Annotated in this window: 58 protein-coding genes and 1 pseudogene (1 of these 59 only partly in view); 37 read left to right on the top strand and 22 right to left on the bottom strand. The window is 71.5% G+C overall.

All coding sequences use genetic code 11. The annotated features are described in order from the left end of the window. On the top strand, positions 1-93 hold the 3' portion of the coding sequence (gene lepA, locus LN042_RS28200; protein ID WP_230054217.1) for a translation elongation factor 4. 1,779 nt of this gene lie to the left of the window's left edge; only the last 93 of its 1,872 coding nucleotides appear in the window; the start codon falls outside the window, past its left edge; the stop codon is at positions 91-93. Positions 94-191: 98 nt separating this feature from the next. Here lepA and LN042_RS28195 read toward each other — a convergent pair whose 3' ends face one another. Continuing rightward, positions 192-2,072 carry an ABC transporter ATP-binding protein gene (locus LN042_RS28195; RefSeq protein WP_230054227.1) on the bottom strand — a complete coding sequence of 627 codons (1,881 nt, stop codon included), beginning with the start codon at positions 2,070-2,072 and terminating at the stop codon, positions 192-194. Between the two features lie 71 nt (positions 2,073-2,143). Continuing rightward, positions 2,144-3,877, bottom strand: a complete 1,734-nt coding sequence (locus tag LN042_RS28190) for an ABC transporter ATP-binding protein (protein WP_230054216.1) — start codon at positions 3,875-3,877, stop codon at positions 2,144-2,146. Between the two features lie 306 nt (positions 3,878-4,183). Between LN042_RS28190 and LN042_RS28185 the strand changes: the two genes are divergently transcribed. The 3 genes from LN042_RS28185 (at position 4,184) to LN042_RS28175 (ending at position 7,992) form a co-directional block, all read left to right on the top strand. Then, positions 4,184-6,097, top strand: a complete 1,914-nt coding sequence (locus LN042_RS28185) for an AMP-dependent synthetase/ligase (RefSeq protein WP_230054215.1) — start codon at positions 4,184-4,186, stop codon at positions 6,095-6,097. A gap of 66 nt (positions 6,098-6,163) precedes the next feature. Further along, entirely contained in the window at positions 6,164-7,393 is a 1,230-nt protein-coding gene (hemW, locus tag LN042_RS28180; RefSeq protein WP_230054214.1) for a radical SAM family heme chaperone HemW, read from the top strand. A gap of 41 nt (positions 7,394-7,434) precedes the next feature. Continuing rightward, entirely contained in the window at positions 7,435-7,992 is a 558-nt protein-coding gene (locus LN042_RS28175; RefSeq protein ID WP_230054213.1) for a Uma2 family endonuclease, read from the top strand. Positions 7,993-7,999: 7 nt separating this feature from the next. Here LN042_RS28175 and LN042_RS28170 read toward each other — a convergent pair whose 3' ends face one another. The 3 genes from LN042_RS28170 to htpX all read right to left on the bottom strand — a co-directional run bounded on the left by LN042_RS28170 (position 8,000) and on the right by htpX (position 10,444). Next, a complete protein-coding gene (locus LN042_RS28170; protein WP_230054212.1) occupies positions 8,000-8,827 on the bottom strand; it encodes a DUF3097 domain-containing protein in 828 nt (275 codons plus the stop codon). A gap of 33 nt (positions 8,828-8,860) precedes the next feature. Then, positions 8,861-9,445 carry a PspA-associated protein PspAB gene (pspAB, locus tag LN042_RS28165; protein WP_230054211.1) on the bottom strand — a complete coding sequence of 195 codons (585 nt, stop codon included), beginning with the start codon at positions 9,443-9,445 and terminating at the stop codon, positions 8,861-8,863. A 69-nt stretch (positions 9,446-9,514) separates the two neighbouring features. Further along, positions 9,515-10,444: a zinc metalloprotease HtpX gene (htpX, locus tag LN042_RS28160; protein WP_230054210.1), complete on the bottom strand. Its 930-nt coding sequence runs from the start codon at positions 10,442-10,444 to the stop codon at positions 9,515-9,517. Between the two features lie 250 nt (positions 10,445-10,694). On the opposite strand from htpX, the gene hrcA reads away from it, so the two are divergent. From hrcA to era, 12 genes are all read left to right on the top strand, one after another. After that, the gene (gene hrcA / locus LN042_RS28155; protein WP_230054209.1) at positions 10,695-11,897 is read left to right on the top strand and encodes a heat-inducible transcriptional repressor HrcA; all 1,203 of its coding nucleotides are present in this window, start codon (positions 10,695-10,697) and stop codon (positions 11,895-11,897) included. Positions 11,898-11,961: 64 nt separating this feature from the next. After that, entirely contained in the window at positions 11,962-13,104 is a 1,143-nt protein-coding gene (gene dnaJ, locus LN042_RS28150; RefSeq protein ID WP_230054208.1) for a molecular chaperone DnaJ, read from the top strand. Between the two features lie 95 nt (positions 13,105-13,199). After that, a complete protein-coding gene (locus LN042_RS28145) occupies positions 13,200-13,949 on the top strand; it encodes a 16S rRNA (uracil(1498)-N(3))-methyltransferase (protein WP_230054207.1) in 750 nt (249 codons plus the stop codon). A gap of 151 nt (positions 13,950-14,100) precedes the next feature. After that, positions 14,101-17,364, top strand: a complete 3,264-nt coding sequence (locus tag LN042_RS28140; RefSeq protein WP_230054206.1) for a S41 family peptidase — start codon at positions 14,101-14,103, stop codon at positions 17,362-17,364. 69 nt (positions 17,365-17,433) lie between these two features. Beyond that, positions 17,434-17,793, top strand: a complete 360-nt coding sequence (locus tag LN042_RS28135) for a histidine triad nucleotide-binding protein (RefSeq protein WP_230054205.1) — start codon at positions 17,434-17,436, stop codon at positions 17,791-17,793. Positions 17,794-17,797: 4 nt separating this feature from the next. Beyond that, positions 17,798-18,715 (top strand): ribonuclease Z, encoded by a 918-nt coding sequence (locus LN042_RS28130; RefSeq protein ID WP_230054204.1) that lies wholly within the window; start codon positions 17,798-17,800, stop codon positions 18,713-18,715. Between the two features lie 193 nt (positions 18,716-18,908). After that, on the top strand, positions 18,909-20,006 hold the full coding sequence (locus tag LN042_RS28125) for a PhoH family protein (RefSeq protein WP_230054203.1): 1,098 nt from the start codon (positions 18,909-18,911) through the stop codon (positions 20,004-20,006). Positions 20,007-20,019: 13 nt separating this feature from the next. Continuing rightward, on the top strand, positions 20,020-20,514 hold the full coding sequence (gene ybeY / locus LN042_RS28120; protein ID WP_230054202.1) for an rRNA maturation RNase YbeY: 495 nt from the start codon (positions 20,020-20,022) through the stop codon (positions 20,512-20,514). 6 nt (positions 20,515-20,520) lie between these two features. Then, entirely contained in the window at positions 20,521-21,843 is a 1,323-nt protein-coding gene (locus LN042_RS28115; protein ID WP_230054201.1) for a hemolysin family protein, read from the top strand. 87 nt (positions 21,844-21,930) lie between these two features. Next, positions 21,931-22,284 carry a cytidine deaminase-like protein gene (locus LN042_RS28110; protein WP_230054200.1) on the top strand — a complete coding sequence of 118 codons (354 nt, stop codon included), beginning with the start codon at positions 21,931-21,933 and terminating at the stop codon, positions 22,282-22,284. 68 nt (positions 22,285-22,352) lie between these two features. Beyond that, on the top strand, positions 22,353-22,502 hold the full coding sequence (locus LN042_RS28105) for a hypothetical protein (RefSeq protein WP_230054199.1): 150 nt from the start codon (positions 22,353-22,355) through the stop codon (positions 22,500-22,502). Positions 22,503-22,548: 46 nt separating this feature from the next. Next, positions 22,549-23,499 carry a GTPase Era gene (era, locus tag LN042_RS28100; RefSeq protein WP_372495834.1) on the top strand — a complete coding sequence of 317 codons (951 nt, stop codon included), beginning with the start codon at positions 22,549-22,551 and terminating at the stop codon, positions 23,497-23,499. A 19-nt stretch (positions 23,500-23,518) separates the two neighbouring features. On the opposite strand, the gene LN042_RS28095 is transcribed toward era, so the two are convergent. Both LN042_RS28095 and LN042_RS28090 read right to left on the bottom strand, forming a co-directional pair. Further along, positions 23,519-23,797 carry a protealysin inhibitor emfourin gene (locus LN042_RS28095; protein ID WP_230054197.1) on the bottom strand — a complete coding sequence of 93 codons (279 nt, stop codon included), beginning with the start codon at positions 23,795-23,797 and terminating at the stop codon, positions 23,519-23,521. Positions 23,798-23,873: 76 nt separating this feature from the next. Continuing rightward, positions 23,874-24,041: a hypothetical protein gene (locus LN042_RS28090; RefSeq protein ID WP_230054196.1), complete on the bottom strand. Its 168-nt coding sequence runs from the start codon at positions 24,039-24,041 to the stop codon at positions 23,874-23,876. A 280-nt stretch (positions 24,042-24,321) separates the two neighbouring features. On the opposite strand from LN042_RS28090, the gene leuA reads away from it, so the two are divergent. The 7 genes from leuA (at position 24,322) to LN042_RS28055 (ending at position 30,959) form a co-directional block, all read left to right on the top strand. Continuing rightward, on the top strand, positions 24,322-26,103 hold the full coding sequence (gene leuA / locus LN042_RS28085; RefSeq protein WP_230054195.1) for a 2-isopropylmalate synthase: 1,782 nt from the start codon (positions 24,322-24,324) through the stop codon (positions 26,101-26,103). Positions 26,104-26,334: 231 nt separating this feature from the next. Further along, positions 26,335-27,006 carry a TerB family tellurite resistance protein gene (locus LN042_RS28080; protein WP_230054194.1) on the top strand — a complete coding sequence of 224 codons (672 nt, stop codon included), beginning with the start codon at positions 26,335-26,337 and terminating at the stop codon, positions 27,004-27,006. Between the two features lie 80 nt (positions 27,007-27,086). After that, positions 27,087-27,833 carry a DNA repair protein RecO gene (gene recO / locus LN042_RS28075; RefSeq protein WP_230054193.1) on the top strand — a complete coding sequence of 249 codons (747 nt, stop codon included), beginning with the start codon at positions 27,087-27,089 and terminating at the stop codon, positions 27,831-27,833. A gap of 2 nt (positions 27,834-27,835) precedes the next feature. Then, a complete protein-coding gene (locus tag LN042_RS28070) occupies positions 27,836-28,675 on the top strand; it encodes an isoprenyl transferase (RefSeq protein WP_230054192.1) in 840 nt (279 codons plus the stop codon). A 116-nt stretch (positions 28,676-28,791) separates the two neighbouring features. Beyond that, positions 28,792-29,103 (top strand): type VII secretion target, encoded by a 312-nt coding sequence (locus LN042_RS28065; RefSeq protein ID WP_230054191.1) that lies wholly within the window; start codon positions 28,792-28,794, stop codon positions 29,101-29,103. Positions 29,104-29,105: 2 nt separating this feature from the next. Continuing rightward, positions 29,106-30,278, top strand: a complete 1,173-nt coding sequence (locus tag LN042_RS28060; RefSeq protein WP_230054190.1) for a WXG100 family type VII secretion target — start codon at positions 29,106-29,108, stop codon at positions 30,276-30,278. Between the two features lie 60 nt (positions 30,279-30,338). Further along, the gene (locus LN042_RS28055; RefSeq protein ID WP_230054189.1) at positions 30,339-30,959 is read left to right on the top strand and encodes a hypothetical protein; all 621 of its coding nucleotides are present in this window, start codon (positions 30,339-30,341) and stop codon (positions 30,957-30,959) included. A gap of 11 nt (positions 30,960-30,970) precedes the next feature. Here LN042_RS28055 and LN042_RS28050 read toward each other — a convergent pair whose 3' ends face one another. Genes LN042_RS28050 through LN042_RS28035 form a run of 4 tightly spaced genes read right to left on the bottom strand, consistent with a single transcriptional unit; the run spans position 30,971 to position 34,055 of the window. Continuing rightward, complete coding sequence (locus LN042_RS28050; protein WP_230054188.1) at positions 30,971-31,393, bottom strand: Fur family transcriptional regulator; 423 nt, start codon at positions 31,391-31,393, stop codon at positions 30,971-30,973. Between the two features lie 35 nt (positions 31,394-31,428). Then, entirely contained in the window at positions 31,429-32,331 is a 903-nt protein-coding gene (locus LN042_RS28045) for a metal ABC transporter permease (RefSeq protein WP_230054187.1), read from the bottom strand. After that, positions 32,328-33,098, bottom strand: a complete 771-nt coding sequence (locus LN042_RS28040; protein WP_230054186.1) for a metal ABC transporter ATP-binding protein — start codon at positions 33,096-33,098, stop codon at positions 32,328-32,330. Before LN042_RS28040 ends, LN042_RS28045 begins: the two co-directional genes overlap by 4 nt. 12 nt (positions 33,099-33,110) lie before the next feature. After that, positions 33,111-34,055 carry a metal ABC transporter substrate-binding protein gene (locus tag LN042_RS28035; RefSeq protein WP_230054226.1) on the bottom strand — a complete coding sequence of 315 codons (945 nt, stop codon included), beginning with the start codon at positions 34,053-34,055 and terminating at the stop codon, positions 33,111-33,113. Positions 34,056-34,314: 259 nt separating this feature from the next. Between LN042_RS28035 and LN042_RS28030 the strand changes: the two genes are divergently transcribed. Further along, on the top strand, positions 34,315-35,697 hold the full coding sequence (locus tag LN042_RS28030; RefSeq protein ID WP_230054185.1) for a glycine--tRNA ligase: 1,383 nt from the start codon (positions 34,315-34,317) through the stop codon (positions 35,695-35,697). 63 nt (positions 35,698-35,760) lie between these two features. On the opposite strand, the gene ybiA is transcribed toward LN042_RS28030, so the two are convergent. Together ybiA and LN042_RS28020 are read right to left on the bottom strand one after the other, a co-directional pair. Then, on the bottom strand, positions 35,761-36,339 hold the full coding sequence (gene ybiA / locus LN042_RS28025; RefSeq protein ID WP_230054184.1) for a riboflavin biosynthesis intermediates N-glycosidase: 579 nt from the start codon (positions 36,337-36,339) through the stop codon (positions 35,761-35,763). A 268-nt stretch (positions 36,340-36,607) separates the two neighbouring features. Next, positions 36,608-37,933, bottom strand: coding sequence for an MFS transporter (locus LN042_RS28020; RefSeq protein ID WP_230054225.1), 1,326 nt, complete (start codon positions 37,931-37,933; stop codon positions 36,608-36,610). 244 nt (positions 37,934-38,177) lie between these two features. Here LN042_RS28020 and LN042_RS28015 point away from each other — a divergent pair, with 244 nt between their 5' ends. Together LN042_RS28015 and LN042_RS28010 are read left to right on the top strand one after the other, a co-directional pair. After that, positions 38,178-39,218 (top strand): helix-turn-helix transcriptional regulator, encoded by a 1,041-nt coding sequence (locus LN042_RS28015; RefSeq protein WP_230054183.1) that lies wholly within the window; start codon positions 38,178-38,180, stop codon positions 39,216-39,218. A 170-nt stretch (positions 39,219-39,388) separates the two neighbouring features. Continuing rightward, a complete protein-coding gene (locus LN042_RS28010) occupies positions 39,389-40,402 on the top strand; it encodes an asparaginase (RefSeq protein WP_230054182.1) in 1,014 nt (337 codons plus the stop codon). A gap of 240 nt (positions 40,403-40,642) precedes the next feature. Here LN042_RS28010 and LN042_RS28005 read toward each other — a convergent pair. Further along, positions 40,643-41,929 (bottom strand): annotated as a pseudogene (locus tag LN042_RS28005) (MATE family efflux transporter); the annotation flags it as partial. A gap of 106 nt (positions 41,930-42,035) precedes the next feature. On the opposite strand from LN042_RS28005, the gene LN042_RS28000 reads away from it, so the two are divergent. Together LN042_RS28000 and LN042_RS27995 are read left to right on the top strand one after the other, a co-directional pair. Then, a complete protein-coding gene (locus LN042_RS28000) occupies positions 42,036-42,569 on the top strand; it encodes a hypothetical protein (protein ID WP_230054181.1) in 534 nt (177 codons plus the stop codon). Positions 42,570-42,592: 23 nt separating this feature from the next. Continuing rightward, positions 42,593-43,066 (top strand): GNAT family N-acetyltransferase, encoded by a 474-nt coding sequence (locus LN042_RS27995; RefSeq protein WP_230054180.1) that lies wholly within the window; start codon positions 42,593-42,595, stop codon positions 43,064-43,066. A gap of 7 nt (positions 43,067-43,073) precedes the next feature. On the opposite strand, the gene LN042_RS27990 is transcribed toward LN042_RS27995, so the two are convergent. Beyond that, positions 43,074-43,790, bottom strand: coding sequence for a maleylpyruvate isomerase family mycothiol-dependent enzyme (locus LN042_RS27990; RefSeq protein WP_230054179.1), 717 nt, complete (start codon positions 43,788-43,790; stop codon positions 43,074-43,076). Positions 43,791-44,022: 232 nt separating this feature from the next. On the opposite strand from LN042_RS27990, the gene LN042_RS27985 reads away from it, so the two are divergent. Beyond that, a complete protein-coding gene (locus tag LN042_RS27985) occupies positions 44,023-44,397 on the top strand; it encodes a ricin-type beta-trefoil lectin domain protein (protein ID WP_230054178.1) in 375 nt (124 codons plus the stop codon). Positions 44,398-44,525: 128 nt separating this feature from the next. On the opposite strand, the gene LN042_RS27980 is transcribed toward LN042_RS27985, so the two are convergent. The 3 genes from LN042_RS27980 to LN042_RS27970 all read right to left on the bottom strand — a co-directional run bounded on the left by LN042_RS27980 (position 44,526) and on the right by LN042_RS27970 (position 45,605). Next, positions 44,526-44,951 (bottom strand): hypothetical protein, encoded by a 426-nt coding sequence (locus LN042_RS27980; RefSeq protein WP_230054177.1) that lies wholly within the window; start codon positions 44,949-44,951, stop codon positions 44,526-44,528. 97 nt (positions 44,952-45,048) lie between these two features. Further along, positions 45,049-45,270 carry a hypothetical protein gene (locus LN042_RS27975; RefSeq protein ID WP_230054176.1) on the bottom strand — a complete coding sequence of 74 codons (222 nt, stop codon included), beginning with the start codon at positions 45,268-45,270 and terminating at the stop codon, positions 45,049-45,051. A gap of 101 nt (positions 45,271-45,371) precedes the next feature. Further along, positions 45,372-45,605, bottom strand: coding sequence for a hypothetical protein (locus LN042_RS27970; RefSeq protein WP_230054175.1), 234 nt, complete (start codon positions 45,603-45,605; stop codon positions 45,372-45,374). Positions 45,606-45,736: 131 nt separating this feature from the next. On the opposite strand from LN042_RS27970, the gene LN042_RS27965 reads away from it, so the two are divergent. The 3 genes from LN042_RS27965 to LN042_RS27955 all read left to right on the top strand — a co-directional run bounded on the left by LN042_RS27965 (position 45,737) and on the right by LN042_RS27955 (position 47,127). Then, complete coding sequence (locus LN042_RS27965; protein ID WP_230054174.1) at positions 45,737-46,555, top strand: helix-turn-helix domain-containing protein; 819 nt, start codon at positions 45,737-45,739, stop codon at positions 46,553-46,555. Then, entirely contained in the window at positions 46,552-46,752 is a 201-nt protein-coding gene (locus LN042_RS27960; protein ID WP_230054173.1) for a DUF397 domain-containing protein, read from the top strand. Before LN042_RS27965 ends, LN042_RS27960 begins: the two co-directional genes overlap by 4 nt. A gap of 195 nt (positions 46,753-46,947) precedes the next feature. After that, positions 46,948-47,127, top strand: coding sequence for a hypothetical protein (locus tag LN042_RS27955; protein ID WP_230054172.1), 180 nt, complete (start codon positions 46,948-46,950; stop codon positions 47,125-47,127). Here the strand turns inward: LN042_RS27955 and LN042_RS27950 are convergent. Further along, the gene (locus LN042_RS27950; RefSeq protein ID WP_308191877.1) at positions 47,108-47,818 is read right to left on the bottom strand and encodes a response regulator; all 711 of its coding nucleotides are present in this window, start codon (positions 47,816-47,818) and stop codon (positions 47,108-47,110) included. The two genes, LN042_RS27955 and LN042_RS27950, sit on opposite strands and share 20 nt — an antisense overlap. Beyond that, positions 47,815-48,675 carry a sensor histidine kinase gene (locus tag LN042_RS27945; RefSeq protein WP_230054171.1) on the bottom strand — a complete coding sequence of 287 codons (861 nt, stop codon included), beginning with the start codon at positions 48,673-48,675 and terminating at the stop codon, positions 47,815-47,817. The genes LN042_RS27950 and LN042_RS27945 overlap by 4 nt, the downstream gene beginning before the upstream one ends. Positions 48,676-48,814: 139 nt before the next feature. On the opposite strand from LN042_RS27945, the gene LN042_RS27940 reads away from it, so the two are divergent. From LN042_RS27940 to LN042_RS27935, 3 genes are read left to right on the top strand one after another with little or no spacing between them, the layout of a single operon-like run. Then, positions 48,815-49,558, top strand: a complete 744-nt coding sequence (locus LN042_RS27940) for an ABC transporter ATP-binding protein (RefSeq protein ID WP_230054170.1) — start codon at positions 48,815-48,817, stop codon at positions 49,556-49,558. Then, the gene (locus LN042_RS37405; RefSeq protein ID WP_283843932.1) at positions 49,555-49,680 is read left to right on the top strand and encodes a hypothetical protein; all 126 of its coding nucleotides are present in this window, start codon (positions 49,555-49,557) and stop codon (positions 49,678-49,680) included. The genes LN042_RS27940 and LN042_RS37405 overlap by 4 nt, the downstream gene beginning before the upstream one ends. Then, positions 49,677-51,986: an ABC transporter permease gene (locus LN042_RS27935; protein ID WP_230054169.1), complete on the top strand. Its 2,310-nt coding sequence runs from the start codon at positions 49,677-49,679 to the stop codon at positions 51,984-51,986. The genes LN042_RS37405 and LN042_RS27935 overlap by 4 nt, the downstream gene beginning before the upstream one ends. Before the next feature lie 63 nt (positions 51,987-52,049). Here LN042_RS27935 and LN042_RS27930 read toward each other — a convergent pair whose 3' ends face one another. Both LN042_RS27930 and LN042_RS27925 read right to left on the bottom strand, forming a co-directional pair. Next, entirely contained in the window at positions 52,050-52,205 is a 156-nt protein-coding gene (locus LN042_RS27930; RefSeq protein WP_230054168.1) for a hypothetical protein, read from the bottom strand. A gap of 132 nt (positions 52,206-52,337) precedes the next feature. Further along, the gene (locus LN042_RS27925; protein WP_372495833.1) at positions 52,338-52,718 is read right to left on the bottom strand and encodes a winged helix-turn-helix transcriptional regulator; all 381 of its coding nucleotides are present in this window, start codon (positions 52,716-52,718) and stop codon (positions 52,338-52,340) included. 130 nt (positions 52,719-52,848) lie between these two features. Here LN042_RS27925 and LN042_RS27920 point away from each other — a divergent pair, with 130 nt between their 5' ends. Continuing rightward, a complete protein-coding gene (locus tag LN042_RS27920; RefSeq protein WP_230054167.1) occupies positions 52,849-53,691 on the top strand; it encodes an NAD(P)H-binding protein in 843 nt (280 codons plus the stop codon). Between the two features lie 290 nt (positions 53,692-53,981). Then, positions 53,982-55,731 (top strand): arginine--tRNA ligase (argS, locus tag LN042_RS27915; RefSeq protein WP_372495832.1); only part of this gene is annotated, 1,750 nt, incomplete at its 3' end.

The following is a 55,731-nucleotide window of genomic DNA, read 5'->3' as shown; positions in this document are numbered from 1 at the left end:
ATGAAGATGGTCGGCCGGGTGGAGGTCCCGCAGGAGGCCTTCATCGCCGCGCTGTCGACGGACACCGAGGCTCCCAAGGACGCCAAGAAGTAGCCCCGGGCTCCCGGGGACGCCGGGGGAGCAACCGGCTCCGCAACGCCGGAGGGGCCGTCGACCACCACCGTGGTCGACGGCCCCTCCGGCGTTCGGCGTCACTCGGTCTCCGCCACCGCCTGCGCGAACTGCGCCTGGTAGAGCCGGGCGTAGGCGCCGCCGGCGTCGATCAGCTCGTCGTGCGAGCCCTGCTCGACGATCGATCCGCTCTCCATCACCAGGATCACGTCGGCGTCACGGATGGTGGACAGCCGGTGCGCGATCACGAAGCTGGTCCGGCCGCTGCGCAGTCGGGCCATGGCGCGCTGGATCAGCACCTCGGTACGGGTGTCCACCGAACTGGTCGCCTCGTCCAGCACCAGGATCGACGGCTGGGCCAGGAACGCCCGGGCGATGGTGATCAGCTGCTTCTCGCCGGCGCTGACCCCGGTGCCCTCGTCGTCGATGACGGTGTCGTAGCCGTCGGGCAGGGTCCGCACGAAGCGGTCCACGTGCGCGGCCCTGGCCGCCTCGATCACCTGCTCGCGGCTGGCACCGTTGGCGCCGTAGGCGATGTTCTCGGCAATGGTGCCGCCGAACAGCCAGGTGTCCTGAAGCACCATGCCGATGCCTGAGCGCAGTTCCTCACGGGACATCGCCGCGATGTCCACCCCGTCCAGGGTGATCCGGCCGCCGCTCACCTCGTAGAACCGCATCAGGAGGTTGACCAGGGTGGTCTTGCCGGCGCCGGTCGGGCCGACGATGGCCACCGTCTGGCCGGGCTCCACCTTCAGACTGAGCCCCTCGATCAGCGGCTTCTCCGGCTCGTAGCGGAACGAGACGTCCTCGAAGGAGACCAGGCCGCGCAGCTCCGCGGGCCGCTCGGGGCGCTGCGGATCGGCGGACTGCTCCTCGGAGTCCAGCAGTTCGAAGACCCGCTCGGCCGAGGCGACCCCGGACTGCACCAGGTTCGCCATGCTGGCGACCTGGGTGAGCGGCTGGCTGAACTGCCGGGAGTACTGGATGAAGGCCTGCACGTCACCGATGGAGAGCGCGCCGCTCGCCACCCGCAGGCCGCCGACCACCGCGACCAGCACGTAGTTCAGGTTGCCGATGAAGAACATCGCCGGCTGGATGATCCCGGAGATGAACTGGGCCTTGAAGCTGGAGGCGAAGAGCGCCTCGTTCTCCCGCTCGAAGACCTCGGCGGCCTCCTTCTGCCGGCCGAAGACCTTGACCAGGGCGTGGCCGGTGTACATCTCCTCGATGTGCGCGTTCAGCTTGCCGGTGGTCGCCCACTGCGAGACGAACTGCGGCTGCGCCTTCTTGCCGACCCGAGCCGCGACGACCACCGAGAGCGGTACCGATATCAGTGCGATCAGGGCCAGCAGCCAGGAGATCCAGAACATCATCGCCAGCACGCCGACCACGGTGAGCAGCGAGTTCACCAGCTGGCCCATGCTCTGCTGCATGGACTGGCCGATGTTGTCGATGTCATTGGTGACCCGGCTGAGCACCTCGCCGCGCGGCTGCTTGTCGAAGTAGCTGAGCGGCAGCCGGGTGAGCTTGGCGTCCACCTCGGCGCGCAGCCGGTTGACGGCGCGGTTGATCACCCGGGCGGCCAGCCGGCCCTGCACGACGCCGAAGACCGCGGAGCACACGTAGATCAGCAGCACCCAGAGCAGCAGGGTGCCGATCGCGTGGTAGTCCATGCCCTTGCCGGGCGTCAGGTGCAGGGTCCGCAGCAGGGCCGCCGTCCGGTCGTTGCTGCGGGTGACCGCGTCGAGCTCCGCCTGGCTGTGGAACTTCGGGCCGATCGCGCCCTTGACGATCAGGTTGGTGGCGTTCCCGAGCAGCTTGGGGCCGGCCACCGCGCAGGCCACGCTGAGCGCGCCGAGCAGCAGCATGCCGAAGATCGGCACGCGCTCGGGGCGGAGCAGGCCGAGCACCCGCTTGCTGCTGTTCTTGAAATCGAGGGACTTCTCGGTGCCGGCGTTCATGAACCGGCCGGGGCCGGGCCCGCCGCGCCGGGCCGCGGCGTCCTGCGAACTGCCGGGCTTGTGCGAGGTGGTCACGCCGCCTCCTGCTCGGTGAGCTGGGAGAGCACGATCTCCCGGTACGTCGGGTTGTCGGCCATCAGTTCGTGGTGGGTTCCGGTGCCGACCACGGCACCCTCGTCCAGCACGATGATCCGATCGGCGTCTCGGATGGTGCTCACCCGCTGGGCCACGATCAGCACGGTGGCGTCGGCGGTCTCCTGGCCGAGCGCGGCGCGCAGCCTGGCGTCGGTGGCGTAGTCGAGGGCCGAGAAGGAGTCGTCGAAGAGGTAGATCTCCGGCTTGCGGACCAGGGTGCGGGCGATCGCCAGGCGCTGGCGCTGGCCGCCGGAGAAGTTGCTGCCGCCCTGGGCGACCGGGGCCTGGAGGCCGTCGTCAAGCTTCTCGACGAAGTCCTTGGCCTGCGCCGTCTCCAGCGCGGCCCAGAGCTCCTCGTCGGTGGCGTCGGGGCGGCCGTAACGCAGGTTGCTGGCCACGGTGCCGGTGAACAGGTAGGGCTTCTGCGGCACCAGACCGACCGTGCGGGCCAGCACCTCGGGTGCGATCTCGCGGACGTCCACGCCGTTGACCAGCACCTGGCCGCCGGTGGCGTCGAAGAGCCGGGGGACCAAGCCGAGCAGGGTGGTCTTGCCGCTGCCGGTGGAACCGATCACCGCGGTGGTCTCGCCGGGGCGGGCCACCAGGTCGATGCCGCGCAGCACCGAGGCCTCGGCACCCGGGTAGCGGAAGTCGGCGGAGCGCAGCTCCAGGTGGCCGTGCGAGCGCAGCTCGGTGACCGGCGCGGTCGGCGGGACCACACTGGAGTCGGTGTCCAGCACCTCCACGACGCGCTCGGCGCAGACCTCGGCGCGCGGCACCATCATGAACATGAAGGTGGCCATCATGACGCTCATCAGGATCTGCATCAGGTAGGACTGAAACGCCATCAGGGCGCCGATCTGCATGCCGCCGCCGGCGATGCGGTGCGCACCGAACCAGGAGACGGCGATCGTCGAGACGTTCACCACCAGCATCACGCAGGGGAACATCAGGGCCTGGATCCGGCCGGTGCGCAGCGAGACCGCGGTGAGGCCGTCGTTGGCCTCCGCGAACCGCTGCCGCTCGTGGCCGTCCTTGACGAAGGCCCGGATCACCCGGATCCCGGTGATCTGCTCGCGCAGGATCCGGTTCACCTTGTCGATGCGCTGCTGCAGGCTGCGGAACGCCGGGCGGAGCAGCCGGACCAGCAGGGTGACGATCGCGCCCAGCACCGGCACCACGATCACCAGCAGGCTGGAGAGCGGCACGTCCTGGTTGAGCGCCATGATGATGCCGCCCACGCACATGATCGGCGCCGCCACCACCAGGGTGAAGCTCATCAGCAGCACCGTCTGGATCTGCTGGACGTCATTGGTGGTGCGGGTGATCAGCGAAGGGGCGCCGAACTGGCCCAGTTCGCGGGCGGAGAACCGCTGCACCTGGTCGAAGACCGAGGCGCGGATGTCGCGGCCGACCGCCATCGCGGTGCGGGCACCGTAGTAGACGGCGCCGATGGAGCAGGCCGCCTGGGCGAGGGTGACGGCGATCATGACGCCGCCGGTCTGCATGATGTAGCCCGTGTTCCCCTTGACCACACCGTAGTTGATGATGTCGGCGTTGAGAGTGGGCAGATAGAGCGCGGCTATGGTGGAGATCAGCTGGAGCACGACCAGTGCCAGCACGGCTTGTTTGTAGGGCCCGAGATGGGCCTTGAGGAGTCGGATCAGCACTCGGACACTCTCGTTGTCGGCAGGAGGATTCGCACCCTCATTTTCGTACTTTTCTGGACCCGTCAGTGGGGCGTCTCCGCGATCCGCTGACAGCGCACGGCAGCGTCCGGTATTGGTGACTGCACTGCGTCCGCGCCGGAGTGCAAGACGGCTTGCCCTCTTAACAGCAGGGCCGGTTGGTTCTAGGCTGTCGGCAACCTTGTTACTCGCCAGTTAATTACTCGCCAGTCAACAAGCTGCCGGGTCGCCCAACCCCCACCAGCGCCCGGCATCCACCCTCGGCCACCAGGTCCCCCGGAGGTCTCGTTGAGTACCGCGCAGTCCGTCATCGGCTCCGACACGATCGCCGGGCGCCCAGCCTCAGTGGCCCATGTGTTCCTCAGCAGGGTAGAGGCCACACCCAACGCCGAGGCATACCGCTACCCGGTTCCAGTTGACGATCATGCGGCGGACGGGGCACCGGGCGCCGAGCAGTGGCGCTCGCTCACCTGGCAGCAGACCGCGGACCGGGTGTACGACATCGCCGCCGGCCTGCTGGACCTCGGGATCCAGGCGGAGGAGCGGGTGGCGCTGGCCTCCTCCACCCGGATCGAGTGGATCCTCGCCGACATGGGCGCCATGTGCGCCGGGGCCGCCGTGACGACCGTCTACCCCAGCACCAACGCCGACGAGACCGGCTACATCCTGGCCGACTCCGGCAGCCGGCTGCTGTTCGCCGAGAACGGCAAGCAGTTGGACAAGGCACTCGAGGGGCGGGCCGAGCTGCCCGACCTGGCCACCGTGGTCGTCTTCGACCTGCCGGGCGAGCTGCCGGCCGCCGAGGGGCTGACCATCATCTCGCTGGCCGAGCTGGAGCAGCGCGGCGCCGCCCTGCGCAAGGGCGATCCGGAGGTGGTGCGGCGGGCGGTCGAGGGGATCAGCCCGCAGCAGCTCGCCACCCTGGTGTACACCTCGGGCACCACCGGCCGGCCCAAGGGGGTCCGGCTGGCCCACGACACCTGGTCGTACCAGGCCGTCGCCCAGGCCGACAGCGGTCTGCTGCGCCCCGACGACGTGCAGTACATGTGGCTGCCGCTCGCCCACGTCTTCGGCAAGTCACTGATCTCCGGCCAGGTCCACACCGGCCATGTGATGGCGGTGGACGGCCGGGTCGACCGGATCATCCACAACCTGCCGGCGATCAAGCCGACCATCATGGCCTCGGTGCCGCGGATCTTCGAGAAGGTCTACAACGGCATCGCCGGGCGGGCCCGGGCCGAGGGCGGCGCCAAGTACAAGATCTTCATGTGGGCGGCCAGGACGGCCCGGCAGTACGCCCACACGGTCCAGGACAGCCGGGTCGCCACCGGCCGGGACAGCGCGCCGCTCGGCCTGCGGATCCAGCACGCGCTGGCCGACAAGCTGGTCTACGCCAAGATCCGGGCCGCGTTCGGTGGCCGGCTGCGCGGCTCGGTCTCCGGCAGCGCCGCACTGGCCCCCGAGATCGCCTACTTCTTCGCCGGGGTCGGGGTGCCGATCCTGGAGGGCTACGGCCTCACCGAGACCAGCGCCGGCATCACGGTCAACCACGAGGACGACTTCCGGGTCGGCACCGTCGGGCTGCCGCTGCCGGGCAGCGAGGTGCGGATCGCCGAGGACGGCGAGATCCTGCTGCGCGGCCCCGGCGTGATGACCGGCTACCACAACCTGTCCGAGCAGACCGCCGAGGTGCTGGAGGCGGACGGCTGGTTCCACACCGGCGACATCGGCGAGCTGGCCCAGGGCGGCTACCTGCGGATCACCGACCGCAAGAAGGACATGTTCAAGACCTCGGGCGGCAAGTACGTCGCGCCCAGTGAGATCGAGGGCAAGTTCAAGGCGGTCTGCCCGTTCGTCAGCAACATCCTGGTGATCGGCAACGGGCGCAACTTCTGCACCGCGCTGATCACACTGGACGAGACGGTGATCATGCCGTGGGCCGCCGAGCACGGGATGAAGGGCCGCGGCTACGCCGAGGTGGTCACCTCCGCCGAGGTCCACACCCTGATCGAGGGCTTCGTGAAGCGCCTCAACGGCGACCTGCAGCGCTGGCAGACGCTCAAGAAGTTCACCATCCTGCCGCGCGACCTGGACATCGAGCACGGTGAGCTCACTCCGAGCCTCAAGATCAAGCGCCCGGTGGTCGAGCGGACCTACGCCGACGCGGTGACCGAGATGTACGCGGGCGCCAACGAGGCCTGAGCCCGGCGCCGGCGCCGATCCGGTACGGCTGTCGGGGTTCCGACGGCCGTACCGGACAATGGAGGCATGCCCTCCGCACTTCCCGACGGCGAGCCCGTGCCGTCCGACGGTTCGCTGCCCGCCCACGCCCTGGCCGGCCTGGGCGAGCGGCCGTTCGGCTTCTACCTGCACGTGCCGTACTGCGCCAGCCGCTGCGGCTACTGCGACTTCAACACCTACACCGCCACCGAGCTGCACGCCGCCGGCGCGGTCGCCTCGCAGGAGACCTACGCGGCCAACCTGATCGGCGAGATCCGGCAGGCCCGTGCCGTGCTCGGGCCGGTCGAGCTGCCGGCGCGGACCGTCTTCCTCGGCGGCGGCACCCCCACCCTGCTGCCGGCCCGCGACCTGGTCGCCATGCTCGCCGCGATCCGCGAGGAGTTCGGCCTGGCCCCGGATGCCGAGGTGACCACCGAGGCCAACCCGGAGTCGGTCACCCCGGCCTACCTCGCCGAACTGCGCGAGGGCGGCTTCAACCGGATCTCCTTCGGCATGCAGAGCGCCCGCCCGCACGTGCTCAAGGTGCTCGACCGCCACCACACCCCGGGCCGTCCCGAGGCCTGCGTCGCCGAGGCCCGCGCAGCCGGCTTCGAACACGTCAACCTGGACCTGATCTACGGCACCCCGGGAGAGTCCGACGACGACTGGCGGGCCTCCCTGGACGCCGCCATCGGCGCCGGTCCGGACCACGTCTCGGCCTACTCGCTGATCGTCGAGGAGGGCACCCGGCTGGCCGGCCGGATCAAGCGCGGCGAACTGCCGACGGTGGACGACGATGTGCACGCCGATCGCTACCTGATCGCCGAGCAGGCGCTCAGCGCCGCCGGCTACTCCTGGTACGAGGTCTCCAACTGGGCCACCACCGAAGCCGCCCGCTGCCGCCACAACGAGCTCTACTGGACGGGGGCCGACTGGTGGGGCGCCGGGCCCGGCGCGCACAGCCACGTCGGCGGGGTGCGCTGGTGGAACGCCAAGCACCCGGCCGCCTACGCCCGGGCCATCGCCGAGGGCCGCACCCCGGGGCAGGGCCGCGAGGTCCTGGCCGCCGAGGACCGCCGCGTGGAGCGGATCCTGCTGGAACTGCGGCTGGTCGACGGCTGCCCGCTGGACCTGCTCACGGCGGCGGGACTGAAGGCCGCCGAACAGGCACTGGCGGACGGCCTGCTGGCCCCCGAGCCGTTCGCCGAGGGGCGTGCGGCGCTGACCCTGCGGGGGCGGCTGCTGGCGGACGCGGTGGTGCGTGACTTGGTGGACTGATTGTCGTTACGGTAACAGCAGCCGTCCGAGGGAGCGTTGTGATGACCGCCGTGGATGACCGCATGGTAGGGATCTTCGAGAACCTTGAGGTCCCCGAAGGGCTGAAGGCCGAACTCCTGCGGGGGGAAATCGTGATGACGGCGGGGCCTGACGTGGTCCACAACCTCATCGTCGCGGCGATCCAGCAGCAGGTGCCGTACCAGCGTTGGCGCGCGATCGGGACTCAGGACCTGTCCTTCCCCAATGATGGCAGTGAGCCGCAGCCGGACCTGGTGGTCTTCGAACGCGGGGCTGTCGAGGAGCACGGCCGCCTACTGCCCGCAGCATCGGTCACCCTGGTCGTCGAGGTGGTCTCCAAGACCAGTGTCGACCGGGACTACCGCGTCAAGCGCGAGCTGTACGCGGAAGGGACGATCGCCGCCTATCTGATCGTCGACCCGCTCAAGGGGAAGTGCCTCCTGCTCACCGAGCCGAGCACGGCCACGGCTGACGGAGTTCCGGACTATCTGGACGCACAATCCAGCAAGTTCGGCGACCCGGTTCCCGTTCCGGTCCTCGGTCTGACCCTGGACACCGACGAGTTCCAGACCTACGCCTGACCGGCGCTCACCCCGCGACCGTCACGAAGTCGATCAGCTCCTCCACGCGTCCCAGCAGCGCCGGCTCCAGGTCCTTGTAGGAGTTCACGGACGCCAGGATGCGCTTCCACGCAGCAGGCGTGTCCACCGGCCATCCCAGGCGGCGGCAGATGCCCTGCTTCCAGTCCTCCTCGTAGGGCACGTCCGGCCAGCCTGCGATGCCCACACTGGCGGGCTTGACGGCCTGCCAGATGTCGATGAAGGGGTGGCCCGCCACCAGCACCGCGTCCCCCGTCACCTGCTGCGCGATCCGGTGCTCCTTGGTGCCCGGGAGGAGGTGGTCGACCAGGACGCCGAGGCGGCGGGCATCACCCGGGGCGAAGTCGGCGACGATCGCGGGGAGGTCGTCGATGCCCTCCAGGTACTCGACCACCACGCCCTCGATCCGCAGGTCGTCGCCCCAGACCCGCTCGACCAGCTCCGCGTCGTGCCGCCCCTCCACGTAGATCCGCGACTCCCGCGCCACCCGGGCCCGGGCACCGGGCACCGCGATCGAACCCGAGGCGGTGCGGCCCGGGCCCTTGGGGGCGGCCGGGCCGGCGGGCCGCACCAGCGTCACCGGCCTGCCGTCCAGCAGGAAGCCGCGCGGCACCATGGGGAAGGCCCGACGCTTGCCGAAGCGGTCCTCCAGGGTGACGGTCAGCCCCTCAGCGGTCTTCTCGCAGCGCACCACCGCGCCGCAGAAGCCGGTGGCGGCCTCCTCCACCACCAGGTCCCGCTCGGCGGTCACCTCGGGCGCGGGCGTCCGGCGCTTCCAGGGCGGGGTCAGATCAGGTCCGTACTGCTTGCTGCGCATGTCGGAACTAAACCAGACGACCCGTCAGGCGCGTCACAGCCCGGGCGCACCCCAGACCGGGAACCAGCGGCTGAGGTCCTGCTCCACCCGCAGGTCGTTGGCCAGCATCCCCTTCATCTGCAGCTCCAGCGGGCTGTTGCGGCGCTCCCCGCCGCCCGGCATCGGCGCGAACGGATAGAACGTGCCCCGCTTGTAGAGGTAGACCAGGCCCAGCGACTGGCCCTCGTCGTTCTTGAAGGCCACGATCGAGCAGAGCAGCTGCGGCCCGAAACCGTTGGCCTCCAGCTCGCTGTTGACCGCGTGCAGGTCGTTGACCAGCTCGGGCAGCTCCTCCGGGAGGTGCCGGGCGAGCAGCCAGGAGTACCCGTACTCGTCCCGGCTGGCCTCCACCGGCACACCGCCCTCGGGCGTGTCGGCGTCCAGCAGCGCCCGCACCTGCCGCTCCACCTCGTGGAAGGCGCCGCCCTCCACGGCGGCGAAGCAGACCGAACCCAGTCCGGTCGGGGTGAACCCGGCGGCGGCCTCCAGGGTGAGCGCCGCGGACGGGATGCCGAAGAGCTGGTCGAGGTCCGGCTTGACCGGCTTGCTGCGGCCCAGCAGGGCGTCCAGGAATCCCACGGGCGGTGTCCTCTCGGGTGTCGAAGACTTCTCTGAAGAACGGGGTGACGTGTCCGGGAACAGGACGGCTCAGCGGCCCAGCTCGCCGGAGATCTTCTCCAGCTGCGCCAGCCGCTGCTCCAGACTCGGGTGGGTGGCCATCAGCTGGCTCGCCACCTCCCTGGCGCTCAGCGCGGGGGCGAAGAAGAAGGCGTTGTACGGCTGCGCCCTGCGCAGGTCGTTGGTCGGGATCGCGCCGATCTGCCCGGTCACCTTGGTGAGGGCCGAGGCCAGCGCGCTGGGCCGGCCGGTGAGCTGGGCGGCGGCCCGGTCGGCGGCCAGCTCCCGGTAGCGGGAGAGCAGCCGGGTGAGCAGGAAGCTGATCGCGTAGACCACCATGCTGACCAGCGAGATCAGCACGATCGCGATGGCGGCGTTGTCATTGTTGTTGTTGTTGTTCCGGTTGCCGCCGCCCCACATCCCGGTGTACAGCGCGATCCGGGTGATCGCACCGGCCAGCACGCCGAGGAACCCCGCGATGGTCATCACCGCGACGTCCCGGTGGGCGACGTGCGACAGCTCGTGCGCCAGCACACCCTCCAACTCCTCCGGCTCCAGCCGGCGCAGCAGGCCGGTGGTGACGCAGACCACCGCCTTCTGCGGGTTGCGGCCGGTGGCGAAGGCGTTGGGCATGTCGTTGTCGGCCACCGCGACCCGGGGCTTGGGCATGTCGGCCAGCGCGCAGAGCCGGTCAATGGTGCCGTGGAGCTGCGGGTACTGCTCGGGGGTGACCTCCCGGGCGCCCATCGCCGCCTGGGTGATCTTGTCGCTGAACCAGAACTGCGCCACGAACAGGCCGCCGGCGAGCAGCACGATCAGCGGCCAGGCGCCCTTCAGCAGCACGATCAGCACACCGGTGAAGCCGACGTACAGCAAACCGATGAGGAACATCGTGGTGACCATCCGACCGGTCAGACCGCGATCGGGAGCAAAGCGGGTGTGGGGGCCGGACGCCGACATTTCTGCTCCTAGGGGTCCATCCGTCATGACTGATACCGATGCTGCCACTTCGTCCGGCCGTGGGCACCCACGTGGCGGGACTTCCACACGTGATCCGTACGGCATCCCGCGACAGGGCGTTCCTGCCGTCCGACCCGGGCCTTACACTGGCAGGTACGGTTCTGGCACTCTTCGATGCAGAGTGCCAGCCGATCTACGGAGAGTGCAGGGCCTGGCATCAGGACAACGTGCGAAGAGGGAGGTGCGTGCCATGTTCGACGAACCCGTATCCGATCCGCACGCAACCGGCGGCGAGCCGGTCATTGACAGCCCGTCGTCGCCTCCCTCGGCCCCCTCGTCCGGGTCCGCCCGGGCGGCCAGGACGCCGGGTCGGCGTCCGGGCCGCACTCCGGCGACCCGTGCCGCCGCGCCCGTCGACCCCGTCGCCGCCGTGCTGCCGCTGGACGACCGCAAGCTGGCCGTCCTGCGCGCCATCGTGCAGGACTACGTCGGCACCGAGGAGCCGGTCGGCTCCAAGGCACTGGTCGAGCGCCACAACCTGGGCGTCTCCCCGGCGACCGTGCGCAACGACATGGCAACGCTGGAGGAGGACGGCTACATCCAGCAGCCGCACACCAGTGCCGGCCGGATCCCGACCGACAAGGGCTACCGGCTGTTCGTCGACCGGCTGGCCGAGATCAAGCCGATGAGCGCGCCCGAGCGCCGGGCGATCCGCCACTTCCTGGACGGCGCGGTCGACCTGGACGACGTGGTGGCCCGCACCGTGCGGCTGCTGGCCCAGCTGACCCGGCAGGTCGCCGTGGTGCAGTACCCGTCGCTGAGCCGGTCGTCGGTCCGCCATGTCGAGCTGGTGATGCTGGCCCCCACCAAGGTGCTGCTGGTCCTGATCACCAACACCGGCCGGGTCGAACAGCGTATGGTGGACTGCCCCGCGCCGATCGGCGAGAGCACGCTGGCCGAGCTGCGGGCCCGGTTGAACGCCAGGGCGGGCGGGCGCCGGTTCCCGGAGGTGCCGGCCCTGGTCGAGGACCTGCCGCTGTCCTTCGAGCCGGCCGAGCGCCCGATCGTCTCGACCGTGCTCTCCACCTTCTTCGAATCCCTGGTCGAACAGAGCGAGGAGCGGATCATGCTGGCCGGCACCGCCAACCTCACCCGGTTCGGCCACGACTTCCCGCTCACCATCCAGCCGGTGCTGGAGGCGTTGGAGGAGCAGGTGGTCCTGCTCCGCCTGCTCGGCGAGACCAATGACGGCGGTATGACCGTCCGAATCGGACGGGAGAACGACTACGAGGGCCTGAATTCCACGTCGGTCGTCTCGGTCGGTTACGGTTCGGGCGATGAGAGCGTGGCCAAACTCGGAGTCATCGGGCCGACCCGGATGGACTACCCCAGCACCATGGGGGCGGTCCGGGCAGTGGCCCGGTACGTGGGGCAGATCCTCGCCGAGTCGTAGCGACAACCCATAGCAGCCCAACCCATAGCAACACTGTCTAGAGGCGGAACAAGCGGAGTCATTGGTGGCCACGGACTACTACGCGGTACTCGGCGTCCGACGCGACGCGGGGCAGGACGAGATCAAGAAGGCGTTCCGGCGCCTGGCACGTGAACTGCACCCGGACGTCAACCCGGACCCGAAGACGCAGGAGCGGTTCAAGGAGATCAACGCCGCCTACGAGGTGCTCTCCGACCCGCAGAAGCGGCAGGTCTACGACCTCGGTGGCGACCCGCTGTCGCCCAACGGCGGCGGTGGCGCGGGCGGCTTCGGCGCCGGCGCGGCGGGCTTCGGCTTCTCCGACATCATGGACGCCTTCTTCGGCGCGGCGGCCGGCCAGCGCGGGCCCCGCTCGCGCACCCGGCGCGGCCAGGACGCGATGATCCGCCTGGAGATCACCCTGGAGGAGGCCGCCTTCGGCACCACCAAGGAACTCCAGGTCGACACCGCCGTCACCTGCACCACCTGCAACGGTGAGGGCGCCGCCCCCGGCACCACCGCGCAGACCTGTGACATGTGCCGCGGCAAGGGCGAGGTCTCCCAGGTCACCCGGTCCTTCCTGGGGCAGGTCATGACCTCCCGCCCGTGCCCGCAGTGCCAGGGCTTCGGCACGGTGGTGCCGACCCCGTGCCCCGAGTGCGCCGGCGACGGCCGGGTCCGGGCCCGCCGCACCCTCACCGTCAAGATCCCCGCCGGTGTCGACAACGGCACCCGGATCCAGCTGGCCGGCGAGGGCGAGGTCGGCCCGGGCGGCGGTCCGGCCGGTGACCTCTACGTGGAGATCGCCGAGACCAGCCACGCGGTCTTCCAGCGCCGCGGCGACGACCTGCACTGCACCGTCACCATTCCGATGACCGCCGCGGCGCTCGGCACCCAGGTGCCGCTGCAGACCCTGGACGGCCCGGAGGAGGTCGACATCCGGCCCGGCACCCAGTCCGGCCAGTCGATCCCGCTGCACGGCCGCGGTGTCACCCACCTGCGCGGCGGCGGCCGGGGCGACCTGATAGTGCATGTCGAGGTGCAGACGCCCACCAAGCTCGACGCCGAGCAGGAGGAGCTGCTGCGCCGGCTCGCCGCGCTGCGCGGCGAGGAGCGGCCGTCCGGCCAGTTCGCGCCCGGACAGCAGGGGCTGTTCTCCCGCCTGAAGGACGCCTTCAACGGCCGCTGAGCCGTCGTAACGCCATACGCGTAACCCCGTACACGCACCGCCGCAGCCCCGGGTCCGACGGCCCGGGGCTGCGCCCGCCCCAGAAGGCTCCGCTGATGACCGCACCCGTCTTCGTCGTCGACACCGCCCGACTGACCGCCGCCGCGCCCGGCGCCGTGGTCCGGCTGGACGGTGCCGAGGGGCGGCACGCCGTCGCCGTGAAGCGGCTGGCGGTGGGCGAGGAGGTCACCCTGACCGACGGCCTGGGCCTGGGCGCCTGCGGCACCGTCACCGCGGTGCACGGCAAGGACGCGCTGGACGTCACAGTGGCCGAGCTGCGCGCCGAGCCGGAGCCGAGCCCCCGCATCACCGTGGTGCAGGCCCTCCCCAAGGGCGACCGCGGTGAGCTCGCGGTGGAGACCATGACCGAGGTCGGCGTGGACGCGGTGATCCCGTGGTCGGCGTCCCGTTGCATCACCCAGTGGAAGGGCGAACGCGGCGCCAAGGCGCTGGCGAAGTGGCGGGCCACCGCCCGGGAGGCCGGCAAGCAGTCCCGGCGGCTGCGCTTCCCCGAGGTGCGCGAGGCCATGACGACCCGTCAACTGGTGCCGCTGCTGAACCGGGCGGCGTTCGCGGCGGTGTTGCACGAGGAGGGCGCCGAGCCGCTGGCCACCGCCGAGCTGCCGGCCGACGGGGAGATCGTGCTGGTGGTCGGCCCGGAGGGCGGGGTGAGCCCCGAGGAGCTCGCCGCCTTCGCCGAGGCCGGCGCCAAGCCCTACCGGCTGGGGGCCTCGGTGCTGCGCACCTCCACCGCCGGGGTGGCCGCCGGGGCGCTGCTGCTCGGGCGCACCGGCCGCTGGGCCTGAGACGTCGGCCGGCGCCGCCGGCGCGGCCGGCGCCGCCGGCGCCGCTGGGGTGCGTGGCAGCGCTGGAGCCGCTGGGGCGCACGGAAGCGCTGGAGCCGCCGGAACGCTGGAACGCTGGAACCGGGCCCCGCGGCGTGCATAACCTGACGGGGTGACGGACACCCAGACCATCTCCACTGGCGGTGCCTACCTGCGCCACCCCCACGTCCACGGCGACCTGGTGACCTTCGTCGCCGAGGACGACGTCTGGCTCGCGCCGCTCGCCGGCGGCCGCGCGTGGCGGCTCACCGCCGACCGCTCACCGGCCTCCCACCCGCGCTTCTCGCCCGACGGCCGCACCATCGCCTGGACCGCCACCCGGGACGGCTCCGCCGAGATCTACGCGGCCCCGGTGGACGGCGGCGAGGCCCGCCGCCTGACCCACTGGGGCACCACCAGCCGCACCCTGCTGCGCGGCTGGACCAAGGACGGCGAACCGGTCGCGATCACCAGCGCGGGCCAGCCGACCAGCCGACAGGCCTGGGCCTTCGCGGTGCCGCTGGACGGCGGCAGCCCGCGCAGGCTGCCCTACGGCCCGATCGGCAACCTGGCCTTCGCGCCGGACTCGGACGCCGTGCTCCTGCTCTCCGCCTACTCGCTGGAGCCGGCCCGGTGGAAGCGCTACCGGGGCGGCACCGCGGGCAAGTTGTGGATCGGCAGCACCGGTGGCGAGTTCCACCGGATCCACCAGGAGCTGAACGGCAACATCGAGTCCCCGCTCTGGGTCGCCCACGGGGACGAGGGGGGTCGCATCGCCTTCCTCAGCGACCACGAGGGGTGCGGCCACCTCTACTCCAGCCGCCCCGACGGCACCGACCTGCGCCGCCACACCCCGGACGGCGACTTCTACGCCCGGGGCGCCGCCACCGACGGCACCCGGGTGGTCTGGCACAGTGCCGGCGACCTCTGGCTGCTGGACAGCCTGGACGCGGACGCCCGCCCGCGCCGGCTGGAGGTCACCCCGGCCGGCCCGCGCACCGGCCGCCGCCCCTATCCGCTGTCCGCCGCCGGCCGGGTGGAGACCGCCACCCCGGACGCCACTGCCCGGGCCGCCGCCGTCGTGGTGCGCGGCACCGTGCACTGGCTCACCCATCGGGAGGGGCCGGCCCGGGTGCTGTCCGAGACGCCCGGCGTGCGGGCCCGGCTGGCCCGAGTGGTGCCGCCCACCGAGGAGGACGGCCCGCAGGGCGCGCTCTGGGTGACCGACGCCGAGGGCGACGACGCCCTGGAGTACGCCCCGGACGTCCTCGGGGCGGAGCGCCGCATGCTGGCCGCCGGCCGACTCGGCCGGGTGCTCTCCCTCGTGGTGGCCCCGAACGGCAGGCAGGCGGCGGTGGCCGCGCACGACGGCCGGGTGCTGCTGGTCGGCCTGGCCGACGGCACGGTGCGCGAGCTGGCGCGCAGCCGGGACGGCGAGGTGAGCGGGCTGGCCTTCGCCCCGGAGTCGGACTGGCTGGCCTGGTCGCAGCCGGCCCTGGGCCCCTGGTCGCTGCGCCAGATCATGCTGGCCGAGCTCGCCACCGGCACGGTCGCCGAGGCCACCCCGCAGCGCTTCGTCGACACCTCGCCGGCGTTCACCGCGGACGGCAGGCACCTGGCCTTCCTGTCGCTGCGCAACTTCGACCCGGTCTATGACGCGCACAGCTTCGACCTCGGCTTCCCGACCGGCGCCCGCCCCTACCTGCTGACCCTGGCGGCCGACACCCCGTCGCCGTTCGGGCCGCAGCGGCTGGGCCGGCCGGCCGACGGCGAGGAGGGCAAGTCCGCCGACAAGGGGGAGAAGGCCGACGGCGACTCGACCGGGGAGGCCGGGGCGGAGCCCGCCGGCACGGTGGTCGACCTGGAGGGGCTGGCCGACCGGATCGTCGCGTTCCCGGTCGAGGGCGGCCGGTTCGGCACGCTGCGGGCCGCCAAGGACGGGCTGCTGTGGACCAGGTACCCGGTGGTCGGCGAGCTCGGCGACGACGCCGCCACCCCCGAGGACGAGCGTCCGGGCCCGGTGCTGGAGCGCTTCGACCTGCGCAAGCTGCGGGCCGAGCGGCTGGTGGACAGCCTGGACGCCTTCCAGGTGAGCGGCGACGGCAGCCGGCTGGCGGTGCTGGACGGCGGCGAGCTGCGGATCGTCCCCGCCGACCGCACGGCCGGCGAGGACGACGAGACCCGGGTCGACCTGGCCCGGCTCCGGATCACCGTGGACCCGGCGGCGGAGTGGCGGCAGATGTTCGACGAGAACGGCCGCCTGATGCGCGACAACTACTGGCGGGCCGACCTGGGCGGCTTCGACTGGGCGGGCGCGCTGGCCCGGTACCGCCCGCTGGTGGAGCGGCTCGGCTCGCACGACGACCTGGTCGACCTGCTCTGGGAGGTGGTCGGCGAGCTGGGCACCTCGCACGCCTACGTCTCCCCGCCGGGCCGCAGCGGCCACGCCTCGCGTCCGCAGGGGCTGCTCGGCGCCGACCTGGAGCGCGACGGCGACGTCTGGCGGATCGCCCGGATACTGCCGGGGGAGTCCTCCGACCCGCGGGCCCGCTCCCCGCTGGCCCAGCCCGGAGTGGCGGTCCGCCCGGGCGACGCGCTGCTCGCCGTGGACGGCCGCCCGGTCGACCCGGTGACCGGGCCGGCCCCGCTGCTGGCCGGAACCGCCGACCGGCCGGTCGAGATGACGGTGCGGAAGGAGGACGGCACGGTGCGTCATCCGGTGGCGGTGCCGATCGCCAGTGACGAGGCGCTGCGCTACCACGACTGGGTGGCCGGGCGGCGGGCCGCCGTCCGCGAACTGTCCGCCGGTCGGCTCGGGTACCTGCACGTGCCGGACATGATGAGCGCCGGCTGGGCCCAGCTCCACCGCGACCTGCGGGTGGAGGTGGCCAGGGAGGGCCTGCTGGTGGACCTGCGCGGCAACAGCGGCGGCCACACCTCGCAGCTGATCATCGAGAAGCTCAGCCGGCGGATCGTCGGCTGGGGGGTGGCCCGCGACGTGGCCACCGCCGAGAGCTATCCGAACGACGCCCCGCGCGGCCCGGTGGTGGCGCTGGCCGACGAGCACGCCGGATCCGACGGCGACATCGTCAACGCGGCGATCCAGGCGCTCGGCATCGGTCCGGTGGTCGGCACCCGTACCTGGGGCGGCGTGATCGGCATCGACAGCAAGTACAGCCTGGTCGACGGCACCGGCATCACCCAGCCCAAGTACGCGCCGTGGATGGAGGGGTACGGCTGGGGCTTGGAGAACCGCGGGGTGACCCCGGACGTCGAGGTGGAGATCGCCCCGCACCAGTGGGCGGCCGGCGAGGACCCGCAACTGGTCGAGGCGGTGCGGATCGCGCTCGCCGGGCTGGCCGAGCAGCCGGCCAGGACCCCGCCGCCGCTGCCCTGAGCCGCAAGTGCTTCCGGTAGGTTGGCGGAACGTCAGCAATCCGCCGCCGACCTACCGGGAGCCCTTCCCATGGCCGACCAGCTCGACCCCGACTGCATCTTCTGCAAGATCGTCGCCGGCGCCATCCCGGCGACCGTGGTCCGCGAGACCGAGCGCACCCTCGCCTTCCGGGACATCAACCCGCAGGCGCCCACCCATGTGCTGGTGGTTCCCAAGGACCACTACCCGAACGCCGCCACGCTGGCCGCCGCCGACCCGGAGCTCGCCGCCGCCGTGCTGACCGAGGCCGCCGGGGTGGCCGCCGACGAGAAGATCGCCGACCACGGCTACCGGCTGATCTTCAACACCGGCGCGGGCGCCGGCCAGACCGTGTTCCACGCCCACGTGCACGTGCTCGGCGGCCTGGCCTTCCACGAGGGCATGGTCTGATTCCGTGAGCAACCGCGAACTCGTCGTCCTCGGCACGGCCAGCCAGGTGCCCACCAGGCACCGCAACCACAACGGCTACCTGCTGCGCTGGGACGGCGAGGGCCTGCTGTTCGACCCGGGGGAGGGCACCCAGCGGCAGATGCTGCACGCCGGGGTCTCGGCCACCGACCTGACCCGGATCTTCGTCACGCACTTCCACGGCGACCACAGCCTGGGCCTGGCCGGAGTGATCCAGCGGATCAACCTGGACAAGGTGCCGCACCCGGTGCGCGCCTACTACCCGGCGAGCGGCCAGGTCTACTTCGACCGGCTGCGGCAGGCCACGGCCTACCACGAGACCGCCCAGCTGCACACGTCCCCGATCACGTCGTCCGGCCCCGTCCCCACGTCCGGAGCCCCGTTCACCATGAACGCGGTGGCGCTGTCCCACCCGGTGGACTCGTACGGCTACCAGCTGATCGAGCCGGACGGGCGGCGCATGCTCCCCGGGAAGCTCGCCGAGTTCGGCCTGAGCGGCCCGGTCGTCGGGAAGCTGCAGCGGCACGCCGCCGTCGAGGTGGACGGCCGCACCATCACCCTCGACCAGGTCAGCGAGGTCTACCGGGGCCAGCGGTTCGCCTTCGTGATGGACACCCGGATGTGCGAGGGGGTCGAGCGGCTCGCCGACGGCGCCGACCTGCTGGTGATCGAGGCGACCTTCCTCAGCGCCGACGCCCACCTCGCCGAGGAGCACGGCCACCTCACCGCCGCCCAGGCGGCCCGGGTGGCGGCCGCGGCCGGGGTCCGCACCCTGGTGCTCACCCACTTCTCGCAGCGCTACCCCGACCCGGCCGGCCACCTGGCCGAGGCCGGGGAGCACTTCGACGGCGAACTGGTGGTCGCCGAGGACCTCGCCAGGGTGCCGGTGCCGCGCCGCCGGTGACGCCGGGCGAGCAGCGCGCCGCGCGGGCACCCGAAAACGACTGGCACCATCCCCGGCCGTGCCGCACCATCGATCGGGCCGTGCCACAACGAACACCTGCGCGGCGTACCCTGGTGACCCCGGAAGACCGAGCGGCACCCCGAGACCACGGATGGGATGAGACAGGCCCCAGGGCCAACCCATGAGCGAACCGATGAGTGACACCGCACAGACCAGCGCCCAGGGCGGCGACGGCTCCAGCGCCCGGATCGTGATCCCCGAGAAGCACCCGATGGTCACCCTGCTCGGTGCCACCGACTCCCTCCTGCGGGTGATCGAGCGCTCCTTCCCGGACACCGACATCCATGTCCGCGGCAATGAGGTCACGGCCACCGGCAGCCGGACCGACATCGCCCTGGTGAAGCAGCTGTTCAACGAGATGATGCTGGTGCTGCGCACCGGGCAGCCGCTGACCGAGGACTCGGTGGAGCGGTCCATCGCGATGCTCAAGAGCGGCGCGGAGGACCCGGACGGCGCGGTCAGCCCGTCCGCCGTCTTCACCCAGAGCATCCTCTCCAACCGGGGCCGGACCATCCGTCCGAAGACCCTGAACCAGAAGTCCTACGTCGACGCGATCGACAGGCACACCATCACCTTCGGGATCGGCCCGGCCGGCACCGGCAAGACCTACCTGGCGATGGCCAAGGCCGTGCAGGCGCTGCAGGCCAAGGAGGTCAACCGGATCATCCTGACCCGCCCGGCGGTGGAGGCCGGCGAGCGGCTCGGGTTCCTGCCCGGCACCCTGTACGAGAAGATCGACCCGTACCTGCGCCCGCTCTACGACGCGCTGCACGACATGATGGACCCGGACTCGATCCCCCGGCTGATGGCCGCCGGGACCATCGAGGTGGCCCCGCTCGCCTACATGCGCGGTCGCACCCTGAACGACGCCTTCATCATCCTGGACGAGGCGCAGAACACCTCGCCCGAGCAGATCAAGATGTTCCTGACCCGCCTGGGCTTCAACTCCAAGGTCGTGGTCACCGGTGACACCACCCAGATCGACCTGCCGAGCGGCACCCGCAGCGGCCTCAAGGTGGTCCAGGAGATCCTCGCGGACATCCCGGACATCCACTTCTCGATCCTGACCAGCACCGACGTGGTCCGCCACAAGCTGGTCGGCCGGATCGTGGACGCCTACGAGCGCTGGGACGCCGCGAACTCCGACGAGGCCGCCCCCGCGCCCCGCAAGGCGGCCCCGCGCGGTCCCCGCGGCCGCACCCCCCGACAGCCCCATCGCACCGAAAGCTGAGCCACCCCCCGTCATGTCCATCGACATCGCCAACGAGTCCGGTTGGGAGGCCGACGAAGAGGCCATCCTCGACGTCGCCCGCTTCGCCCTCGACAAGATGCGGATCCACCCGCTGTCCGAACTGTCCGTGATCCTGGTGGACGCCGAGGCGATGGAGCAGCTGCACATCCAGTGGATGGACCTGCCCGGTCCGACCGACGTGATGTCGTTCCCGATGGACGAGCTGCGCCCGGGCAAGGAGGGCGAGGAGTTGCCGCAGGGCCTGCTCGGCGACATCGTGCTCTGCCCGGAGGTGGCCAAGGCCCAGGGCCTGGCTGCGCCCTCCGAGCACTCGATGGACGAGGAGCTGCAGCTGCTCACCGTCCACGGCGTGCTGCACGTGCTCGGTTACGACCACGAGGAGCCGGAGGAGGAGCAGGTGATGTTCGGCCTCCAGAAGCGGATCCTCGACGACTGGCGGGCCGGTCGCGGGCTGTCGGGGATCTCCCCGGCCCCCACCACCCATTGACCCGCGATGAGTGGCGATAGTACGAGTTTCCTGGTCGGTGCGTTCCTGCTGGTCATGCTCGGCTGGCTGGCCGCCTGCGCGGAGGCCGGGATCTCCCGGGTCTCCCGGTTCCGTGCCGAGGAGGCGGTGCGCAGCGGCCGGCGCGGCGCGCAGCGGGTGCTCACCCTGGCCTCGGACCAGGTCAGGTACCTGAACCTGGCCACCTTGATCCGGGTGGCCAGCGAGGTGGCGGCGGCCGTGCTGGTCACCGTGGTCTGCGTGCGCAGCTTCCGGGAGACCTGGCAGGGCGTGCTGGTGGCCTTCGGGGTGATGGTGCTGGTCTCCTTCGTGGCGGTCGGCGTCTCCCCGCGCACCATCGGCCGGCAGCACCCGCTGACCACCGCCACCGCCTCCTCCTACGTGCTGCTGCCGCTGGCCCGGATCCTCGGGCCCATCCCGCGGCTGCTGATCCTGCTGGGCAACGCGCTCACCCCGGGCAAGGGCTACCGCGAGGGCCCGTTCGCCTCCGAGGCGGAGCTGCGGGCGCTGGTGGACCTGGCCGAGCAGGACGACCTGATCGAGGACGACGAGCGCCGGATGGTGCACTCGGTGTTCGAGCTGGGCGACACCATCGTGCGCGAGGTGATGGTGCCGCGCACCGACCTGGTGATGATCGAACGGCACAAGACGGTGCGCCAGGCGCTCACCCTGGCCCTGCGTTCCGGCTTCTCCCGGATACCGGTGGTCGGGGAGAACGAGGACGACGTGGTCGGCATGGTCTACCTCAAGGACCTGGTCCGGCTCACCCACGTCGACCGGGACGCCGAGGCGGAGCAGGTGGACACCGTGATGCGCCCGGCGGTGTTCGTCCCGGACAGCAAGCCGGCCGGCGACCTGCTGCGGGAGATGCAGCAGATGCGCTCGCACGTGGCGATCGTGATCGACGAGTACGGCGGCACCGCCGGGCTGGTCACCATCGAGGACATCCTGGAGGAGATCGTCGGGGAGATCACCGACGAGTACGACCGGGAGATCGCGCCGGTGGAGGCACTCGGGGACGGCACCTTCCGGATCACTGCCCGGCTGACGGTCGAGGACCTGGGCGAGCTGTTCGAGATCGAGCTGGCGGACGAGGACGTCGAGACGGTCGGCGGCCTGCTGGCCAAGCACCTGGGCCGGGTGCCGATCCCGGGCTCGTGCTGCGAGATCCCGGTGCCGGAGGAGAATCCGGGCCACCTCGCGGCCATCGCACTGACCGCCGAGAGCTCGGCCGGCCGCCGCAACCGGATCGGCACCGTGGTGGCCGCCCCGGTCCGCCGCGAGGTCGAGGAGGCGGATCCGGAGGACTGAGGGGCCGGCGATCGAGGCTGCTCGGCAGGGCGGCCCTGACGGCCTCGTCGTGCCCCGGGAGAGTGCGGCGCAGGAGCGGCGCCGCCTATGCTCGGCCCCATGACTGAGCTTGATCCGGAAGACCAGAAGATCATCACGCTGGCCCGTTCGATCCGGGCCCGCAACGGGGTCGCGGAGGGCGCGGCGGTGCGCGACGAGACCGGGCGCACCTATGTGGCGGGCGCGGTGGTGCTGCCGTCGCTGTCGCTGACGGCGGTGCAGACGGCCGTGGCGATGGCCAAGGCGAGTGGTGCCGGCGGGCTGGAGGCGGCGGCCGTGGTGACGGAGGCGGGCGAGCCCAACCCGGTCGACCTGGCGGTGGTGCGGGAGCTGGGCGGCAGCGGGACCCCGCTGCTGATGGCCGGGCCGGACGGGGTGCTCCGCTCCCGGGTCGAGGCCTGAGACCGCGTTCGAAGACGGTGTGGGGGAGCCCCCATGGCCGGTGATGTCATCGGATAATCTCACCAGCCATGGGGGCTCTCTCGTTCTTCGCCGCGGTGCTGGCCTTCGTGATGGCCATGGGCCGCTGGCACGAAACCCACCACTCGGTGGTCTGGGCCTGCGTGGCCGGCGGCCTGGCGCTGCTCACCGTGATCGGCGTGGCGCTGCGCGGCAAGTGACCCGGCGGGGTCGCGGCGGTCGGGCGGCCGCGACCGATCAGGGAGAATGGTCCCCATGAGCGACTCCTCCTTGACCCCGGCGACCCCCTACCGATCAGGCTTCGCCTGCTTCGTCGGCCGCCCCAACGCCGGCAAGTCGACCCTGACCAACGCCCTGGTCGGGACCAAGGTCGCGATCACCTCCGACCGCCCGCAGACCACCCGGCACACCGTGCGCGGCATCGTGCACCGCCCCGACGCCCAGCTGGTGCTGGTCGACACGCCGGGTCTGCACAAGCCCCGCACCCTGCTCGGCGAGCGGCTCAACGACCTGGTCCGCACCACCTGGGCAGAGGTCGACGTGATCGGCTTCTGCCTCCCCGCCGACCAGAAGATCGGCCCCGGCGACCGCTTCATCGCCAAGGAACTGGCCGAGATCAAGAAGACCCCCAAGGTCGCCATCGTCACCAAGACCGACCTGGTGGACTCCAAGCGGCTGGCCGAGCAGCTGCTCGCCATCCAGGCGATGGGTGCCGAGCTGGGCATCGAGTGGGCCGAGATCATCCCGGTCTCCGCGGTCGGTGACAAGCAGGTGGAGCTGGTCGCGGACCTGATCACCAAGCTGCTCCCCGAGGGCCAGCCGCTCTACCCGGACGGTGACCTGACCGACGAGCCCGAGCAGATCATGGTGGCGGAGCTGATCCGCGAGGCCGCGCTCGAAGGCGTCCGGGACGAGCTGCCGCACTCGCTGGCCGTGGTGGTCGAGGAGATGCTGCCGCGCGAGGACCGCCCCGCCGACCGCCCGCTGCTGGACATCCACGCCAACGTCTACATCGAGCGGCAGAGCCAGAAGGCCATCGTGATCGGGGCCAAGGGTGCCCGGCTGAAGCACGTCGGCACCACCGCCCGCAAGCACATCGAGGCCCTGCTCGGCACCCCGGTCTACCTCGACCTGCACGTCAAGGTCGCCAAGGACTGGCAGCGGGATCCCAAGCAGCTGCGCAAGCTGGGCTTCTGAGCGCGTTCCCGGGTTGCCGTCAGCCGGCGAACTCGACGCCCTGGTGCAGCACCAGCGAGATCAGCTCGCGCTGGGAGGCGGTCAGGGTCGGATCGGCGCAGTACACCGTGCGGTTGTCCACCGTGATCACGTAGTGGTAGCCGTCCGGCACGCCGAAGCCGCGCAGCCGTGAGGTGCCGACCACCGCCTCACGGGCCAGCGCGTGCACATGGGGGGCGTCGATCCGGGCCGCCGTGTCCAGCTCGGCCCGGGTGGTGCGTCCGGCGAACCCGCCGCTCCTGGTGACCGCAATGCGCATGGTTGCCAGTCTGCTACGGGCAGCGGCGGCTTGCTGGGATTCTCCTGGGCGGACGCCAGGACTTTGCCGAGTGCGTTCACCGGGGCAGGCCGATGCCCTTCCAGGCGCCGGCGACGGCCTCCACCACCGGGCCGTCGCCGAACCGGGCGCGGCGGCGCGGCGGCCGTCGCCGGGCGAACCGGGCGAGGCCGGCGTCGGGACGGTGGTGCAGGGCTGCGCCATGGCGCACGGCGTCACGGATCACCGACCCACTGTCACGCACCCGGCCGTCTCAAGGAGTGGAAATGTCGCGGTTCCGGCTTCGGCCCCGCGCAGCGCTGGGTTAGTCTGGCGCCATCATGCGCAACGGGCTGCTTCTTCTTAGCTGCCGCGGCGAGGGCCTGTAGGACCGTTCGGAGGCCGGCTCCCTCGCCGCGGGGTTCGTGCCTGCGCGCTCCGGTGACGTGTTGCGCTGGCACCAGTCGGCCCGTCGGGTGAGGTGTCCCCGACCAGCCACCATCCGAAGAGAAGCCGAGAGTCCCTCCATGACCGAGCAGTCCACTGCGGCCCGTGCCTTCGTCGAACGCCCGACCCCGATCACCGCGGCCTCCGTGCGCCAGCGGCCCTCCGGGATGCCCTTCCAGCGCTACCTGCCGTTCGGCACCGTCGACCTGCCGGACCGCGGCTGGCCCAACCAGGTGATCACCAAGGCGCCGCGCTGGCTCTCCACCGACCTGCGGGACGGCAACCAGGCGCTGATCGACCCGATGTCGCCGGCCCGCAAGCGCAAGATGTTCGACCTGCTGGTGTCGATGGGCTACAAGGAGATCGAGGTCGGCTTCCCGGCCTCCGGGGCCACCGACTTCGAGTTCGTCCGGTCGCTGATCGAGCAGGACGCGATCCCCGAGGACGTCACGGTCTCGGTGCTGACCCAGGCCCGCGAGGACCTGATCGAGCGCACCGTGGAGTCGCTGGTCGGCGCCCCGCGCGCCACCGTCCACCTGTACAACGCGACTTCGCCGATCTTCCGCCGGGTGGTCTTCAAGGGCAGCCGGGAGGACGTCAAGGCGATCGCCGTGGACGGCACCCGGCTGGTGATGGAGTACGCCGAGAAGCTGCTGGGCGAGGAGACCGTCTTCGGCTACCAGTACTCGCCGGAGATCTTCATCGACACCGAGCTGGACTTCGCGCTGGAGGTCTGCGAGGCGGTGATGGACGTCTGGCAGCCCGCCGAGGACCGCGAGATCATCCTCAACCTGCCGACCACGGTGGAGCGTTGCACGCCGAACGTGTACGCGGACATGATCGAGTGGATGTCCCGCAACCTGACCCGCCGTCAGTTCATCGCGCTCTCCACCCACCCGCACAACGACCGCGGCACCGGCGTGGCCTCCGCCGAGCTGGCCGTGATGGCCGGGGCCGACCGGGTCGAGGGCTGCCTGTTCGGGCAGGGCGAGCGGACCGGCAACCTGGACCTGGTGAACGTCGGGATGAACCTGTTCTCGCAGGGCGTCGACCCGATGATCGACTTCTCGAACATCGACGAGGTCCGGCGCACCTACGAGTACTGCAACCAGATGAACGTCCCGGAGCGCCACCCCTACGCCGGTGACCTGGTCTACACCTCGTTCTCCGGCTCGCACCAGGACGCCATCAAGAAGGGCTTCGACGCCCTGGAGGCGGACGCGGCGGCGGCCGGCGTGCCGGTCGACCAGTACACCTGGGGCGTGCCGTACCTGCCGATCGACCCCAAGGACGTGGGCCGCAGCTACGAGGCGGTCATCCGGGTCAACTCGCAGTCCGGCAAGGGCGGTATCGCCTACGTCCTGAAGAACGACCACAAGCTGGACCTGCCGCGCCGGATGCAGATCGAGTTCTCGAAGATCATCCAGGCCAAGACCGACGCCGAGGGCGGCGAGGTCACCCCGGCGGACATCTGGGCGGTCTTCCAGGACGAGTACCTGCCCACCCCGGAGAACCCGTGGGGCCGGATCACCCTGCGCGAGCAGCAGGCGCTGACCACCGACGACGGGCGCGACGCGCTGACCGTGGCGGTGCTGGTGGACGGCGCCCAGGCCGAGCTGACCGGTTCCGGCAACGGTCCGGTCTCCGCCTTCACCGACGCGCTGGCCGGGATCGGCGTGGACGTGCGCGTGCTGGACTACGCCGAGCACGCGCTGAGCGAGGGCGGTGACGCCCAGGCCGCCGCGTACGTGGAGTGCGCGGTGGACGGGCGGGTGCTGTGGGGCGTGGGCATCGACGGCAACACCGTGCGCGCGTCGCTGAAGGCCATCGTCAGCGCCGTCAACCGCACCTCGCGCCGGTAACCCGCGGCCGGCTCTCCCAGCCGGGGCCCAGCAAGGTCCAGGTGTGGCCCAGGAAGTGTGTCCTGGGCCACACTTTTTTGCTTCGGCGCCCGTTGGGGGTGCTGACACCCGCAGGCAACCGTGGCACCATCGGTGGACCGGAAACGGGGGTCGGTGGGACGGGCCCGGAGCCGGTCGCGAGACCTGCCCGTCGTCGTGCAGGCCGCCTGCCAAGTCTGGGGAGTTGGCGCCGTGACACGGTTGTGGGGTGTTCGCCCGAAGTGGCGCACGGATGTGCTCGGTGAATTCTTCTGCCCGGGCTGCGGTGGCGACCGCAACTACCGTCGGCAGCACGGTCGGCGTTGGCTGCGGCTGCTGGAGCTCCCGGTGCTGCCGCTGGGCGGCGTGCTGACCGCCGTGCAGTGCGTCAACTGCCAAGGCAGGTACGGGCTGGAGAGCCTGGAGCAGCCCACCTCCGGGCGACTGGGCGGGATGCTCAGGGACGCCCAGTACACCATCGCGCTGGCCGTGCTGGCCGCCGGCGGGGCCGGCTCGGCGGCGGCCCGCACCGAGGCCTGCGAACTGGTCCGGCTGGCGGGCTTCGAGGACTGCGGCGAGGCCCAGGTGCTGGCCGCGCTGGCGGCGCTCTCCGGGTACGGGGAGCCGGGCTTCTCGGCGGTGTCCGGGACCGGGCCGGGCAGCGGGCTGGAGGTCGAACTGCGAGTCGCCCTGGAGGCGCTCGCCCCGCACCTGGCCCAGCAGGGCCGTGAGCGGCTGGTGCTGCAGGGAGCCTGGATCGCGCTGGCCGACGGCCGCTACCAGCCCGCCGAGCGGGCCGTGCTGGCCGCCGTGGGCAGCTGCCTGCGGCTCCCCGAGGACGTCGTCACCCGGCTGCTGGAGGCGGCCACCAGCACCCCGCACTGACCTGGGGCCGGGTCGTGGGCGGGCGGCTCACGCCCCCGCCGCGCGCCCGGGAGCCGCGCGCGGTGGGGGAGAATGGGCGCATGAGTCTGATCCGCGACGACGGCGTCGTGCTCCGCGCCCAGAAGCTCGGCGAGGCCGACCGGATCATCACGCTGCTGACCCGCCAGCACGGCAAGGTCCGCGCGGTGGCCCGCGGTGTCCGCAAGACCAAGTCCAAGTTCGGGGCCCGGCTGGAGCCGTTCTCCCACGTGGACGTGCAGTTCTTCAGCCGGGGCAGCGAACTGGTCGGCCGCTCGCTGCCGCTCTGCACCCAGGTGGAGACCATCGCGCCGTACGGCGGCGGCATCGTCGGCGACTACGGCCGCTACACCGCGGGCACCGCCATGCTGGAGACGGCGGAACGTTTCGCCGAGAACGAGGGCGAGCCCGCCGTCCAGCAGTACCTGCTGCTGGTCGGCGCCCTGCGCACGCTGGCCGCCGGCACCCATGAGTCGCACCTGGTGCTGGACGCCTTCCTGCTGCGGTCGCTCGCGGTCAACGGCTACGGCGCCAGCTTCGACGACTGCGCCAAGTGCGGTCTCGAAGGACCGAACCGGTTCTTCTCGCTGCAGGCCGGCGGCGTGCTGTGCGCGGACTGCCGGGTGCCGGGATGTGCCGTACCCTCCCCTGAGACACTGGTTCTGCTCGGCGCCCTGCTGTCCGGAGACTGGCAGACCGCGGACGCCTGCGAGCCCCGGTACTGGCGGGAAGGAAGCGGCTTGGTCGCCGCCTACCTCCAGTGGCACCTGGAGCGGGGCATCCGCTCGATGAGATACGTGGAGAAGTGAGCATGGCAGCGCGACGGCTCTTCGGCGCCAACAAGCAGCGCGAACACCGCGCCCCGGACCCGCACCCGAGCGGTGCACAGCCGCCGAAGATCCCCGGGGAGCTCGTCCCCAAGCACGTCGCCATCGTGATGGACGGCAACGGCCGCTGGGCCAAGGAGCGCGGCCTGCCCCGCACCGAGGGCCACAAGGTCGGCGAGAGCGTGGTGCTCGACGTCATGAAGGGCGCCATCGAGCTGGGCGTCGAGAACATCTCGCTCTACGCCTTCTCCACCGAGAACTGGAAGCGCTCCCCCGACGAGGTGAAGTTCCTGATGAACTTCAACCGGGACGTGATCCGCCGCCGCCGCGACGAGCTGGACGCCATGGGCGTGCGGATCCGCTGGGCCGGCCGGATGCCCAAGCTCTGGAAGAGCGTGGTCCAGGAGCTCAAGGTGGCCGAGGAGCAGACCAAGGGCAACGACGTGGTCACCCTCTACATGTGCGTCAACTACGGCGGACGCGCCGAGGTGGCCGACGCCGCCGCCGCGATCGCCGCCGACGTGGCGGCCGGCAAGCTCGACCCGAAGAAGGTCAACGAGAAGACCCTCGGCAAGTACATGTACCACCCGGACATGCCGGACGTGGACCTGTTCCTGCGCCCCAGCGGCGAGCAGCGCACCTCCAACTTCTGGCTCTGGCAGTCCGCCTACGCCGAATTCGTGTTCCAGGACGTGCTCTGGCCCGACTTCGACCGCCGCGACCTCTGGCGCGCCTGCGAGCAGTACGCGATGCGCGACCGGCGCTTCGGCGGCGCCCTCCCCAACGAGGTCACCGCTCCCGCCGAACTCCCCGCACAGCGCTGACGCTTTCTTCACACTCGGCCCGGAACTGTCTTGGTTCCGGGCCGAGTTGTCTTTCCGTCGGCAGCCTGGAGTACGGTCTTCCGCAATAACCGTACGCAACAACGGGGGAGCGGAACATGGTTGCCGACCACTTCCACATAGAGCCGGCCAAGGTCACCGCGGTGAGCGCCGACTTCAGCAGCAGCGCCAAGACCATGGACGGGCAGTTGACCACCTTCGCGACCGACGCGGAGAACGTCAACGACGCCTTCGGGGTGCTTGCCGAGTCCACCGAGGCACTGGGGAAGTACGTGCAGATGACCCAGGCCACGGTCACCAGCCTGCGTCAGCTGCAGACCCAACTGCAGGGCTATTCGGCCGGGTTGGCGGCCACGGTGAAGGCCTACAAGGACGCCGACCACGACAACGCCCAGAACCTGGCGGTCTGACCATGGCCCAGAACCCGGACAGCGGCCAGACCCAGACCCAGACACCGCCGCCACCGAAGATCGAGAAGAGCTTCGACATCTTCAGCCCCGGCGGCGACCCGTCCGTGCTGCGCAACTGCGCCCACGCCTGGCGCGGCATGGCCGGCGACCTCAAGGGCACCAGGGACGGCCTGGACAAGGAGGTCAGCGGCCTCGGCGACGCCTGGACCGGCGCCGCGGCCACCGCCTTCCACCAGCACTGGCAGGACACCCGGGGCCAGATCGACGCGGCCCTGCCCAACTTCGAGACGGTCGCGCAGCAGTTGGAGAAGGCCGCCGACTCGATCGAGGAGGTCAACAACCAGATCCGGGAGATCGTCGCGGAGATCGCGGCGACCGCCGCGATCGGCATCGGCCTGTCCATCGTCACCGCCGGCTTCTCCGACGCGGCCGCCGCGGCCTCGGCCTCCGTCGAGGCGGGCGAGGCGAGCGCGGCGGTGGCCCGGCTGGCCTCGATCCTGAAGGACATCACCGAGGTCCTGGAGGGCATCAAGAAGGCGATGGAGGACAGCAAACTCCTCAAGTTCGGCATCAAGTTCGCCGGCAACTTCGGTGCCAATCTGGGCGGCAACGTCCTCGGCCAGGCGCTGGCCGGCCAGCAGATCACCTGGGGCACCGACATCCAGAACGCGGGGGTGTCGGCGCTCGTGGGGACGGGCCTGTCGGATCTGGGCTCGGCGGCCGCGCCGAAGGTCGCCCAGGCGCTCACCAGCTCCGGGGCACACGCGACCCAGTGGGCCGGCAAGGACGTGATCGACGGGATGCTCAAGGGTGACGGCCTGCTCGGTGGGATGGTCAACAACTCCGTCACCAGCGCGGCAGGCACCGCGGCGGCGGACGGCGTGAACGCGGCCGAGGACCCCGGCAGCGTCAGCAGCTTCTGGGAGGACGTGGCTTTCTCGGGACTCGGCGGTGCGGCGGGCGGCGCCGCGGTGCACAACGGCCGGAAGATCTACAGCGGCTCCGGCAAACACCGGGACGCCGGCGACCCGATCCTGGGCGACGCCCTGACCAACGCGGGCGCCTACGGCCTGGCCGGTGCCACCGAGAACGACGACACCGGTGAACCCGCACCGCAGGTGCCGTTCGACAAGGGATCGCCGCTGGTCGACCCCAAGGGCGCCTACCACAAGTGACCTAGGCTCGGGCGGGGCCGCGCACGACCGGCGACCCCGCCGCCCCAAGGAGCGTCAGTAGTGTTCGAAGTCCGCAAGAGCATCAAGCGGTTCCGCGAGGATCCGGCCTGGGAGTACCACCGGCGCCCGGATGCCGCGTGGACCCGGTTCGACCGACACGGCTACCCGTTCACGTTGGAGAGCGGGCGCAGTCATGTGCTCGATCTGCTGTGCGGGACGGCCGCCGGGTATCCGGTGGCTCTGATGCACATGGTCGTGCCGCCGGCCGGGGCGAACCGCGGTGGCACCCTCTACGACTTCTCGGCGGCGGTGCTGGAGCTGCCGTTCTCGCTGCCCGACACGGCGGTGACCCCCCGCCGGTTGGCGGGTACGTGGAGCATCCACAAGCGGGACCCGTACTCCCGCGGCGCCGGTCCTGTCGACCCGTTGCCCAACGGGGGCGGGCACGCCGGGGTCAGCAGGGCCAGCGCCGACCCGGAGTTCGGCGCGGCGCTGCTCACCGACGAGGTGCTGCGGCTGACGCTGGAGGCCGACTGCGGCTGGCGGCTGGCGGGCCGGCACCTGATCGGCTGGACGGACAAGCGCCGCACCTACGAGTACTTGATCACCATGGCCGAGCGGCTGGCGGTGATCGTCGCGGCCTTCCCGCCCGCCGTCCGGCAGTGGCAGCGCCCGGTGTAGCGCCGGCCGCCCTAGCCCTGGGCCCGCTGCTTGGCCGCGCAGTCGGCGCAGGTGCCGAAGATCTCCAGGGTGTGCGCGATGTCGCTGAAGCCGTGCTCCGCGGCGACGGAGGTGGCCCAGCGCTCCACGGCCGGGCCCTCAACCTCGACGGTGCTGCCGCAGTGGCGGCAGACCAGGTGGTGGTGGTGACCGCTGCTGCACCGGCGGTAGACCGCCTCGCCGTCGGCCGTGCGCAGCACGTCGACCTCACCGGCGTCGGCGAGCGACTGCAGGGTGCGGTAGACGGTGGTCAGGCCCACCGAGTCGCCCCGGTGCTTGAGCAGGTCGTGCAGTTCCTGCGCGCTGCGGAAGTCCTCGAGCTCGTCCAGCGCGGCGGAGACCGCGGCGCGCTGACGAGTGGAACGGGCGCGTGGCGACGGGCCTGCGGTGGTCACCGGTGCTCCTCCTGGGCTTCGGGGCGGGTCACACTTCATTGTGCCAGCCCCGCGCCCGCGGTCCGTTGCCGCGAGGCGGCCTCCGGCTCCCGTTGCTGCGGCAGTCCGCGCCGCCGGTGCCGTCGACGGGCCAGCGGCGCGGCCAGCGCGCTGAACACCGCGAAGACGGCGATGGCGAGCAGCACGATCGCCGACCCTGGCGGCACGTCAGCCTGATAGGAGGTCACCACGCCACCGAGCGAGACCAGCACCCCGATGGTGATGGACAGCGCCTGGGTGGCCCGGAACGAGCGGGTGAGCAGCTGGGCCGCCGCCACCGGCACCACCATCAGCGCGCTCACCAGCAGCAGCCCGACCACCCGCATCGCCACCGTCACGGTGACCGCGGCCATCACCGCGAGCAGCAGGTTGAGCAGCCGCACCGGCACCCCGGTGACCTTGGCGAACTCCTCGTCCTGGCAGACCGCGAAGAGCTGGCGCCGCAGGCCGAGCGTGACCGCGATGACCACCGCGCCGAGCACCGCGATGGTGACCAGGTCGCCGGCGTCCACGGCCAGGATCGATCCCCAGAGGTAGCTGTCCAGGCTGCCGCCGGTGCCGCTGGCGGCCGGTGACTTGCTGATCAGCAGCCGGCCGCAGGCCATGCCGCCGTAGAAGAGCATCGCCAGGGCGATGTCGCCGCGCTGGTTGCCGCGCGAGCGGACCAGCTCCATGATCACCGCGGCCAGCACGCAGACCAGCACGGCCATCCAGACCGGGCTGGTCTGGAACACCAGCCCGAGGCCGACACCGGTGAGCGCGACGTGCCCGATGCCGTCGCCCATCAGTGCCTGGCGCCGCTGCACCAGGTAGATGCCGACGGCGGGGGCGGTGATGCCGACCAGCAGGGCGGCGAGCAGCGCCCGCTGCATGAAGTCGTAGGAGAGCAGGTCGCTCATGTCAGCAGCCCCTGACGGATCTCGGTGTGGTGGTGGTCCTGGTGGTGGTCGTCGTCGTGCCCGTGACCGGTGCGGGCCGGCGGGCCGTCCTGCACCACCAGGCCGTCGCGCAGCAGCACGGCGCGGTCGATCAGCGGTTCCAGCGGCCCGAGCTCGTGCAGCACCAGCAGCACCGCGGCGCCGCGCTCGACCTGCTCGCGCAGGGTGTCGGCGAGCACCTGCTGGCTGGCCAGGTCCACCCCGGCCATCGGCTCGTCCATGATCAGCAGTTCCGGGGAGCCGACCAGCGCACGGGCGATCAGCACCCGCTGCTGCTGGCCGCCGGAGAGGTCGGCGACCCCGTCGCCGGCGCGCTCCAGCATGCCGACGGCGGCCAGTGCGGCGTCCACCGCGTTCCGGTCCCTGCGGCGGAACGGCAGCAGCCGGTGCTGGGCCAGCCGCCCGGTGGCGACCACCTCGCGCACGGTCGCGGGGACCCCGCCGGCCGCGGTGGTGCGCTGCGGCACGTAGCCGATCCGGTGCCACTCGCGGAACCTGCCGCCGGGCACGCCGAACAGCTCGCGTTCACCGCCGGTCAGCGGCACGCTGCCGATCACCGTCTTCACGGTGGTGGACTTGCCGGAGCCGTTGGCGCCGAGCAGTGCCACCACCTCGCCGGGGGCGACGGTCAGGTCGATGCCGCGCAGCACCGGGCGGCCGCCCTGGGCGGCCTGGGCGGAGCGGAGTCGGACGGCGGCCGGTATCGAGTCGTGGGGCGCGGAGTCCATGGTGGGTTCCCGTCAGCTCGCGCAGCCGAGAGCGTCCCGCAGGTTGCTCAGGTTCTGCTGCATGATCGTGAGGTAGGTGTCCGAGGAGCCGGTCCTGACGCCCTCGATGGGGTCGAGCACGGCCGTCTTCAGGTTGAGGTCCTTGGCGACGCTGTCGGCCAGCTTCGGGCTGACCAGGGCTTCGAAGAAGACGGTGGTCACGCCGCTGTCCTTGGCCGTCCGCTGGATCTGGGCGAGCCGGGCCGGGGTGGGCTCGGACTCCGGGTCGACCCCGTTGATCGCGATCTGCTGCAGGCCGTAGTGGTCGGCGAGGTAGCCGAAGGCGGCGTGGCTGGTCACGAAGGACTTGCGGGTGCAGCTCTTGAGGCCGGTCTGGTAGCCCTGGTCCAGGGCGCCGAGCTCGGTGACCAGGGCGTCGGTGTTCTTCCGGTACTCGGCGGCGTTCGCCGGGTCGGCCTTGGCCAGCTCCGCGCCGACGCCCTTGGCGACGGTGGCGTAGCGGGTCGGGTCGAGCCAGATGTGCGGGTCGCCGGTGTTGCCCTTGGCCCGGCTGCCGCCGTCGGTGCCCTCGTCCAGGTTGTGGTCGACCAGCGGGGAGAGTGCGGCGGCGTCCACGATGTGCTTGCTCTTGGACTCCGCGACGGCCTTGTCCACGGTGGGTTGCAGGCCCTTGAGGTAGAGCACGGCGCCGGCGTCCTGCACGGCGCCGACCTGCTTGGCGGTCAGCTCCAGGTCGTGCGGCTCGGTGCCGGGGGCGGTGAGGTCGGTGACCTTGACGTGGTCGCCGCCGATCCGCTCCGCCAGGTACTGCAGCGGGTAGAACGCCGCGACGACGTTCACCTTGCCGTCGGCGGTCCGGGCGCCGGCACTGCCGCCGCAGGCGGAGAGCGCCAGCGCACCGGCAACGACGAGCGCGGTCAGGGCGATCGGGGCGGTGCGTGTGCGGCGACGGGACATCATGACAATCATTCTCATATTAACTGGAAATGATTGTCAACTCGCCGGAGGGGGGTGGACGGAGGCCCCGGGACGGGCGGGGGCACCCCGAGCGCTCGCCGGCCACTCCCGGGAGTCCACGCGAGCCCGCGCGCGCCGGTAATCGATTTGAGCCGCCCGGCCGCGTGCCCGGTAACCTGAGGTATTCGGGTGCGCGCAACCAGCCGCGCCTTGACCGGGCCGTCGCGCGGGAGCGCGGCGACGTATTGAAGAGAGCACTGTGGCCGCCGACAAGATCGACACGATCGTCAGCCTGAGCAAGCGCCGTGGCTTCGTCTACCCCTGCAGCGAGATCTACGGCGGTACCAAGGCCGCCTGGGACTACGGACCGCTGGGCGTCGAGCTCAAGGAGAACATCAAGCGCCAGTGGTGGCGTGCGATGGTGCAGGCTCGCGAGGACGTGGTCGGACTCGACTCGTCGGTGATCCTGGCCCGCGAGGTCTGGGAGGCCTCGGGTCACGTCCAGACCTTCACCGACCCGCTGACCGAGTGCACCTCCTGCCACAAGCGGTTCCGTGCGGACCACCTGGAGGAGGCCTACGAGGCCAAGCACGGCAAGCTGCCCGCCAACGGCCTGGCCGACATCAACTGCCCCAACTGCGGCACCAAGGGCGCCTTCACGGAGCCCAAGGAGTTCTCGGGCATGCTGAAGACCCAGCTCGGCCCGGTCGAGGACAGCGCCGGCCTGGCCTACCTGCGCCCGGAGACCGCGCAGGGCATCTTCACCAACTTCAAGGCCGTCCAGACCACCTCGCGCAAGAAGCCGCCGTTCGGCATCGCCCAGGTCGGCAAGAGCTTCCGCAACGAGATCACGCCGGGCAACTTCATCTTCCGCACCCGCGAGTTCGAGCAGATGGAGATGGAGTTCTTCGTCAAGCCGGGCGAGGACGAGAAGTGGCACGAGTACTGGCTCGACCAGCGCTACAACTGGTACCGCGACCTCGGCCTGCGCGAGGAGAACATGCGGTTCTACGAGCACCCGAAGGAGAAGCTCTCCCACTACGCCAAGCGCACGGTGGACATCGAGTACCGCTTCAACTTCGGTGGTAGCGAGTTCTCCGAGCTGGAGGGCGTCGCCAACCGCACCGACTACGACCTGGGCGTGCACAGCGAGCACTCCGGCGTGGACCTCAAGTACTTCGACCAGGAGTCCGGCGAGCGGTACTTCCCGTACGTCATCGAGCCGGCAGCCGGCCTCAACCGCGCCATGCTGGCCTTCCTGCTCGACGCCTACTTCGAGGACGAGGCGCCCAACGCCAAGGGCGTCATGGAGAAGCGCGTCGGCATGCGGCTCGACCCGCGCCTGGCCCCGGTCAAGGTGGCGGTGCTGCCGCTGTCCCGCAACGCCGACCTCTCGCCGAAGGCCCGCGGCCTGGCCGACGACCTGCGCAAGGCCTGGAACGTCGAGTTCGACGACGCCGGCGCGATCGGCAAGCGCTACCGCCGCCAGGACGAGATCGGCACCCCGTTCTGCGTCACCGTCGACTTCGACACCCTGGACGACAACGCGGTCACCATCCGCGAGCGCGACACCATGGCCCAGGAGCGCGTCTCGCTGGACCAGGTCAAGTCGTACCTCGCGGCGCGCCTGATCGGCTGCTGACGCACCGTCGTACGAAAGGAGCGGGCCCCTTCCACGCGGAAGGGGCCCGCTCCTTCGTGCGTCTCACGCCAGCCGCTTGCGCGCCTCCATCAGCGCGAACCCGAGGAGGTTGAGCCCGAGCCAGCGCGCCGGATCCGCAGCCCGCTCGTCGTCGGCGGCCAACCCGATGCCCCACACCCGGTCCACTGGACTGGCCTCCACCAGCACCCGGCCGCCGGTGGTGAGCAGGTACTCGCGCAGCGCCGGATCCTGCCCGAACTTGGCCACATTGCCCGCCGTCACCAGCTCGAACCGTGCCTCGGCCCACCGTTCCTCGGTGAATCCCCGCACCTGCCGCCCCAGCTTCTTCGCCTCGGCGGGCGTCCGTGCCGCCAGGATCCGCGGTACCAGCGCCTCGTCGCCGAACAGCCGCGCCTTGCTCGCCATCATCCAGTGCTCGGCGGTGGCGTACCGCACCCCGTCGATCTCGAACGCCGACGGCCACCACTGACTCAGCGCCCCGGGCCCGATGCTGCCGTCGCGCTGAGGCCGATGCCCCCAGAAGAACAGGTACTTGGGCCGCACACCGGTGGTGGTGCGGGACAGGAGGTCGGCGACCGAGCGGGACTGGGAGGGGTGGGCCGGCTGGGCTGGCTGGTTCATGGGGTGATCGTCGCAGTTGGGTGCGACAAGGGCGAGGGCATTTCACCTCCCCCTATTTCACGTCCCCCTGGCCGGCGGAGGCCATCCGCGCCGAACCCGGGGTCGATGTGGTGGGCAGCCGGCGGAGGCCACCGCGACCCCCGCGTGGGGGGTGGAGCTCATCGAGGAGTGGTGCGGGGCGCGCTGACCGGACCCGCGGCACGCCGAAGGGCGGCTGGTGACCCACCAGCCGCCCTTCCGCAACCGACGCCCGACTGCCGCCCGGGGGTCACCCCATGGACCGCGGGAGCCGGGTCGAGAGGTAGGCGACCACGGCGGCGCCGGCCAGCTCGATCACCAGCACCGTGACCAGCGCGTGCGCCATGCCCACGGTGGGCAGCAGGGCGAGGAACAGGGTGCCCAGGGTGGCCACACCCAGGGCCAGGCTGGACTGCTGCGCGGTGGCCAGCACGCCGCTGCCGACGCCGGCGCGCTCCAGCGGGACGGTGGAGAGCACGACCCGGAACAACGGGGTGCCGACCAGGCCGTTGCCGCTGCCGATCAGGAACATCGCGGGCAGCAGGGAGAAGACGCCCAGGTGCTCGAAGTCGGTCAGGACCGTCACCATCAGCACGACCAGACCGGTCGGCATGATCAGCGAACCGGCCGTGATCACCCGGCTGCCGAAGCGGCCGATCAGGCGCGGGCCTGCCAGGGAGGTGCTGAAGTAGCCGACGGCGAGCGGGACCAGGGCCCAGCCGGAGTCGACGGGGCTCAGGTGCAGGCCCTGCTGCAGGGTGATCGCCAGGATGAACATGAAGGCGCCGAAGTTGCCGAAGTAGAGGAGCGCGATGCCGAGTCCGCGGCGCATCTCGGGGATCCGAAGGAGCGACAGCGGCACCAGCGGCGTCCGGCCGGCGGCCTCGGAGCGGCGCTCGACGGCGATGAACGCCCAAGCGATGAACGGGAAGAGGCCCAGCGAGAGCCAGGTCCACAGCGGCCAGCCGACCGCGCGGCCCTCCATCAGCGGCACGAACAGGCTGAGCAGCGCGGCGCAGAGCAGCAGGGTGCCGGGCAGGTCGACGCGGCTCGGCGTGTCGGAGCGGCTCTCGGGCACCGCGCGCAGCGCCAGCAGGGCGGCGGCCAGCGCGAACGGCACGTTGAGCAGGAAGACGGCGCGCCAGCTGCTGCCGAACAGGTCAGCCTGCACCAGCATGCCGCCGAGCACCTGGCCGATCACCACGGCGATGCCGCCGGCCGCACCGTAGACGCTGAGCGCCCGGGCCCGGTGCGGGCCGCTGGTGGAGGCGGTGATGGTGGCGAGCACCTGCGGGATCAGCAGCGCGGCCGCGGCGCCCTGGGCGACCCGGGCGCCGACCAGGGTCCAGGCGGTGGGGGCCAGGCCGCAGGCCAGTGAGGTGAGGGCGAACAGGACCGCACCCGCCATGAACAGCTTGCGGCGGCCGAGGCTGTCGCCGAGTCGCCCGCCGAGCACCAGCAGCACGGCGAAGGCGATGCCGTACCCGGCGGCGACCAGTTCCAGCACGGCCGGGCCGGCGGCCAGGTCGTGATCGATGGTCGGCAGTGCGACGTTGACGATGAAGAAGTCGAGCATCGGCAGGAAGGCACCGAGCAGGACGGTGAACAGGCCGACGGCCGAGAGCGAGCGGTGCTCGCCGGAGGCGGGGACGGTCGGGAGCGCGAGGCGGTCGGCGCGGACTTGCGGACGTTCCAGTTGCTTGGTCACGACGACTACGATCCTGCTCGCAATAGCCTGGTACCAGAGTCTCGTTATCCTGGTACCAGAACTACCCGGCACCAGGGTCGCGTTCGGTGCACCAGGGGCGCATCCTAGGGGCATGTCCATCGTCAACACCCCTGCGGATACCGCCAGTCGACCGCCCGTCAAGGTGCCCGCGCCGTCCGCGTACGTCTCCGCGCGGTCCGCGCCGTCGGCGGCCGTTCCCGCGCCGTCGGCGGCCGTACCCGCGCCGTCGGCGGCCGCGCCCGCGCCGTCCGCGCCGACCGGGAGTTCCCTGCCGACCGGGGGTCCCGCGTCGCCCGTCCCCACCGCCACCCCCGAACTGCGCCGTCAGGAGCTCGCCGCGTTCCTGCGCAGCCGCCGGGAGCGCATCACCCCGGAACAGGTCGGCCTGCCGTCCACCGGTCGCCGGCGTACGCCGGGGCTGCGCCGGGAGGAGGTGGCGCAGCTCGCCTCGGTGGGGGTCACCTGGTACACCTGGCTGGAGCAGGGCCGGGACATCCAAGTGTCGGGCCAGGTGCTGGCCGCCGTCTCCCGGGCGCTGCTGCTGGACCCCAATGAGCGGGCCCACCTCTACACGCTGGCCGGCGCGGCCGACCCGATGCCGAGCGAGGACTGCCCGATGGTCACCCCCGCCGTGCAGCGGGTGCTCGACCAGCTCTCCCCGCTGCCGGCCGCCGTGCTGAACGCTCGTTATGACGTCCTGGCGTACAACGACACGTATGTGAAGCTGCTGGGCGAGCTGGACGACCTGCCGTTCGAGCAGCGCAACCTGATCTGGCTGCTCTTCACCAGCCCCGAGTACCGCACCCGCTACCTGGACCCGGAGAGCGCCAGTCGGACCGTGGTCGCCCGGCTGCGCACGGGGCTGGCCGAGCACGTGGGCGATCCGGCCTGGAAGGCGCTGCTGTGCCGGCTGCGCCAGGCGTCACCGGAGTTCGAGGAGGCCTGGGCGCGCCATGACGTCGCGGCCCAGGTGGCGGATGGCATCAAGGGGTTCGTGCACCCGGTGGTGGGCTCGCTGCGGATGAACTACACCTCCATGTGGCTGGGCCCGCGCCAGGGCGCCCGGGTGACCGTCTACACCCCCATCGACGAGGAGTCGGAGGCCCGGTTGCAGCAGCTCACCCGGCTCTGAAGCGCACCGGTCGAATCTGCTCCGCAAGAAACCAGCGTCGAATGCCCTTTCGGCGCTGGTTTCCACCCCGTTCCGACCGGTCGGCGCTGAAACTAGCGATCACTTTGCGCGCCCAGTTCCCTACCATTGCGATCGTCCACACGTACGACCTTCGAATGGGGTGACGAGCAATGGGCCGGATCGTCGTCATCAGCACCGGCGGCACCATCGCCAGCCGCTGGCAGGGAACCGGCTTCGCCGCCGATGCCCGCGGCGACGAGGTGATGGCCACCGCCGCCGTCCCCACCGGCATCGAGGTCGAGGTCGTGGACCTGTTCAGCGTGAACAGCCCGCGCCTCACCACCGTCCACCAGCTCACCCTGCTGGAGACCGTGCACCGGGTGCTCGCCGACCCGACGGTGGACGGCATCGTGGTCACCCACGGCACCGACACCCTGGAGGAGACCGCCTTCCTGGTCGACCTCCACCACCACGACCCGCGCCCGGTCGTCTTCACCGGCGCCCAGCTGCCGATGGACGCGGCCGACGGCGACGGCCCGAGCAACCTGCACGACGCGCTGGTCACCGCCGCCACCGTGCGTGATCTCGGAGTGCTGATCGTCTTCGACGGCAAGGTGCACGCGGCACGCGGCACCGTGAAGACCCAGACCGTGGCCGCCGACGCCTTCGCCGACCCGTCCGGCAGCCGGGTCGGGGACGTCGGCTTCGGCCGCGTCTGCGTGGTGCGGACCCCCGAGCGTCCGGCCCCGCTCCCGCTGCCCGTCCAGCCGGCCGTCCCGCCCCGGGTCGACGTGGTGGTGCACCACAGCGACGGCGATCCGGTGCTGTTCAACGCCGCGATCGACGCCGGTGCGCAGGGCGTGGTGCTGGTCGCCACCGGTGCGGGCAACGCCACCCCGGAGTTCGTGGACGCGGTGGCCGCCGCCCGGGCCCAGGGAGTGCAGGTCGCGCTGACCACCCGGGTCTCAGCAGGTGCCGTCACCGAGATCTACACCCACGGCGGCGCGGTCGACCTGGTGGCCGCGGGCGCCGTCCCCACCGGGACGCTGCGCGCCGGCCAGGCCCGGATCGCCGTCCTCTCGGCGCTGCTGGCCGAGACGGCCGACGAGCGCCGGACCGCCGTGCTGCGCGCGCTCCTCGGGCAGCCCGAGGCCGCCGGCGCGGACCTGCCCGAAGCGGCCTGACCGGCGGAACGCCCCGAGCGGTCGGAAAGGCCCGCGGGGCCCGGACCTCCCGTGCGGTTCGGAATCCCCGTGCGGTTCGGAATCCCCGTGCGGTACGGGCGATCCGGGAAGCCCCCGCGGCCCGGTGCGCCTGTGCACGCCGTACAGCAGCAGCAACTGTGCGCCGGTGCCCAGGCTCATCGACAGCCAGATGCCCCGGACCCCGAGGGCGGGCACCGAGCCAAGCGCGTAGGCGAGCGGTAGTTGGAGTACGGCGCCGGTCACCGTCACCCCGAACACCGCTCGACTGCGCCCGCTGCCGAGGAACACTCCGCCGAGTGCCACCACCCCGGCCAACAGCACCAGGTACGGCACCAGGAAGCGCAGCAGCACCACGCCGGCGCTCAACACGCCCGGTGCGTCGGTGAATCCGGCCAGCACCCAAGGCCCGCCCAGGGCGAGCGCCAGCCCACCGACGGCGGCCACGGCCACCGCCACCAGGACCGCCTGACGCACGATCAGCTCCCCTGCCGCACCAGGGTGGCGGGCGGTGAGGATGGCGGCCGCCTGGCGAACGGCGTAACACGCCATGGTGATGACGAGGATCGCCTTGGTCGCGATCCCGTAGGCGGCCAACTGGTCCTCGCCGAACCGGGCGACGATGCCGACCAGGCTCATGGCGATCCCCATCCGCACCACGAAGTCCCCCGAGGCCGGCAGCCCGACCGCCAGCAGCCGGCGCAGTGTCGGGGCCAACTCCGGTGATGGGCAGGCGCTTTGGCTGGGCTTGGGCTTGGGGGTGGCCTTGCGGTCGGGCTTGAGCCTTGGCCTGGGTCGTGGCGGCAGCCGCGTCAGGCTGCGGACCAGCGCGATCGCCCGCCCGAGCACCAGGGCCAACGCGGCACCCCGGACCCCGAGACGGGCACCGTAGATGAGCAGCGGATCGAGCAGCAGGACGCACCCGTTGGCAAGCAGTGCGGTCCGCATCGGAGTCCGGGTGTCACCCAGCCCCTTGAAGATGCCGTCCACCACGTTCTGGGCGAAGAAGACCGCGATGCCGGGGAACGCGATGGCGTAGAACTCCACGGTGAGCCGGGTGGTTTCGGCGTCGGCCCCGACGAGCAGCCGGGCCAGCTGGTGGCGCAGCAGAAAACCGCCGACCGCGACGATCGGCGTGATCACCAGCCAGAGGAGGGCGGCCGCCCTGGCGATCACGGGTGACTCGGCGTGCCGGCCCCGCGCCTGCGCCTCGGTGAGCAGCACGGTGGTGCCGACGTTGGCCATCAGGATGACGCCGAGCAGCACGTTCTCCGTGGTGGTGGCCACGGCGGCGGCGCCCACGGCGGGCGTGCCGAGGCGGGCCAGCCAGGCGGTGTCGATGACGCCGGCGACGACACCGGAGAGCAACTCCCCGTAGACCGGCAGGCCGAGCGTGAGCAGACCGCGGCGGGTGTGTCGGGGTGACGGCGGTGACGGCGGTGACGGCGGCGTTGGCGGTGCTGGTGGCGGTGACGGCGGCGTTGGCGGTGCTGGTGGCGGTGATGGCATGGGCGCCCTCCTCTTCCGACGACCTGTCTCCTGACGGCTCGCCGAACCATATCTCGAAACGAGTGTCTCTAGTAGAGGCATGTTGGACCTCTCGTAGAGTTGGCCCATGACCGACTCGCGCGTCCCGTCGTTCACTGCCGAGCTGGCTTCCTTCGCGGCGACCGGGCGGCTCGGCGCACTCCGATGCGGCGCCTCACTCGCCGAGTTGACCGCGCAGTACGGTGCGCCCACGGCCTGGGGCAGGGTGTTCCACCAGGACCGGTGGCCGCGCTGGTACAGCTACGGCAGCCTGGAACTCATCCTCTGCGAGTGCCGGCGGCTGAAATCGCTCAGCATCCCCGTCTGGCGCGGGGAACTCGAACTCCCCGGGCCCGGGGTGGGGGAGCTGCGCGCAGTCGACTCCCGGATCACCGAGTCCCGGCTGACGGCCGCGCTGGCCGACGCGGACGTGAAGTGGACCGTGCTGACCTATCCCAACCTGCACGACCAGCGCACCCTGCGCTTCACGCCCAGCGAGGGCGTGTGGATCGAGTTCGTCCTGGTCGACCGGGAGACCTATGACGAACCGGTGTTGGACGACTGGCTGCTGTGCAAGGCGGGCTTCTGGAGCCGGCCGCACGACTGCCCGAAAACGGGTTGACCCGTCTGCCTAGGCTGGCGTGCATGATGATCGACCCGGAGCTGCACGAAATCACCCCCGCCAACCTCGACGCCGCCTGCGCCATCGCGGTCCGCCCCGACCAGCAGCACCTGGTCGACCCGGTGGTGAAGTCGCTGGCCGAGGCCTACGTGCATCCCACCGGAGTCGCCTGGCCGCGGCTGATCGTCGATGGCGGCCGGCCAGTCGGCTTCCTGATGGCCTTCCTGGACATCGACTTCGCCGGCGACGGCACCGGCCGCGACATCCGCTCCGGCCTGTGGCGGCTCAACATCGCCGCCGACCAACAGGGCCGCGGCTACGGCAGGTTCGCCGTCGAGGCCGTAGCCGCGGAGATCCGCCGGCGCGGTGGCAGCAAGCTCACCGTCACCTGGCACCCCGGCGACGACGGGCCCGAGGGCTTCTACCTGGGCCTGGGCTTCCGCAAGACGGGGGAGATGAGCGGCCAGGAGGTCGTGGGGGAGCTGGAGTTGAGCTGACGCGCACTCAGTTCCAGCCGGGAGCCGGGGGCAGCGGCCAGCTCGGCGGCTCGGGGAGGGGGCCGTCCGCCGAGAGGGAGTCGGCCTGCTCGCGCCCGGCGAGCCAGGCGAGCAGCGCGTGGCCGTCGCCGCGCACGGCCACCGCGCTGGTGGGTCCCTCCCAACTGCGGTCCAGGTCCGGCGCCGTCACCCGGCCGAGCGGGAAGTCCCGGGCGTGCAGCGCGGTCAGCGTCTCGTCCAGCGCCCGGGCCACGTAGTCGGCGGGCCAGTCGGCCGGACGGTAGCCGACCGCCAGGTCCACATGGTGCGTCTCGATCTCCCGCCAGGCGCGGAACAGCGTGTACGAGGCCGGATGCCGCCACCCGGCCAGCGCGCTCACCAGGTGGTCCCAGCGCTCCTCGGGCATCGTCTCGCAGTCCGCCAGCAGCACTGCCACCCGGTCCGCCAGATCCGCCGCGAGCTCGGCGGCGGGCCGCACCGCCCACTCCTCGACGGCCTGCCCGATCTGCGTCCCGGTCTGCCGGGGGCCGGGCTCAACCCCGGTGCGCGCCAACGCCAGCAGCCACAGGTACGCATCGATGCTGCGCGCCACGTGCGCGATGACGTGCCCCCTGGTCCACCCCGGCAGCGCGGCGGGCGCCCGCACGTCGGCGTCGCCGAGCCGGTCGGCGGCAGCGGTGAGGCGGGCGGCGGAGGCGGCGACTGCCTTGATCGTCTCGTGCATGCTCGAACCTTAACGGAGGTCGCGTCACTCGACCGGGGGAAATCTGCGGCGGATGGGGATGGTTGGGCGGTTGGTGGCAAAAGCTTCCGACGTGGCCGATCAACTGAGTCGACGTCATGTCCTGGGCACCGCCGGTGCAGCAGCCGCTGGTAGCGGTGCCTTCCTCGCGGCGGGGACGGGACAGGCGGCGGCCGTCCTCAGTCGCCACGCCGGCTTCGTCTACAGCGTTGGCGTGGCAGGCGGGAAGCTGCTCACGTCGGACGGGCGGAGGGTCGTCCTGCTGTCCGGTGGTGAGGTGCGGACGCAGCAGTGGGAGGTGCTGCTCATGCCGGACGGCACGGTCTCCCTGCGCAATGTCGGGGGCGGCGGCTACCTCGGGTACGAGGGCGAGCCGCGGGCCGACCTGCCGGTGGTCGGGCGCCCGGAGCCGGTGGGTTGGGAACTGCGGGCAGGTGGCGAGCCGGGCGGCTACCACGTGGTGGTGCCTCGGCCCGGGGAACTGGCACTGGGCGTCAGTGAGTTGCTGGTCTACCCGCCGCGTGGTGCGCTGCGCCCGCTGATGGCGGGGGACGGTGGCCAGGCTTGGGTGTTCACGTTGCGGGAGTAGGGCCTTGGGCGTTCCCGGGGCAGGGGCGCGGCGGGGGCAGCGCCCGGAGCAGCGCGTCGAACTCGCCGTCGCGGCCGGTGGACGAGGCGGTGGCGGGCGGCACGCCGGAGGCCCGGGTTCAAGGTCGCTCAGTCGGCCTGAGCGGGCGGCTGGGTGTAGTACTGGTTGATCTTGTCGATGTTGCCCGCCTGGATGACGAACCCCTCGTAGTGACCGTCCTTGATCTCGTTGTGCACGTCGCGAACGCGGGGTTGCTCCAGAACCGGTCGAGCCCGGGTGTGCCAGGCGTCGAGCTCCGTGCGGAACTCGCTGTCGAGGGCCGCACGGACGGCCAGCGCCGTGCTCAGCGCCTGGGCACGCTCGACGCTGTCGGGAGCCTGGTTCAGCAGGGCCAGCTCGCCCTCGCCCGAACTGAAGCCCTCGGCAGGGGAGTTGTCGCCCCTGTGGAACGGCCGGCGGACCAGCGCGGACAGTCCCGACCACGCCTGCTTGCCCATCTCCCCGCCGGCGCCGCCCGCCAACGCGACCAGCAGCCCCACCGATACCGGATCCATGCCGTGCCCTCCCTGCACTCGTACCTGCGGCAAGGCAAGGGTACGGCCAACCCCGGCGGGTGACGACGCAACTCGCGCGGGTGGGCCGGCGCTGTGTTCAACCGGGTACAGGTGAGCGCTGACGCCCCGTGGCCGGCTTGCGGCAACGGCGGCAGCGGCAGTCGGGCCAGCGGCTGTCGATCTCGACCGAGTAGGGCCAGGCCGGCGCGACGGTCGTGTAGGAGATGTCGATGCACTTGCCAGTGCTGGTGACGTCGTAGACGTGCATGGTCATCTCGTGCCGCCGACGCTCGCGTGGGGCTGGGAGTGGGGAGGTCATGGGACGGCTCGCTTCGCAGAACGGGCAGTTCGGCCAGCCGAGCGGACACGGCCGGGGGCGTGCGGTGGTGAGGCGGCGGTGAGGGCGCTTGATCGGCACGGTCAGTGACGGTTGGCCTCGGCGCCCGCGAGCACGGCTTCGGCCAGCTTCAAGGCGTCGTCCGAGCGGATCGAGCCGAGCTGGATCAGCGTCTGCCCGGTGAACTGCGATGGGCTGTCGAGCCCGGCGGAGGGGAGCACGACGTCAATGGCGCTGAGGGCGGTGGTGAGTTGGGCGAGCGCGTCGCCGGCGATCTCGCGCTGGGCGGCGGTGATGCGCTGGAGGCGGGTGGTCATGAGGGGCTCCGATCTCAGGCAGGGGCACTTCTGTGCTTTCACTGACTGTGCACCATGGGTTGCCCTCTGCAGCTACGATTGGCTACTGAGCGCGTTGAAAGGCGCTGGCGTCAATGATCGGGAGCTCAGCCATGTCCCTCGCGCAGCAGCTCGACCCCTCCTCCACCGTGCAGGCGTTCTATGCGACGGACTTGCGTCGCAAGCGCGAGGAACACGGCATCAGCCAGGCCGACTTTGCCAGGGAGGCCTTCGTGGTGCCGTCCCTGCTCAACAAGATCGAGGCTGGGGTGCGGCTGCCGAGCAAGGAGCTGTCGGTGTTCGCCGACGCCCGACTGGGGACGGGGGACCACTTCCAGCGGTTGTGGCCGCTGGTGATCAAGTTCGCGTTCCCGAAGTGGTTCCGGCCGTTCGTGGACTTGGAGGAGGCGGCGACGATCATCCGCTCGTTCCAGGTGCAGGTGGTTCCTGGCCTACTGCAGACGAAGGATTATGCGGAGGCGCTGTTCTCTGCCACGAGAGTCGAGCAGGTCGTTGTGGACGAGAAGGTGGCCGCGCGACTGCAGCGTCAAGCAATCCTGGAACGCGACCACCGTCCGGAGATGTGGATCGTCCTCGACGAGTTGGTCCTCCACCGCCATGTTGCGAATCCGGTCGTCATGCGGCGGCAGTTCGAGCGCTTGATCATCGAGGCGCAGAATCCGAGGACGGTTCTTCAGGTCATTCCGTTCAGCAGTGGCGCGCATGCAGCTCTCGACGGTCCCTTCCACGCCCTGACCCTCGATGAGGGGCTCGGAGTTGTGGTGGTGGACGGCTTCCGTCAAGGTCAGATCCTCGCCGATCCGGAGGATGTGCAGGCTGCTGAGCGTGCCTATGATCTTCTGTCAGCTGATGCGTTGTCGCCCAGGGCGACCATTGATCGGATCGCCGCAGCAATGAAGGAATTGAGATGACCAGTGTGAGCCCTGAGTGGCGGAAGAGTAGCTACAGCAACTCCAACGGCGAGTGCGTCGAGATCGCCGTCAGCCTCCCCGGTGTGCTCCCCGTCCGCGACAGCAAGGACCCGCACGGTCCTGCGCTGACCTTCACCCCTGCGGCCTTCACCGCCTTCCTCGCCGCCCTCAAGGACTCCACGCTCGCCGGCCGTTGACAACCCACTGCGTCAACGCATCGCAACTCCGAACCCCTCCGTCGCCGCGACCGGCCTCGAGGTACTGGCCGGACTCGCCGGTCACACCGCAGTGGCGATCACCCAGTACGTCACCACCCAGGGCGTCGCCGGGCTCGCCCTGGCCGTGGTGGTGAGCGGGCTGGGGCGGCCGGCGCGGTTCACCGACTGGGCGCCGTGCGGTCCCGGTCGGCCGACTGGATCGACTGGACGGGACTGGCCCTGGCCGCGGCCATCACGGTCTCCGGTGTCGGCTACCTACTGCTCAGCACCGTGCTCGCCCCGGCGGCCTACGTCTCCGGGGTGCTGTTTCTGATCCGGGTGACGGCCACCGCCGTCACCTCGCGCCGGGTGTGACCAGGCCGGTCTCGTAGGCGAGGACCACTGCCTGGGCCCGGTCGCGCAGCCCCAGCTTGGCGAAGATCCGCGCCACATGGGTCTTCACGGTCGCCTCGCTGAGGGTCAAGTGCGCTGCCAGCTCGCTGTTCGAGAGGCCGCGGGCGACCAGGCTCAGCACCTCGCGCTCGCGGGCCGTGAGTGGCGCCAACTGTGCTGGGTCGGCCGCCCGTTGTCGTTCCACCGGGGTCGGGCCGCTGAAGCGCTCCACCAGGCGGCGGGTGATGGACGGCGCGAGCAGGGCGTCCCCGGTGTCGACCAGGCGCACGGCGGCGGCGAGATGGGCCGAGGTGACGTCCTTGAGCAGGAAGCCGCTGGCCCCCGCCTGCAGGGCGGCGTAGACGTACTGGTCGAGATCGAAGGTGGTCAGCATGATCACCTTGCAGTCGGGCGCCCGGGCGACGATCCGTCGAGCCGCCTCCAATCCGTCCAGCACGGGCATTCGGATGTCCAGCAGCGCCACATCGGGCCGGGTCCGGAGCACCGCAGCCACCGCCTCCGCTCCGTCGGAGGCCTCACCCACCACGTCGATGCCACGGGCAGTGAGGATCATGCGGAATCCGGTGCGGACCAGCTCCTGGTCGTCGGCGATCACCACTCGGGGGCGTCGCTCCTCGGGGGCCGCGAGCTCTGCGGCCGGGGTGCCGGTCACTTCCCGTCCAACGGGAGCCGGGCCCGGACCCGGTAGCCGCCGCCGAGGCGCCGCCGCGCGTCCAGGTCGCCGCCGTAGACCGCGACGCGCTCGCGCAGGCCGATCAGCCCGCGCCCGGCGCCGTCCGACCGGCCACCATCGGTCGTTCGGGGCGCGGCCGGGTTCGACACGTCGGCCGCCGGCTCGCGCAGCACCGTCGGGCCGGCGTTCAGCACCTCGACCCGCAGATTGCGGTGGCCATAGCTGACCGTCACCGTCGCCGTCGCCCCCTCGGCGTGTTTGAGCACATTGGTCAGTGCCTCCTGGATGATCCGATAGGCCGTGACGTCGATCGCGGGCGCCAGCGAGCGCGGCTCCCCGGAGATCCGCACCTCCACCGGCAGCCCGGCGAAGGCGAACCGGTCGACCAGTCGGCTGAGTCCGCTCAGGCTCGGTTGCGGAGCCAACCGCACGCCGTCATAGGGCTCGTCGTTCCCGTCCGCTGCCGGTGTGAGCAGCCCGAGCAGCTGGCGCAGCTCGGTCATGGCATCGCGGCCCGCGCTCTCCACGGCACTGATCGCGCTGGCCGCCTCCTGCGGCATCGCGGTCAGGACCTCGCGGGCAGCACCGGCCTGGACCACCATCAGGCTGACGTTGTGGCTGACGATGTCGTGCAGTTCGGCAGCGATCCTGGTCCGCTCCGCGCTGACCGCGGCCTCGGCACCGGCCTCCCGCTCCCGCTCCAGCAGCCACCCGCGCTCCTCCAGCGCCGCCAGGTGCCGCCGGCGGGCCCGCCACCAGGCCACGGCGAAGCCGGCCGCGGCGGCACACGCCACGGCCAGCGCACCGAGCAGCCAGGAGTCCCACGAATCCCCCATTCCGTCATTCTCCCAGCCGCCACCGGCGCGCCGCGTCATGCCGGAGGTGCAGCCTGCCTACATCCCCGGGATGAGCTGCGACGACGGTTACACCGGAGGTGGGATGACCGGCCGGGCCCGGCCCTTCTAGCGTCGGGCCATGACCACAGACCACAAGCTGACGACGGTGTCGCCCCCAGGAGCGACCACCAGCCGCGGGGACGCCGTGGTGCGGCTGGCGGGCGTTCAGAAGGAGTACGGCGACACCAAGGCACTGGACGGCCTCGAACTGGAGATCCGGGCCGGGGAGGCGGTCGCCGTGATGGGGCCCTCGGGCTGCGGCAAGTCCACCATGCTGAACCTGGTGGCCGGGCTGGACCGGGCCACCGCCGGTACCGTCGAGGTGCACGGCCAGGACCTGGGCGCGCTCGACGAGACCGCCCTGGCACTGTTCCGGCGGCGCCACATCGGCATGATCTTCCAGTTCTTCAATCTGATCGACGACCTGCCGGCACTGGACAACGTGGCGCTGGCCGCCCAGCTCACCGGGGTCTCGGCCCGGCAGGCGCGCCGCCGCGCCCTGGAGCTGCTCGACGAGCTCGGGGTGGCCGACCGCAAGGACGCCTACCCGGCGGTGCTCAGTGGTGGACAGCGCCAACGGATCGCGGTGGCACGGGCGTTGATGAACCGTCCGGCGCTGTTGCTGGCCGACGAGCCGACCGGGGCGCTGGACAGCCGCTCCGGGGAGCAGGTGATGGACCTGCTGATCGACCTCAACCAGATCGGGCAGACGCTGCTGATCGTCACCCACGACCCGCAGTTGGCCCATCGCTGCGCCAGCCGCCTGGTCGAGGTCGCCGACGGCCGGGTGGCCCGCGAGACCATGCTGGAGACCCCGAAATGAGCGGGCGGGACACCAGCTGGGTTCGCCTGTGTGACGCGCGTGCCGAGCACGGCACCGAGCACGACGAAGAGCAGGTGCGCGGGCGCCAGGCGCTCGCCGAGCGCGGCGAGGTGGACGCATGAGTGCCGTCTGGCGGGCCTCGCGTGGCGCGGTGCGGCGGCGCAAGCTGCAGACAACCGTGATCGGGCTGGTCGTCTTCGGCTGCACCGTGACGGTGGTGCTGGCGCTCTCCGTGCTCGCCGTGACGACCGCGCCCTTCGACGACGCCTTCGGCAAGCAGCGCGGCGCCCATGTGGTGGCGAGCTTCGACGCCGCCACCACGACGCCGGCGCAGCTGGCCGACACCGCCCACCGCCCCGGCGTGCGGGCCGCCGCCGGGCCGTTCGCCGAGACGACCCTGGAGATGCCCGGGGACTGGCTCGGCTACGCCCCCGGCTCCATCACCGTGGTCGGCCGCGCCGATCCGGGCGGGCCGGTCGACCAGGTCACGCTGCGGGCGGGCCGCTGGGCCACCGCGCCCGGCGAGATCGTGATCGAGAGCAACGACTTCCCGGGTCGCGACCTGAACGTCAAGATCACCCCCAAGGGGCTGCCGCCGCTGACCGTGGTGGGCTACGCGGCCAGCATGAGCCAGTCGGCCCGCGGCTGGGTCGCCCCGGAGGAGATGGCCGCGCTGCACCCGACGGCGTACCAGATGCTCTACCGCTTCTCCTCGGCCGGCACCGACCAGCAGCTCCACGCCTCGCTGGCCACCGCCACCGCCGGCCTCCCGGACGGTGCGCTGACCAGCGCGCAGACCTACCTGACGCTCAAGCAGCAGTTCTCGGCGGGGGCCGACTCCTTCCTGCCGCTGCTGACGGCCTTCGGCGTGCTCGGCCTGGTGATCGCGGTGCTGCTGGTCGGCAACGTGGTGAGCAGCGCGGTGGTCGCCGGCTTCCGGCACATCGGGGTGCTCAAGGCGATCGGCTTCACCCCGCGCCAGGTGGTCGCGGTCTACCTGGGCATGCTCCTGGTGCCCGCACTGGTCGGGGCGGTGCTCGGCAGCCTGGTCGGGGCCGTGTTGGCGGTGCCTTTCATGAAGGTCGCCTTCGGCGGCATCTCCACCGGCACCGCCGACGTCTCCCACCCGGCCCTCTGGGCGCCGCTCAGCTGTGTGGTGGGCATGCCGGTGCTGGTGGCACTCGCTGCCCTGGTGCCCGCGCTGCGCGCCGGGCGGCTCTCCGCCACCCGGGCGATCACGGCCGGCAGTGCGCCGCGGGCGGGACGCGGGCTGCGGGTGCAGCGCGCACTCAGCGGGTCGCGGCTGCCGCGCGCCGTGAGCCTGGGCCTCGGCCAGCCGTTCGCCCGGCCGGCCCGGACGGCGCTGACCATGGCCGCCATCGTGCTGGGCGTCACCGCCGTGACGCTGGCCACGGGGTTGAGCAGCACCATCATCGCGGCGGGGACCAGCGGGTCGCCCCCGGTCGGCACCGGGGTGGAGGTGGACCTGGGGCAGGCCGCCGACCACAACCAGCAGGAGCCCAAGCTGAGCCCCGCCGAGATCGAGGCCCGACTGCGTGCCCTGCCCGGGACCGAGCTGCTGACCCGCAGGTACCTGACCCTGGTCGGAATGACCGGATACAGCCAGTCGGTGTACGCCGACTTCTACGGCGGGGACGACTGGCAGCGGGAGGCCAGGGTGACGGTCGGGCGTCCGCCCACCGGTCCGGACGAGGTGGTGGCCGGGCCGGCCTTCCTGGCGCAGCACGGGCTGCACCTCGGTGACCGGATCACTCTGGAGCTGGCCGGGCGCCGGCTGCCGGTGGCCATCGTGGGCGAGCCGCTGGAGGGGAACGCCGGCGTGGTGACGTCCAACTGGCAGACGGCGCTCGACCTCGCCCCGCAGCACCGGGTCAACTCCTACGAGGTGCGCATCGCGTCGGGTACGGACAGCGCCGCCTACGTCAAGGCGGTCCGTGCGATCGATCCCGGCCTCTACCCGTCCGTTCAGGAGCCGTCCGGTGCCACGGCCCCGACGGTGTCGGTGATCGGGTTCACCACGGTGTTCAGCATCCTGCTCGGCAGTGTCGCGGCGCTCGGGGTCTTCAACACCGTGCTGCTCAACGTCCGTGAGCGAAGGCGGGAGTTGGGGATGCTCAAGTCGATCGGCATGACGCCGCGTCAGGTGACCGCGATGACGGTGACCTCGGTGGCCGGGCTCGGGCTGGCCAGTGCGGTGATCGGTGTGCCGTTCGGGATCCTGGTGCACCGGGTGATCGTGGAGCACATTCCGATCATGGTGTTCTCGGAGTCCATGAAGGACGTGTGGCACGCGCCGGAGCTGATCGGCCTCGCTCTGGCCGGAGTCGGCATCGCCGTGCTGGGTGCCCTGGTGCCCGCCCGTGGCGCCGCGCGACTGCCGATCGCCGAGGCGCTGCGCACCGAGTAGGCCGGGACTCCCCTGCGGTGGTCGCCACGTCGAACGCGGTGGCGCCGCAGGGGAGATGTGGCGTCAGCAGCAGGAGCCGCTGTTGCCCCCGGGCGCGATCGTGATGGCGGCTCGCGCCGGCGCGCCGGGGTTGCCGCCGTCGGACGCCCAAGCGACGCCGCCCATGGCGAGGGCCAGGCCGCAAGTAGCTCCGACGAGTGCGCTGATGACCTTCTTCACTCTGGTCCCCCCTGGTGATGATCTGGTGACCGACTGTCAGTCGACTACCAAAGTGACGTAGTGTCGGCTCGGATGTCAAAGGGTCTGTGCAACATCCCGTTGGAGGGTTGTGCCGAGGCGGCTCTCCTGCCCCTACTGCCCCGGCCGCCCGTCGTACTCCTCGCGGGCTCGCGCGACTTGCGGGAGGTTGGCCGTGGCCCAGTCCGTCAGGTGGGCGAAGACCGGGGCCAGGCTGCGGCCGAGCTCGCTGATCTCGTACTCCACGCGCGGCGGCACCTCGGCGTGGTAGGTGCGCACGATCAGCCCGTCGCGCTCGAGTTGGCGCAGCCGCTGGGTGAGCACCTTGGGGGTGACCGAGCCGATCCGGCGCTGCACTTCGACGAACCGCTGGCGCCCGTGCATGTGCAGGGTCCACAGGATCGGTGTGGTCCAGCGGCTGAACACGATGTCCAGCACCGGCGCGATCGGACAGGCGAGTTCCGGACTGCTCGACGCGTCGATCTCCATTTCCATGCCAACTCCCCTTCGGCATAGTCACTTTCCTCTAGGTACCTACTATACCGGGGCTGTTAACGTCTTCCGTGTTGACCTGAACGGCCCGCAGCAACAAGCAACGGGCCCGGACTGTATGGGAGTTGACGAAATGATCGTGGTGACCGGAGCGACCGGGAACGTGGGCCGACCGCTGGTGGCGGCGCTGGCCGGGCGGCGGGCCGGGGAGGTGGTCGCGGTGTCCCGGTCGGCGGCGCAGCAGCCGGCCGGGGCCGGCCACCAGGTCGCCGACCTGGCCGATCCGCAGAGTCTGCGGCCCGCGTTGGAGGGTGCCGAGGCGCTCTTCCTGCACGACGGCGGGGCCGGCGGGCAGGCTCTGCGCGCCGCCGAGATCCTGGCACTGGCCGAGGCCGCCGGGGTGCGGCGGGTGGTGCTGCTGTCCAGCCTCGGCGTGGTCACCCGGCCCGACTCCGCCTGGCACGGCGGGGTGGCCCGCGCCGTCGAGGAGGCGGTGCGCGCGTCCGGCCTGGACTGGACGGTGCTGCGGCCCGGCGCCTTCGCCTCCAACGCCTTCGCCTGGGCCCAGTCGGTGCGCACCGGACGCACCGCGGCGGCGCCGTTCGGTGACGTGGGGCTGCCGCTGGTCGACCCGGCCGACATCGCGGAGGTGGCGGCGTTGGCGCTGGGCGAGGACGGACACGCGGGCCGGGCCTACGAGTTGACCGGTCCGGAGCTGAGCACGCCGCGCGAGCGGGCCGCGGTACTGGGCGAACTGCTCGGCGAGCCGGTGGAGTTCGTCGAGCAGACGGAGGAGCAGGCCCGGGCGGAGCTAATGGGGATGATGCCGGAGCCGGTGGTCGACACCACTCTGGCCATCATGGGGGCGCCGACTCCGGCCGAGCAGCGGATCAGCCCCGACGTCGAGAAGCTGCTCGGCCGTCCGGCCCGGACCTTCGCCGACTGGGCGCAGCGCCACCTGGCCGCGTTCCGCTGACGGGTCGGCGCGCTGGAGGCTCACACGTCGGCGTGCCGGAAGGCTCCTGGGGTGCGCCGCGAGGCTTCTGGGTCGGCGGGTCGGCGGGTCGGCGGGTGGGTGGGTCCGCGGGTCGGCAGGTGGGCGGGTCGGCAGGCCGGGAGCCGTTGGGCCGCCCTGCCTGGAAGCTGTCGGGGCCGGTGGTCGGGTGGGCCGGTGGGCGGGCGTGCCGGAAAATCGCTCGGCCCGGGCCCTCGTCCGCTCATAAGCTGCGGCGATACCTGACCCAAGCCCCGAGAGGAAGTCCCACCGTGACCGAGGTCCTCGCCGCCATCAGCCTTGTGGAGCGCGCAGTGTCGGCCGCCATGGCCCGCGTGCTGCCGCGCGAGCTGGCCGAGCGGGACCCGCTGGTCCGACCCTCCGAGCACGCGGACTTCCAGTCGAACGCGGCGCTGGCGCTGGCCAAGCCGGCCGGGCTGACGCCCCAGGAGCTGGCCGGCGGGCTGGCGCGGGAGTTGGCGGCGGACGGCCCGCTGACGGTGGACCTCTCCGGTCCCGGGTTCCTCAACTTGGCGCTGTCCGACGCCTGGATCTGGCAGCAGGTCGGCTCCCGGCTCGCCGACCCCCGGCAGCGGCTCGGTGTCGGCGAGCCGCTGACCGGCACCCGGATCGTGGTCGACTACTCGGGGCCGAACATCGCCAAGGAGATGCACGTCGGTCACCTGCGGACCAATGCGATCGGCGACTCGCTGGCCCGGGTGCTCGGCTTCCTCGGCGCCGAGGTGGTCCGGCAGAACCATCTCGGCGACTGGGGAACCAACTTCGGCATGCTGATCCAGTACCTCGTGGAGCATCCCGAGCTGGACTGGCGGCAGGCCGACCCGAGCGGCCGGGTCTCGGCGCTCGACGCGCTCTACAAGTCGTCCCGCCAGTCCTTCGACGCCGACCCGGAGTTCGCCGAACGGGCCCGGCTGCGGGTGGTGGCGCTGCAGAGCGGCGAGGCGACCACCATGGCCGTCTGGCAGGAGCTGGTGGCGGTCTCCACCGAGGCTTTCCAGCAGCTCTACGACCGGATGGGCCTGCTGCTCACCCCGCAGGACATCGACGCCGAGTCCCGGCACAACACTGAACTCCCAGCATTGGTACAGGAGTTGGTGGACGCCGGGATTGCGGTGGAGAGCGGTGGTGCTTGTTGCGTCTTCTTCGAGGACATCACCGGGCCCGACGGGCAGCCGGTGCCGCTGATCCTGCGCAAGCAGGACGGGGGCTACGGGTACGCGGCCAGCGACCTGGCGACCATCCGGCACCGGGTCGACGAGCTCGGCGCCGATCGGATCCTCTACGTGGTGGACGCCCGGCAGGCGATGCACTTCCGGATGGTCTTCGCCACCGCGCGGCGGGCCGGCTGGCTGCCGGACCACATCGAGGCGGAGCACGTGCCGTTCGGCACCGTGATGGGGCCGGGCGGCACACCGTTCAAGACCCGGTCCGGTGACACGGTGCGGTTGGCCGACCTGCTGGACGCGGCGGTCGCGGGGGTGCGGGAGGTCATGGCCGACAAGCCGCACGACCTCACCGGGGACGAGCTGGAGCAGGTGGTGCAGGCGGCCGGAATCGGCGCCGTCAAGTACGCCGACCTGTCCACCTCCAGGGCGAAGAACTACGTGTTCGACATCGAGCAGATCGTCTCGCTGCAGGGCGACACCGGTGTCTACCTGCAGTACGCGCACGCCCGGGTGCGGGCCATCCTGGCCAAGGCGGGCGCCTCTTCGCTGGACGAACTGCCGCCGCTGGACCCGTCGTTGCCGTTGCACCCGGCTGAGCGGTCGCTGATCCTGCTGCTGGACAGTCTGGGCGCCGTGCTGCGCGAGGTCGCCCAGGAGCTGGAGCCGCACCGGTTGTGCGGGTACCTGTTCTCGCTGGCGAAGGCGTTCACCGAGTTCTACGGTGCCTGCCCGGTACTGAAGGCGCGGACCCCCGGGCTCCGGGCCAACCGGATCGCTCTCTGCCGGCTCACCGCCGCCACCCTCGCCCAGGGCCTCGACCTGCTGGGGTTGCGGG

It is taken from the genome of Kitasatospora humi (genome assembly GCF_020907985.1).
GTDB classification, from domain to species: domain Bacteria; phylum Actinomycetota; class Actinomycetes; order Streptomycetales; family Streptomycetaceae; genus Kitasatospora; species Kitasatospora humi.
Note: the sequence above shows the minus strand (reverse complement) of the source record. Positions and strands in the feature narration are given on the sequence as shown.

Coding starts and splice junctions, on each gene's coding strand:
- LN042_RS28125 (WP_230054203.1), top strand. CDS start 18,909: ATGAGTGACACCGCACAGACCAGCGCCCAGGGCGGCGACGGCTCCAGC.
- LN042_RS28175 (WP_230054213.1), top strand. CDS start 7,435: ATGACCGCCGTGGATGACCGCATGGTAGGGATCTTCGAGAACCTTGAG.
- LN042_RS27975 (WP_230054176.1), bottom strand. CDS start 45,270: ATGACCTCCCCACTCCCAGCCCCACGCGAGCGTCGGCGGCACGAGATG.
- era (WP_372495834.1), top strand. CDS start 22,549: ATGGTCCCCATGAGCGACTCCTCCTTGACCCCGGCGACCCCCTACCGA.
- LN042_RS28105 (WP_230054199.1), top strand. CDS start 22,353: ATGGGGGCTCTCTCGTTCTTCGCCGCGGTGCTGGCCTTCGTGATGGCC.
- LN042_RS28035 (WP_230054226.1), bottom strand. CDS start 34,055: ATGTCCCGTCGCCGCACACGCACCGCCCCGATCGCCCTGACCGCGCTC.
- LN042_RS28040 (WP_230054186.1), bottom strand. CDS start 33,098: ATGGACTCCGCGCCCCACGACTCGATACCGGCCGCCGTCCGACTCCGC.
- LN042_RS28060 (WP_230054190.1), top strand. CDS start 29,106: ATGGCCCAGAACCCGGACAGCGGCCAGACCCAGACCCAGACACCGCCG.
- leuA (WP_230054195.1), top strand. CDS start 24,322: ATGACCGAGCAGTCCACTGCGGCCCGTGCCTTCGTCGAACGCCCGACC.
- LN042_RS28065 (WP_230054191.1), top strand. CDS start 28,792: ATGGTTGCCGACCACTTCCACATAGAGCCGGCCAAGGTCACCGCGGTG.
- LN042_RS28095 (WP_230054197.1), bottom strand. CDS start 23,797: ATGCGCATTGCGGTCACCAGGAGCGGCGGGTTCGCCGGACGCACCACC.
- LN042_RS28070 (WP_230054192.1), top strand. CDS start 27,836: ATGGCAGCGCGACGGCTCTTCGGCGCCAACAAGCAGCGCGAACACCGC.
- LN042_RS28145 (WP_230054207.1), top strand. CDS start 13,200: ATGACCGCACCCGTCTTCGTCGTCGACACCGCCCGACTGACCGCCGCC.
- LN042_RS28110 (WP_230054200.1), top strand. CDS start 21,931: ATGCTCGGCCCCATGACTGAGCTTGATCCGGAAGACCAGAAGATCATC.
- LN042_RS28015 (WP_230054183.1), top strand. CDS start 38,178: ATGTCCATCGTCAACACCCCTGCGGATACCGCCAGTCGACCGCCCGTC.
- LN042_RS28135 (WP_230054205.1), top strand. CDS start 17,434: ATGGCCGACCAGCTCGACCCCGACTGCATCTTCTGCAAGATCGTCGCC.
- ybeY (WP_230054202.1), top strand. CDS start 20,020: ATGTCCATCGACATCGCCAACGAGTCCGGTTGGGAGGCCGACGAAGAG.
- LN042_RS28000 (WP_230054181.1), top strand. CDS start 42,036: ATGACCGACTCGCGCGTCCCGTCGTTCACTGCCGAGCTGGCTTCCTTC.
- hemW (WP_230054214.1), top strand. CDS start 6,164: ATGCCCTCCGCACTTCCCGACGGCGAGCCCGTGCCGTCCGACGGTTCG.
- LN042_RS28195 (WP_230054227.1), bottom strand. CDS start 2,072: ATGAACGCCGGCACCGAGAAGTCCCTCGATTTCAAGAACAGCAGCAAG.
- LN042_RS27960 (WP_230054173.1), top strand. CDS start 46,552: ATGACCAGTGTGAGCCCTGAGTGGCGGAAGAGTAGCTACAGCAACTCC.
- LN042_RS27990 (WP_230054179.1), bottom strand. CDS start 43,790: ATGCACGAGACGATCAAGGCAGTCGCCGCCTCCGCCGCCCGCCTCACC.
- hrcA (WP_230054209.1), top strand. CDS start 10,695: ATGTTCGACGAACCCGTATCCGATCCGCACGCAACCGGCGGCGAGCCG.
- LN042_RS27980 (WP_230054177.1), bottom strand. CDS start 44,951: ATGGATCCGGTATCGGTGGGGCTGCTGGTCGCGTTGGCGGGCGGCGCC.
- ybiA (WP_230054184.1), bottom strand. CDS start 36,339: ATGAACCAGCCAGCCCAGCCGGCCCACCCCTCCCAGTCCCGCTCGGTC.
- LN042_RS37405 (WP_283843932.1), top strand. CDS start 49,555: ATGAGCGGGCGGGACACCAGCTGGGTTCGCCTGTGTGACGCGCGTGCC.
- LN042_RS27920 (WP_230054167.1), top strand. CDS start 52,849: ATGATCGTGGTGACCGGAGCGACCGGGAACGTGGGCCGACCGCTGGTG.
- LN042_RS27945 (WP_230054171.1), bottom strand. CDS start 48,675: ATGGGGGATTCGTGGGACTCCTGGCTGCTCGGTGCGCTGGCCGTGGCG.
- LN042_RS27970 (WP_230054175.1), bottom strand. CDS start 45,605: ATGACCACCCGCCTCCAGCGCATCACCGCCGCCCAGCGCGAGATCGCC.
- LN042_RS28020 (WP_230054225.1), bottom strand. CDS start 37,933: ATGCTCGACTTCTTCATCGTCAACGTCGCACTGCCGACCATCGATCAC.
- LN042_RS27965 (WP_230054174.1), top strand. CDS start 45,737: ATGTCCCTCGCGCAGCAGCTCGACCCCTCCTCCACCGTGCAGGCGTTC.
- LN042_RS28045 (WP_230054187.1), bottom strand. CDS start 32,331: ATGAGCGACCTGCTCTCCTACGACTTCATGCAGCGGGCGCTGCTCGCC.
- LN042_RS28115 (WP_230054201.1), top strand. CDS start 20,521: ATGAGTGGCGATAGTACGAGTTTCCTGGTCGGTGCGTTCCTGCTGGTC.
- LN042_RS28170 (WP_230054212.1), bottom strand. CDS start 8,827: ATGCGCAGCAAGCAGTACGGACCTGATCTGACCCCGCCCTGGAAGCGC.
- LN042_RS27925 (WP_372495833.1), bottom strand. CDS start 52,718: ATGGAAATGGAGATCGACGCGTCGAGCAGTCCGGAACTCGCCTGTCCG.
- LN042_RS27935 (WP_230054169.1), top strand. CDS start 49,677: ATGAGTGCCGTCTGGCGGGCCTCGCGTGGCGCGGTGCGGCGGCGCAAG.
- LN042_RS27995 (WP_230054180.1), top strand. CDS start 42,593: ATGATGATCGACCCGGAGCTGCACGAAATCACCCCCGCCAACCTCGAC.
- LN042_RS27940 (WP_230054170.1), top strand. CDS start 48,815: ATGACCACAGACCACAAGCTGACGACGGTGTCGCCCCCAGGAGCGACC.
- recO (WP_230054193.1), top strand. CDS start 27,087: ATGAGTCTGATCCGCGACGACGGCGTCGTGCTCCGCGCCCAGAAGCTC.
- htpX (WP_230054210.1), bottom strand. CDS start 10,444: ATGTCGGCGTCCGGCCCCCACACCCGCTTTGCTCCCGATCGCGGTCTG.
- LN042_RS28010 (WP_230054182.1), top strand. CDS start 39,389: ATGGGCCGGATCGTCGTCATCAGCACCGGCGGCACCATCGCCAGCCGC.